A 57671-nucleotide genomic window follows, 5' to 3' on the forward strand; every position below is an offset into this window, starting at 1 on the left:
TGCGCCAGCAGTGAGAGTGGCCCCTGGCTGTTCGACCCTGCCTGCTACTGGGGCGACCGTGAGTGCGATTTAGCCATGCTGAGCTGGTACCCTGACCTGCCTCGCCAGATTTACGACGGTTATCAGGCGGTGTGGCCGCTACCGGATGGTTTTTCGCAGCGTCTGCCGGTCTACCAGCTCTACTATCTGCTCAACCGGGCTAACGTCTTTGGCGGGCACTGGCCAGGCGATGCACAGTTCGCCATTGGCCAGTTGCTGGATGAGGATGCGCTGGGCACCAGTCAGGCCAGACCGGCCTGACGAAAATCGCGGTCAGATAAAGCCCAGCAGCGACAGCGCAAAATAACCGGCTATCGCAATCACCACCGGCAGGACATAGAGCGGGAAGATCTGCAGGAAGATGGTGTGGCGAGGTACGCGCACCTTCTCTTCCAGTTGCTGACGGCTACGCCCTTCACTGCCTTTTGCCTGCTCCAGAATCATCTGATCCTCAATGCCTTCTTTGACGTGACGCGCCTGACGTCCCATCCGCGAGCCTGACGACTCCAGCGCCAGCCCGACAAAAATCAGAATGTAGATCAGCCAGAAACCCAGGTTCATCTGACCGTTAAATTCCGGTACCGGCGAGTTATGCCAGAAGACATTCAGGAATGGCGTGTTAAAGCGCAGCATATCGACGATGACGTGGACGAAATCGAGCATGACGGCATCAATGCCTGGCTGCTTTTCGCTGTGCTTAAACATAAAGCTCAATACAGAAATAATGGTCGACAGCAGCGCCACTAAAAAGAGCACCCAGCCTGCCACTCGCTTGAGGATGGCGATACGGCCAGCCTGTTGATAGGTCATAATATCTCCTGAACCCGGAATCCAATTTGCCGTCAGTTTACCTGCCAACGGTGAAATTTCCCAAATAAAGCGTGGCCTGTCGGGCAGAGCGTGCGCCAGCAAAGAATGATGTTAAGGTAAAGCTGACTTTAAAAGGAGACCCCCTGATGCCTTATCACCGCCCTGTCCTTGCCGCCCTGTTTGATATGGATGGCTTACTCATCGATTCTGAGCCTCTGTGGGATCAGGCTGAGCTGGATATCTTTTCAACGCTGGATGTTGACCTGTCACGGCGCAGTGAAATGCCCGATACCCTGGGTCTGCGCATCGATCAGACTGTTCGGATGTGGTACGAAACGCTGCCGTGGCATGGCCCCTCTCAGCAGGAGGTCACTGAGCGGATTATTACGCGCGCCATGACGCTGGTGGATCAGACGCGGCCACTGCTGCCGGGCGTGGAAACGGCGCTGCAACTGTGCCGGGAACATGGGCTGAAAATCGGCCTTGCCTCCGCATCACCGCTAAAGATGCTGGAACAGGTGCTGGAGATCTTCAATCTGCGCCCTTATTTCGACGTACTGGCTTCAGCAGAAGCGCTGCCCTACAGCAAGCCCCATCCGCAGGTCTATCTCAACGCCGCCGCCAGCCTTGCGATCGATCCGCTCAACTGCGTCACGCTGGAAGATTCGTTTAACGGCATGATCGCCACCAAAGCAGCGCGTATGCGATCGATTGTGGTGCCCGCCGCCGAACACCGTGACGATCCCCGCTGGGCACTGGCGGATGTCCGGCTGGACAATCTGACCCAGCTTAGCCTGCAGCATCTGCAGGGATAATATCAGCCCGCTTATGGCGGGCTTTTTATTGCCTGTTGCACCTGCCACTTGATCTGACCCGCAAAAAATAAAACAACGTTTCATTTTTATTGAATTCCCATCCCGCTCTGCCTAAGATGCCAAAAGCGTCCCCGTTTGGGGCATGAATAACCTGACCTGCAGAGAGGCCTGAGATGGACGTTCGTCAAAGCATTCACAGCGATCACGCTAAGCAACTCGACACTGAAGCACTGCGCCGCGAGTTCCTGATTGAGAAGATATTTACTGCCGATGATTACACCCTGACCTACAGCCATATCGACCGCATCATTATTGGCGGCGTCATGCCGGTGAATAATCCGGTCACTATCGGTGATGAGATGGGAAAACAGCTGGGCGTCGCTTATTTTCTTGAACGCCGCGAGCTGGGCATGATCAATATTGGCGGCCCGGGTCTGGTAGAAGTTGACGGTAAAGCGTGGGAAATCGGTCACGAAGAGGCACTTTACATCGGCAAAGGTGCGCGCAACCTGCTGTTCCGCAGCCTGAACCCGGCGCAGCCGGCCAAATTCTATTACAACAGTGCGCCAGCACACAGCACCTTCCCGGACAAGAAAATCACGCTGCAGGAAGCCGCAACCGCGACGCTGGGTGATGCCGCGACCTCCAATCGCCGCACCATTAACAAATTTATCGTGCCGGATGTGTTGCCCACCTGCCAGCTCACCATGGGCTTAACCAAACTGGATGAAGGCAGCCTGTGGAACACCATGCCCTGCCACACCCACGAACGCCGCATGGAAGTCTATTTCTACTTCGATATGAGCGAAGAGTGCGCCGTCTTCCACATGATGGGGCAACCGCAGCAAACCCGCCATCTGCTGGTACACAACGAGCAGGCGGTGATCTCACCCAGCTGGTCAATTCACGCCGGTGTCGGCACCCAGCGTTACACTTTTATCTGGGGCATGGTGGGTGAGAATCAGGTCTTTGATGACATGGACCACGTCAAAATCAGTGAACTGCGCTGAGCAGAGGAGAAATACCATGGTACTGAGTACGTTTAACCTGGAAGGTAAAGTCGCGCTGGTGACCGGCTGTAACACCGGTTTAGGGCAAGGTATGGCGCTGGGTCTGGCCCAGGCGGGTTGTGATATCGTCGGTGTTAACCGTGATGGCCCGGATGATACCCAAAGTAAAGTGGAGGCGCTGGGTCGCCGGTTCTGGCCGGTACAGGCCGATCTGATGCAGACCAGCGTGGTGGCCTCAGTGGTTGAACAGGCGCTGGCCGCTGCCGGTAAAATTGACATTCTGGTCAACAATGCCGGCATTATCCGCCGTGAGGACGCACTGAATTTCAGTGAGCAGGATTGGGATGACGTGATGAATCTTAACAGCAAGAGCCTGTTTTTCCTGTCGCAGCAGGTTGCCCGTCAGTTTATCGCGCAGGGTAATGGCGGCAAGATCATCAATATCGCCTCCATGCTCTCCTTCCAGGGCGGTATCCGGGTGCCCTCTTATACGGCGTCGAAAAGTGCCGTGATGGGACTGACCCGTCTGATGGCGAACGAGTGGGCAAAACATGGCATTAACGTCAATGCCATCGCTCCCGGTTACATGGCCACCAACAATACGGAACAGCTTCGTAATGATGAGTCGCGCAGTGAAGAGATTCTGGGGCGTATTCCGGCAGGCCGCTGGGGCGTGCCGGATGACATGATGGGCCCGGTAGTCTTCCTGGCCTCTTCCGCGTCTGACTACGTGAATGGCTACACCCTGGCGGTGGATGGCGGCTGGCTGGCGCGTTAATCTTACTGGCGGACAGTGTTTCATCGCTGTCCGCCTTGTTAATAATATTCATGCTTCGTTACAGCGTCACATGTTCTCATTTACTGGATAAATCCCTATACTGGATGCATCGACAGTTTTCTTTGCAACCAGGTTCTATCATGACGGGCGAAGGCCACATCATTTTTGCCATTGCCAGCGCTATCTTTGCGAAGCGTGCTGAGCTGACACCGGTGCTGGCGCAGGCCGACTGGTGGCATCTTGTTCCCTCAGCGCTGCTGACATGTCTGTTGCCCGATATCGATCACCCTAAATCTCTGCTGGGACAGCGACTGCGCTGGCTCTCCCATCCTATTGCGCGCGCGTTCGGCCATCGCGGCTTTACCCACAGTTTGCTGGCGATAGCCGCCGGTTTATGGCTTTTTCAGATAAACCTGCCCCAGTCGTCGCCAATACCGCCTGATGTCCTGCAGGGTCTGACGCTGGGCTACCTTAGCCACATTGTGGCCGATATGCTGACGCCAGCCGGGGTTCCGCTGCTGTGGCCCTGCCGCTGGCGCTTCCGGCTGCCGATTCTGCGCAGTCAGAAAGGCAACCAGCTTGAACGGGCGTTGTGCCTGGGACTGGTGGGATATGCGCTCTGGTTTCCGGTGGGCATGCCATCTTTTGGTGCAAACGGCTGGCCGTCACAGCTGTTCGATACGCTACAAAATGGCGTCGGACGGTTGATTTCCAGTCATACTGCGCAATAAATCAGCACAAAACGCCTTTAAGTTATAAACCATGCCATTTGGATATAAGGCACCCTCTTCGCCTGCTGTTACCATTCCTGCTGTCTTAATTCGTGATTAACATTATGCGGCCTTTCCAGAGCGAAAGGCCGCATTACTCTGGAGTTTCAGTATGGACCTTCCTCTTACGCTTAATATCGTAGCCTTTGTGGTGCTGCTGGTATTGCTCTCTCGCTTCAGCCGTCAGAACTGGAGCCTGTCGAAAAAAGTGCTGACCGGTCTGGTAATCGGCGTACTGTTCGGCCTGGTTTTGCAGTTGATCTACGGCGAAAACAGCGCAGTGGTCAAAGAGTCTATCAGCTGGTTTAACATCGTCGGTAATGGCTATGTCCAGTTGCTGCAGATGGTCGTAATGCCGCTGGTGTTCGTTTCCATTCTGAGTGCGGTCGCCCGTCTGCATAACGCCTCGTCGCTGGGGAAAATCAGCGTACTGACGATTGGCGTACTGCTGTTTACCACCGCGATCTCGGCGCTGGTCGGCGTCTTTGTGACCGGCCTGTTTGGCCTGAGCGCAGAAGGTCTGGTTCAGGGCGTGCAGGAGACTGCGCGTCTCAGTGCGATTCAGAGCAACTATGTCGGCAAAGTGGCTGACCTGACCGTGCCGCAACTGGTGCTCTCCTTTATCCCGAAAAACCCGTTTGCCGATCTGACCGGAGCCAGTCCGACCTCGATTATCAGCGTCGTTATCTTCGCCGCCTTCCTGGGTGTAGCTGCACTGCAGTTGCTGAAAGATGATGAAGTTAAAGGTCAGCGCGTGCTGGTCGCGATCGATACGCTGCAGTCCTGGGTCATGAAGCTGGTGCGTTTAGTGATGAAGCTGACACCTTATGGTGTGCTGGCGCTGATGACCAAAGTGGTTGCCGGTTCTAACCTGCAGGACATCATCAAGCTGGGCAGCTTTGTGGTCGCCTCTTACCTCGGTCTGGCCATCATGTTTGGTGTCCACGCCCTGCTGCTGTCGGTAAATGGTATCAACCCGATGCGCTTCTTCCGTAAAGTGTGGCCGGTTATTACCTTCGCCTTTACCAGCCGCTCCAGCGCAGCCAGCATTCCGCTGAGCGTGGAAACCCAGACCCGTCGTCTTGGCGTGCCTGAGTCGATTGCCAGCTTCGCGGCCTCTTTTGGTGCCACTATCGGCCAGAACGGCTGTGCCGGTCTCTATCCAACCATGCTGGCAGTGATGGTTGCGCCAACCGTCGGGATCAACCCGTTTGACCCGCTGTGGATTGCGACGCTGGTCGGGATCGTGACGCTGAGCTCAGCAGGCGTTGCCGGTGTCGGCGGTGGTGCAACCTTCGCGGCGCTGATTGTCCTGCCTGCGATGGGCCTGCCGGTCACCCTGGTGGCGCTGCTGATCTCCATTGAGCCGCTGATCGATATGGGTCGTACAGCCCTGAACGTCAACGGTTCCATGACCGCCGGTTCTCTCACCAGTCGCTGGTTAGGTCTGACCGATAAGCGCGTCCTGGAAAGCGACGACAACGCCGAACTGGCGCACCGCTAATCTGCTTTGAACCTGGCGCGCCCGCGCCAGGTTATTACCGCCCTTCTTCTCCATAATCTCCCCCATTAATGGCAACGCCGTTAAGAAAGCGTTAAGCATGGTAAACAGGCGAAAAATCGCCGCTTTAGTGCTTGTCTTTGCCGGGTAAAAAGCGAATTCTGCATCCAGTCTTATGAGGAGAACACCTGATGAAAAAGATAATCGCCTCGCTTCTGACGCTGACGCTTTTGACACCCGCTCTGGCTTTCGCCCATCCTGGCGACTGGGGGCCGCCGGGTGGATGGGATCGCCATGGCGGCCACGGGCCACACTGGGGCGGACCCGGGCCGGTGCGCTTTTTGCCTGAAGCCGCAACCGCGGTGCTGATAGGCGGACTGACCTACTATCTGCTCAACGGCAATTATTATCAGCGTCACGGCGATGAGTATGTGGTGACAGAGCCGCCTGCAGAGTCGCGGGTCAGCAGTGAAATGCGGGTACTCGACTTTAACGGCAAACGCTTCTATGTGCAGGCTGGCCACTTCTACCAGCGACAGATAGATGGCGATTATGTTGAGGTGCCGCGCCCGGCAGGTTTGTAGTCAGCGCCACAACGAAAAACGGCCCGTCATAATGACGGGCCGTTTGCTATTCAGGGGTGCTATGAGTTACTGCTGAACCTGCGGATCGGTGTCATATTCCGCACAGCTCTGGAAGCCATAGTTCATGACACGGCCGGTGTCGTTATAGCTCACGAAGTAAGTCTGAGCTTTACCGTCGCGCTGACCCAGTACATAAGTCTGGCAGGTGCCGCGCGCGTGAACCATGGTGATTTCAGTAGAAGGCGTACCGGCGATCTGACGAACCTGATCACGGGTCATACCCTTTTTAACATCCTTTACCACTGGCTTAGTCACGTAGCTTTCCGCACGATCGTAAGTCGTACAACCAGACAGTGCAGCCAGCGTCAGCGCCGCAGCGATACATCCCATCACTTTATTCATCTTGTTGTTCCTCATTTATTGTCCATGTGGAAACAAGCCTGGAACATAAATGCTGATTTATCAAGTTTATGACGAACAATTAGTGGCCTGCCAAATGTCAGGATTTCGTAAAGAAGGCTGTTTTGCTGTCAACGCAGACGTATACTGCCCGGCAAAACAGGTACCCGATAGCGCCCCGTTTTCAGAGACCGCACCGTCATCCGCGCAGTCGCAGATCGGCGTGAATGTCACGTTACCGGACGCTGTTTTTCGTAGCCTTACCCGCTTCTGTTTACCCCATCGCTGACAATCCCGAGGATAAATGACCCCTGTACACTCCAATCGCCTGGTTTATGCCATTACGCTGGGCCTGCTGGCCGCACTGGGCCCGCTCTGCATCGACCTCTATCTGCCTGCACTACCACAAATGGCCCAGGACCTGCACACCGAAACCGCTACCGCGCAGCTGAGTCTGACCGCCGGACTGTTAGGTCTCGGCTTTGGCCAGCTGCTCTTTGGCCCGATGAGCGATAAGTTCGGCCGCCTGCGCCCGCTGACCCTGTCACTGGTGTTGCTGTTTATCGCCTCGATGGGCTGTGCGCTGGCGCAGGATATTAACCAGCTGCTGCTGGCGCGGCTGTTCGAAGGATTAGCGGGTGCGGGCGGTGCGGTGCTGTCACGGGCGATTGCACGCGATATGTACAGTGGCCACGAGCTGACGCGATTCTTCGCTCTGCTGATGCTGGTCAACGGTCTGGCACCGATCGGCGCACCGGTATTAGGCGGCGTGCTGATGACGATTTTAAACTGGCGCGGCATCTTTATGGTGCTGGGCGGCATTGCCATTCTGCTGATCCTGCTGGCGCGCTGGAAGCTGCATGAAACCCTGCCTGAGGTACGCCGCAGTAAAGGATCAATATTCTCCGCCTACGCGGCATTGGGTCAGGTGATTACCCATCGCCCCTTCATGGGCTTCTGCCTGACCCAGGGGTTTATGATGTCCGGCATGTTCGCCTACATCGGTGCCTCGCCGTTCGTGCTGCAGCAACTCTATGGTCTTTCGCCTCAGGCCTTTAGCTTCTGCTTTGCGGCCAACGGGTTTGGCCTGGTGATTGCTTCACAGACCAGCGCCCGCCTCTGTCCATTGTGGGGCGAATATCGGGTGCTGAAAGGCGGACTGACGCTGGCCTTTGTCGCCTCCAGCCTGCTGCTGCTGGCCGCGCTGCTGCATGCTCCCTTAGCGCTGCTGCTGGTGGCACTGTTCTTTACCATTGCCAGCAACGGCGTTATCGCTACCACCGCCTCGTCCCTGGCGATGCAGAGTCAGGGCCATCGCGCTGGTAGCGCCTCAGCGGTGATTGGCGTCACGATGTTTACGCTGGGTGCGATTACCGTGCCGATTACCGGCATCGGTGGTACCTCGGTGCTGAGCATGTGCGCCACCATTTTTGGCTGCTTTATGACGGCGATTCTGATGTTTAGCGTGCTGGCGAAAAAACCGCTGCCGCAGGTAAAAACTCACTGATTTCGCAACGTTTCATGGTAATCAGTTACCGCTTTGGCTTGTTGTTTTCGCAAAGGCACGTTAGCTTTAATAAAACGTTCGCATCGAGCCGACAGGCCACTGACCTGAGGAGAAGTTCATGTCACTGCAGCAGGAAATTATTGAAGCCCTGGGTGTGAAGCCCACTATCGACGCCGACCAGGAAGTGCGCGTCAGCATCGATTTTCTTAAAGCCTACCTGAAACGTCACAGCGGCCTGAAAACGCTGGTGCTGGGGATCAGCGGCGGTCAGGATTCAACCCTGGCGGGCGCGCTGGCGCAGCGGGCGATCACCGAACTGCGTCAGGAGAGCGGTGATAACGACTACACCTTTATTGCCGTGCGTCTGCCCTATGGTGTGCAGGCGGATGAGCAGGATTGTCAGGACGCGCTGGCCTTTATCAAACCCGACCGTTCGCTGGTGGTAAACATCAAAGAGTCGGTGCTGGCCAGTGAGCGCGCGCTGAAAGAGGCGGGTATTACGCTTTCCGATTTTGTCCGCGGCAATGAAAAAGCCCGTGAGCGGATGAAAGCGCAATACAGCATCGCCGGCATGACCAAAGGCGTAGTGGTCGGCACCGATCACGCGGCTGAAGCCGTGACCGGTTTCTTCACCAAGTATGGCGATGGCGGCACGGACATCAATCCCCTGTTTCGCCTGAACAAGCGTCAGGGCAAGCAGTTGCTGAAACACCTTGGCTGCCCGGAGCATCTCTATCTGAAAAAACCGACTGCCGATCTGGAAGATGATCGTCCAGGCCTGCAGGATGAAGTGGCGCTGGGCGTCACCTATGAGATGATTGATGACTACCTGGAAGGCAAAAGCATCAATCCTGACAGCGCCCGTATCATCGAAGGCTGGTATCAGAAAACCGAGCACAAACGTCGTCCGCCGATCACGGTATTCGACGACTTCTGGAAGTAATCCTGCCCCTCCCTTGCCGCGGCAAGGGAGGCTTCTCTCACTGACTTTGTTGATCGCTGCATGCCTGCCACCGTTTCGCGCGCGACCCTCATCGGGCTTGTCGCCATTCTGCTCTGGAGTACGACCGTTGGCCTGCTGCGCAGCGTCAGTGAAGCCTTTGGCGCCACCGGTGGTGCGGCGCTGATCTACACTACTACGGCGTGTCTCCTTTGCCTGACCCGGGGCCTGCCCAGACCTGGCGCAATGCCCGCTATCTACCTGTGGCTGGGGGGCGTACTCTTTGTCGGCTATGAAATCTGTCTGGCGCTGGCCATCGGGCTGGCCAGCGATCGCAGCCAGTCGCTGGAACTGGGAATGATTAACTATCTCTGGCCCTGCCTGACCATCGTGCTGGCGATCCCGTTTAATCAGCAGCGTTTCCGTGTCTGGCTGTGGCCAGGACTGCTGCTGTCGCTGCTGGGGATCGTCTGGGTAATGAAAGGCAGCGGCAGCGGATCGCCGACGCTGTTGTGGCAGAATATGCTGCGCAACCCGGTCGCCTATGCATTGGCCTTTATCGCCGCCCTGACCTGGGCGCTCTACAATAATCTCACCCGCCGCTTTGCCCGTGGTTCTAATGGCGTCACGCTGTTTTTTATCCTGACTGCACTGGCGCTGTGGCTGAAATATGCCTTCAGCGATCACACTGTGCCGATGGCCTTTACGCTGGTGCCGCTGCTGGAGGTGCTGTTTGTCGGGCTCTCCACCGCCATCGCCTATTCCGCCTGGAATCACGGGATTCAGCAGGGCAATCTGACGCTGCTGGCCACCGCCTCCTACTTTACGCCGGTGCTGTCGGCCCTGATGGGATCACTGTGGCTCGGCCTGACGCCGCCGCTGGCCTTCTGGCAGGGCGTGGCGATGATCACGCTCGGCTCGCTGATCTGCTGGCGGGCAACACGGTCTCTGTAACCAGACGGCTGGCGATCATTTCACCTGCCTGTTATGCTGTATGGACAACCAGTAAATGGAGTCCATCTTGGTCAGACGTTCTGCCATACTTCGCCCCGAACCCGACGCGAATGCAATTTATCAATATCCCGAACACCTGCGTGAGTGGCTGGAAGGCCTGCCAAATCATCCTGGCGTCTATACCTTTCATGGCGAAAGTGAGTCGCTGCCGCTCTATATCGGTAAAAGTGTGAATCTGCGTTCGCGGGTGATGTCCCATTTCCGCACCCCGGATGAGGCGAAAATGCTGCGCCAGTCGCGGCGTGTAAGCTGGATCCCTACCGCGGGTGACCTCGGCGCGCTGCTGCTGGAAGCGCAGATGATCAAAACCCAGCAGCCGCTGTTCAATAAGCGATTGCGCAAAAACCGGCAGCTCTGTTCATTGCAGATTACCGACGGCAAACCGAATGTGGTCTATGCAAAAGACCTCGATTTCAGCCAGTCCCCCAACCTGTTTGGGCTCTATCGCAGTCGCTTCGCCGCGCTGGAACGGCTCAAGCAGCTCGCGGATGAGTATCAGCTCTGTCATGGCCTGCTGGGTCTGGAAGCGCTGAGTGCGGGGCGAGGCTGCTTCCGCTCGGCACTGCGCCGTTGCGCCGGGGCCTGCTGTGGAAAAGAGCCGGTCAGCGATCATCAGGATCGACTGCTGGAGGCGCTGGAAAACGTGCGGGTGTTCTGCTGGCCATGGCAGGGTGCCGTGGGGCTGGTGGAGGAAGGCAAAGAGATGACGCAGATCCACGTTATCGACCACTGGTTCTATCTCGGTTCGGTCAGCAGCATGGATGAGGCCAGAAAACTGCAGCGGCCCAAAGGCGGTTTTGATCACGACGGCTACAAAATCCTCTGCCACCCGATTCTGTCAGGTGCCTACCCTATTTTGCCGCTATAAAAAAACCGCCGACGCTGCCCACTCACCTTCAGTGGACAGCGCCGGCGGTCTCAGACCGTTCACTTAACGAGTGTTATTCAGCCGGTTCTGCTGGCGGTGCCATTTTGCCCTCGTGCGGGCCTTTCTCAGTCAGACGCTTTTCAAAGTTAGCGTTGTACTGTTTTTTCTGCTCCGGCGTCAGCACGTTATAGAGCTTGTTCTGGGTTTCCAGCATCTTCAGCGCATGCTCTTTGGCATTGGCGGACATCTTCTCTGCCTGTGCTTCTGCTTTGCTCTGGTCGAAGCTGTCAGAGGCAATAATGCTGTGGGCCGCACGACGCTCGTCCAGTGACGGGCGTTTCATATCTTTGTGGCTCTCTTTCATGATGTCGCGCATTTGAGTTTTCTGCGCGTCGGTCAGGTTCAGACCTTTAAACATCATCTCCATGCCGTGGCGCATTGGCGGCTTGTGCATCGCTTTTTCGCTGCCTGCTGGCGGTGGAGTCAGGTTGTCAGCGGCTGCATGGACGGCGCTGGCTGCACCAAACGCCAGCGAGGAAGCCAGTAAAAGGGAAGTCAGTTTGCGCATAATAGTGTCCTTATAATTCATGATAATGACGACAGCACTCTGTCGCGTCTTCGGAAACAAGCATACGACGCTGAACGTCAACTACTCAGAGCCTGAGTAAAGCCGTGAAAGCATAAAAGATAAAAATCGGGCAATCATGAAGAGAATAAGAAGAAAGGCGTGAGGAATTGAAAATGTTTATGAATTTAAAGCGAATTTGGCAGAAATCATGGAGGAGTGTAAGGGTTACGACAGGAAAGCGGAAGCCGATCTTCCACTTTTCCTGTCGGTTTTTTAGCGCCGAGGGTCTGCGCTGTTAACAACCGCTATCAGACCGGCAGCGCCTGGGTCTGTTCGCTCTCTTCAATCAGCATCAGTCCGGCACGCAGCCCGGCGGCCACGTTAGGGTTAGGGAACAGCACATACTCCCGCGCCTGCTGCACGTAATAGCGGGTGCTACCATCTTCCGCCAGCAACGTCCCCTGTGGAAACGCGGTAAAGTTCAGCGTTTCCGGCGACATATGCAGCGTAAAGTGCTCACTCAGTCGGGTGATCTGCTGCGCGACCCGATAGTGACGCGGTTTAACCGCCGCCGCAGGCAGCGCTTCGCCATAGAGTAAAGACGCCAGCGCCTGTTGTGCCGCACTGAAATGACTGAGGTCGTTTTCGCCAAACGGCAGCGCTTTGCCCAGCTCCAGGGTACAGCTGGCCGCACCGAAGTGCTCGCAGCTGAAGTGGGTAAAGGTGCCGCCCGGCGAGCGATGGAACACCAGCGCTTCCAGCCCGGCAGCGGCCAGCCAGTCAAGAAACGTGGGCGGCCAGGGGCGTTCATTATGCGGCATTACGCCGAACTGAGGATGATAAGAGCCACGAATAGCCGTGTGCATGTCGAGATGCCAGCGCGTCTCATCGCACTCGCCCAGCTGCCAGAAGGTCTCCAGCGCCTGCTCCAGCCGCAGCACGCGGCGTGCCTCATCACCATCATCAATCTGCTGCCAGCGTCCGCCAAACAGCCGGTTAATGTCATAACGCACATAGCGCTTACCGGTGCGTAGCGCTGAGGGATTACCCAGAATCACCAGCATGCGCTGCTGTAACGGCTTTTCGCCCCGCAGCAGCGGATTAACCAGCTGGTTCACCATTTCTACCGGGGCCGTTTCATTGCCGTGGATCCCGGCAGAGAGCACCAGCGCCTGTTTAACCGGCACCGTCGGCTCCATCAACAGTATGCCGTGATACAACCATTGCCAGCGAAGATGCGCCGTTTCACCACTACGCTTACGCGGCACCTCGCCGGAGAGCGTTTGCTGTAAAAAGTCCTGCATCGTTCCTCCTTTTCGCCCTGAGCAGGCGGCAGACTGTGCTGCCCCCTCCTTCACTGCTGAAATGCATATACATTTCCTAAGTCTAGCAGCTTCGTCAGTTCATCCAGCGCGTCGCGTCCCTCACGCAGCAATTGTGGGTCGACCAGATCGGCCTGGGTCAGGCGATCGCGGTAATGACGGTCAACCCAGTTATTCAGCGTGCTGAAGAGCCGATCGTTCATCAGCACCGCCGGATTCACTGCCTGCTGCTCCTGTGGTGTCAGCACCACCCGCAAACGCAGGCAGGCTGGACCACCCCCGTTATACATGCTTTCGCGCAGATCAAACACCTTCAGGGCTTTGAGTGGCGTGTCAGCCTCAACCTGTTCACAGAGATAGCGCCAGACACCCGGATGCTGACGTGACTCCTCCGGCAGCACCAGCATCATGGTGCCGTCGGGACGGCTCAGCAACTGACTGTTAAACAGATAGGTCTCCACCGCATCTTTCACTGACACCCGATTTTCCGGCACTTCCAGCGCCACAAAACCGGGAACGCGCGACCGAAGCTGCGCCAGCAGTTCAGGCTGATTAACAAAGGCGTGCTGGTGGCAGAAGAGCATCTGCTGATTACTTACCGCAATCACATCGTTATGGAACACGCCCTGATCGATCACCGCAGGATTCTGCTGCGCATACAGCACGCTTTCCGGTGAGAGCTGATGCAGACGGGCGACCGCCTCGCTGGCTTCCCGGGTCTGACGTGCCGGATAGCGCTGCGGGGCTTTGCCCTCATGGCTGCTGTCGCGGCCATAGACAAACAGCTGCACGCCGCGCTCACCATAGGCGTCGCCCAGTCGGTTATGGTTCGCCGCCCCTTCATCGCCAAACATCGCCACCTGCGGCAAAGCATCATGCACCGCAAAATGGCGATCGTCGCGGAAGATGGAACGCAGCAGCCAGGCCGTTTCCGGCGCTTCTATCGCACGGTGGAATTTGTTGTTAAGGTTCGCCACCGTCAGGTGAACCCGGCCATCAAGGCTGTCCGCTGACGGCGAGACCGTGGCAGCATTGGCGACCCACATCGCCGAGGCTGAACTGACGGCGGAGAGTAATCCCGGTGCAGTTTTGCCGGCCGCAGCCAGCACCTGCTCATCGCTGCCACCAAAGCCGAGCTGGCGCAGCGCCGCAATATTGGGCCGCTCATGCGGCGGGATCACCCCCTGCACGTAGCCCATATCGGCCAGCGCTTTCATCTTGAGCAACCCCTGCTTTGCCGCCAGACGGGGATTCGACGGCTGCAGCTGATTGCGGGTCGAGGCTTCGTTGCCAAACGACAGCCCGGCATAGTGGTGTGTTAACCCCACCAGCCCATCAAAGTTGGCCTCGGTTGCCTTCATGACGTCGTCTCCTGGGTGGAGAAATCGAGGCCCGGCGACAGCGTGGCGGGCAGCGTCAGGTCAGGCGTCTCCAGCGAGGCCATTGGCCAGGCGCAGTAATCCGCCGCATACCAGGCACTGGCGCGATGGTTGCCCGAGGCACCAATGCCGCCAAACGGTGCGGTACTGGCTGCGCCGGTCAGCGGTTTGTTCCAGTTGACGATACCGGCACGCGCTTCAAGCAGCAACTGATCAAACTGCTGGCGTGAAGGCGAGATCAATCCGCACGACAGGCCATAACGGGTCTGGTTCGCCAGCGCTATCGCCTCTTCAAATGTCTCATAGCGGACTATGCCTAACAGCGGACCAAAGACCTCTTCATCCGGAATGCCCTGCACGCCGGTTAAATCGATAATACCTGGCGTCAGGATGGCACTGTGGCGATCCGGCCAGCGCATCGCCAGCAGCACCTCGCCGCCCGCCTCAACCCGCCGTTGCCACTCACCCATAATCTTCTCTGCTGCGCCGGTGGAGATCACGCTGCCCATAAACGGCTGCGGTTCAGTATTCCAGGCGGCGGGTTGCAGTCGCCCCGCCACCTCCACCAGCCTCTGCAGAAACGCATCCCCTGCATCGCCGCGTTTGACCAGCAGACGCCGCGCGCAGGTGCAGCGCTGACCGGCGGTTATAAAGGCTGACTGCAACGTGATGTTGACAGCCGCATCAGTGTCCGCCGGATCTTCAACAATCAGGGCATTGTTACCGCCCATCTCCAGCGCCAGCATCTTTTCAGGCTGACCGGCAAACTGGCGATGCAGCTGATAGCCGGTATGGGCGCTGCCGGTAAATAGCAGGCCATCAATCTGCTGACAGTTGGCCAGCGCCTGACCAGTCTCACGTCCGCCCTGTAACAGTGCCAGCACGCCGGCAGGCAGGCCCGCAGCCAGCCAGAGCTCAACGGTTTTTTCGGCGGTCAGCGGCGTCAGTTCGCTGGGTTTAAATACCACACAGTTGCCCGCCAGCAGCGCCGGAACAATATGGCCGTTTGGCAGATGTCCCGGGAAGTTATAGGGACCAAACACGGCCAGCACCCCATGCGGGCGGTGGCGCAGGGAGCTTTCGCCTTCATGCTGTTCACCGGTGCGGCTATGGTATGCCTTCACCGAAAAGCCGATTTTGTTGATCATCGCGCCCACTTCGGTCAGCGCTTCCCAGCGCGGCTTGCCGGTTTCACGGGCGATGGTTTCCGCCAGCGCCGTTTTATGCGCCTCAAGCCCGGCGGCAAATTTCTCAACGATCGCCTGCCGTTCCGCCAGCGGGCGTCTGGCCCAGGCTGGAAATGCGTCGCGCGCCGCCTCACAGGCTGCGGTGACCTGAGCGGCTGAGGCCGCGTGGCCCTGCCATAACGTCTCGCCGCTGACCGGATCCGCTTTCGTCAGAATCTCAGCGTCACCGTCCAGCCATTGTCCATTTATCAGATGTGTCATGCTGTTTTCTCCTCTTTGCAGAGCGTCACCACGCGCAGGCTGTCGCCCGGCTGGCAATGGAGCGCCTGCATCTGTTCATCCGTGAGTTGCACGCTGTCGCTGTCAGCCTTTGCCGGAATCAGCGCCACACGGAACTGGCGATAATCGCTATTGGCAACCAGACAGAGCGGGCCATCAGCCGGGTTTTCGCCCCGTTCTGCGCTGCGCAGACGGCTTTTACGCACCGCACGGATATGATCGATATCGCACTCCAGGGTCGGGCCGCCATCAAAAATGTCGACATAATTGAGGTAGCGGAAGCCCTCTGCTTCCAGTACCGCCCGCGCAGGCGCGGTTTGCGGATGGACCTGTCCAATCACCGCCTGCGCTTCCGGTGTCAGGTAGTCGATGTAGAGCGGATGTTTCGGCATCAGTTCAGCGATAAATGATTTCTGTCCGGTGCCACTAAGGAAGTCCGCTTTGCTGAATTCCATAGAGAAGAAGCGGCTGCCAACGCTCTCCCAGAACGGCGAATGGCCCTGCTCATCGCTGACGCCACGCATCTCGGCCACCACCCGGTTGGTGAAACGTTCACGGAAACTGGCCATAAACAGGAAGCGTGACTTCGACAGCAGATAGCCGTTTTTGCCATCACGGTAATCGGGATCGAGAAACAGCGTGCAGAGCTCACTGCTGCCGGTATGGTCGTTACTCAGCGACAGGGTAGGCAGCGCGGCATAAACATTCAGCTCTTTTGAGGCGTGCACCTGGGTACCGACGCGAAAATTGTACCAGGGATCCTGCAGCCCCACCGCCACCTCAATGGCGCAGATGCCGACGGCGCGGTTATCTTCGCTATCGGCCAGCACAAAGACATAGCCCTGCTCGGCACGTGGCAGAGAATCCTCCCAGGTCTGCAGCGATCGATCGATACGCGCCTGTAGCGTCGCGCTATCAACCGGCAACGAGGTCAGCCCGCCACCGGTTTTGCCCGCCAGCGCCATCAGCTGGCTTAAGTCATCGCGTTCAACCGGACGGATTACCATCATGATGTTGACCCTCGCACCAGGCTTTCACACACTTCGGCAAAGCGGGCCATGCCCAGCTTCACTTCCTGCTCACTGATATTCAGCGCCGGGGCAAAACGCACCACATTGGCACCCGCAATCAGCACCATGACGCCCATTTCCGCGGCGGCAAGGTTGATCGCTTTGGCTTTACCGGCAAAATCGTCGCTGAGCACCGCGCCAATCAGCAGGCCAAGACCGCGCACTTCTTTAAACAGATGCAGACGCTGGTTGATCTCATCCAGTGCCGCAACAATCCACTGGTGACGTTCTGTTACACCCGCCATCAGTTCAGGCTGGTTGATCAGCTCCATGACTTTACCTGCCACTGCGCCCGCCAGCGGATTGCCGCCATAGGTGGTGCCGTGGGTGCCAACGCCCATCACCAGCGCCAGATCTTCGCGCGTCAGCATCGCACCAATCGGGAAGCCGCCGCCCAGCGCTTTGGCGCTGGTGAGCACATCCGGCGTGACGCCATAATGCATGTAGGCATAAAGCGAACCGGTACGGCCAACGCCGCTCTGCACTTCGTCAAAAATCAGCAGAGCCTGATGCTTATCACAGAGCTCACGCAATCCACGCAGGAACGCCGGATCGGCAGGCAGCACGCCGCCTTCACCCTGAATGGGTTCAACAATGACTGCGCAGGTATGGTCATTAATCAGTTCAGCCGCCGCAGCCAGATCGTTAAACGGGGCATGCTGGATCTCTGGCGGCAGCGGCGCAAAATCTTTTGAGTAAGCGGGCTGCCCCCCGGCTGTTACCGTAAACAGGGTGCGGCCATGAAATGCATTCTTAAACGCCACGATGCCACTTTTATGCGGACCCACACGATCATGTGCCACCTTGCGCGCCAGTTTCAGCGCCGCTTCGTTCGCCTCCGCCCCGGAGTTACAGAAGAACACCCGGTCAGCGAAGGTGGCATCGATCAACTGCTTCGCCAGCCGCAGGATCGGTTCGTTGGTGTAGCCATTACCGGTGTGCCATAAACGTGCGGCCTGTTCCTGCAGCGCCTGTTGTAATGCCGGATGCGCATGCCCTAACGCATTGACGGCAATGCCACCGGCGAAGTCGATATAATCTTTGCCGTTTTGATCCCAGACGGTGGAGCCTTCCGCGCGAACCGGTATAAAAGTCGCAGGCGCATAAACCGGCATCATCCATTGATCGAAATCGTGACGTGAAACGTGCAGTGCCATAATCCACTCTCCTGCTTTACTTTACCGGCCGGGTAAAGCTTATGTTTTAAAATTGTTAAAAGATGTTGTAGTGCAGCCCTACTGTAGAGTGCAGTTAACGTGCCAGCCAGAGAATTAATGCATAAAATGGTCTTCATGACGTAATATCAATGAGTTAGATGCTGACAATATTCACTTAATTTGCATATATAGTGAATAGTTGTCTGATTGCAGCGCCAGAACCGGGTTTTAAACAGCAGAATTATGCATTCACGGGATGAAATATCGCTTTTGTGATCGCTGATAAATTATCTCTCCAGAAAAGCCCCTCCACTGCCCTGTTTTAGTGCAGTTTGCCTCGCGATGGTGCAGCGATTACGCGGGGAACTCGCCCGGAAATGTCAGAACACCCTGGCTTTATTTAACAAAAGTTTTTCATTTCCCCCTGCAGACACATTAATCTGCGTATCTTTATCAGGCTATTTTATAAACAGGATGATCAATATTTAATCAGCGACTCTGACTATTATTCCGGAGGTTATTATCGGGCCAGAAAGAATATTCTATAAAGATGAACAAATATTAATACGCAGACTAATGGTTAGGATAAAAGCCTTATAAGGCTATTCTTAGCGGATAATCACCCATAATTAAATCAGGGGTTATATTGATTTAAAAATGTACAAAAAATGCCCATTTAAGACCACTACATACAAACATAACCCATTGATAAATAAAGATATAAAATCAGATAACTCATAATTACTTATTAGAAGAAAATCTTATTACTTTACAATTTAATCTTCTGTTCCTCGCTGTTATCCATCAGCTGAATATAGACATCACATTTTGTTACTTTTATTGCACTTTGTAGTTTTACCTTTTTGTGTCATTTTCTTTTCACCCCATATCAGGGGAATAATAATTAATGAATACAGGGTAATAATTAAATGATGAAGCGCACTTTACTGGCGGCTGTCATGCCGTTACTGATCGGTCTCTCCTCCGCGCAGGCCGCAGAAGTTTATAACAAGGATGGCAATAAGCTGGATCTGGTCGGCAAGATTAACGTGTCACACCTCTTTTCTGACGATAACAACAACGATGGTGATACCTCCTCTTATGCCCGCTTTGGCTTTAAAGGCGAGACAAAGATTACTGACCAGCTTACCGGCTACGGTTTCTGGCAGTATCAGTATAGTCTGCATAACTCCGAGGGCAGTGACGCCCAGGCCACCAATCGTACCCGTCTGGGCTATGCTGGCCTGAAGTTTGGCGAGGCGGGTTCGCTGGATTACGGACGTAACTACGGCCTGGTCTATGACGTGCTGAGTTATACCGATATGCTGCCGTTCTTCGGCGGCGACTCCGGTTATACCGACGCCTTTCTCTCTGGCCGCTCAACCGGTGTGCTGACCTGGCGTAACAGCAATTTCTTTGGTCTGGTCGACGGCTTAAACCTTGCCGCGCAGTATCAGGGCAAAAACGATCGTAGCAGTAACATTGACGGCGTGCGTCGTTCCAACGGCGACGGCTTCGCCCTCTCCGCTTCCTATGACTTCGATTTCGGCCTGAGTTTTGCCGGCGCGTTTGCCAGCCTGGATCGCACCACGGCGCAGAACGCTGCCGCACGCGGAGAAGGCGAAAAAGCCCAGCACTGGGCGACCTCGGTGAAATATGATGCGAACCAGGTCTATCTGGCTGCCATGTACGGTGAAACTCTGAATGCCACGCCAATTACTGGCGGTTTCGCTAACAAAGCGCAGAACTTTGAAGCCGTGGCGCAGTATCAGTTCCTGAACGGCTTCCGTCCGTCCGTGGGTTACGTCTCATCCAAAGGCAAGGAAATTGAGAATATCGGCGATGCCGACATCATTAAATACACCGCCGTGGGTGCCACTTACTACTTCAACAAGAACATGTCGGTCTATGGTGAATACCGCATCAACCTGTTGAAAGATAACAATCCGCTTCGCCTGCCGACCGACGACATCACAGCCCTGGGTCTGATTTACCAGTTCTGATGTGACAGCGGGCCCGGCTCTGACCGCCGGGCCCGTTTTTTGTTTTAAACACGACCACAGAAAGTGTTACGCGCTTTCAGCCCAGCGACCTGACTAAGCTAACGGCCATCGCCTCTTCCTGCATCAATTCCTCCACGTTAGCGGACGCCAGCAACGTGGTGGCCTGCCCGGCAGGAACCGGACGGCTGAAGAGATATCCCTGCCCGTAATCACAGCCGCGCTTTCTCAGCCACCTCAGCGTGGCGACATCCTCAATGCCCTCTGCAGTAATGATCACATTAAGCCCCTGACAGAGTGCCAGCAGCGTTTCCACCACTTTTCGCTGCTCAGATCCGGTCACGATTCCGGCGATAAACGTCTGGTCAATTTTGATTTTGGTAATACCCAGTCCCAGCAAAACCGACAGGTTGGAGTAACCGGTGCCAAAATCATCCAGCACCACTCCGATACCGGCCTCTTTCAGCAGACGGATCGCCTGGCGGGCATCGTCAGAAATGGCCATGACATTCTGTTCGGTGATTTCAAGTTCCAGCATTACCGGCCCGGCATGCTGCATAATGCTGGACAAACAGCTGGTCAGCGACGGTCTCAGCAACTGCTCCGGGGTAATGTTCAGCGACAGGCAGAGCCCGGCTGGCCATGCCCGGGTTGCACTGACAGCATCCTGCAGCAGCGCCACGGTCATGCTGTCCATCAACCCCAGCCGCTCCACCACTGGCAGAAACTCTGCAGGCGAAACCGTCTGACCGGACGCAGTGATCCAGCGCGCCAGTATCTCAAAGCCGGTAATGTTACCGGTGCGCAGTGAAACCAGCGGCTGCAGAAAGGGAACGATGGCGTGACCGCTTACAGCGGCAACAACCTCCTGCTCCAGCCTTTCCCGCTGGCGAAAGCGCAGCTCCATGTCCGGGGAGAATCGTGCCAGACAGGCGCACTTATCCTGCTTCGCCTCGTACAGCGCCAGATCCGCCGCCCGCACGACATCGGCCTGACCCGTGCAGGCTGAGCTGGCGATGCCTGCTGAAAGGCTCAGGAAGGTGTGCGGACCGGTCCGGATGGATGCCGCATGCTGGCAGAAGCTTTCGGCGGCGGCCAGCGCCTGATCTGCCTGTGAAGCCTGGGCAACAATGGCAAATTCATCCCCACCGATGCGAAACACCTGACTCCCGGTATCCGCCGAAGCGATCAGCAGATTGGCCAGCGCGACCAGCGTGGCGTCGCCCTGACGATGACCGTTCAGGTCATTGATATTCTTAAAGTCATTGATGTCGAGCAGCGTCAGGGTGTAGGGCGTCCCGTCGGCATCAAGCGCAGCAATATGTGCAGTGAACGATCGGCGGTTCATGACTCCCGTCAGCGCATCAGTTCCGGCCAGCCTGAGGGCATTTTTTTCCGCACGCAGCGTGTTGCGGATCAGACCCGCGATAAGCAGCGCCGGAATAATCATTGCCAGTCCGGCAAACGAGGTGGAGGTCAGGATAAACCGCAGCCGCTCACTGGTTTCAAAATCGGGATCATAGCTCAGGCCCAGCAGGCTGGAGATCCACGCCTCGAGCCCGAATTCCCACAGCGTGGAGAGTAAAATGATGGTCGCAATATTCAGCATTGCGAGCCAGAAAAGTTTCAGGCGCATGCGTTAGTTCCCGGTGATGGCAAGTGTCAGAGTTTTGTTTTAATTTTCAGTAAAAAACCGGGGCGTACTTCTCATACAATGCCTGCTAAGCTGCCGACAATTATCACCCCTCCGCTATTTTTACTCATCGCATTTGCACGTTCTCACCCGCCTTACGGCAGTGAGGCAGACGTTTTGCGAAGCCCGATGCGTGTCGGTTACGTCATCAATGTCGAATAGTGTTCTATCGGCAGCAGCGGCCAGATTAACAGGCCCGTCCGGTTAAATTTGTGCATTCCGGTGTTTTTAACCGGTTACGCTGCTGGCGTATCGCGCCGCTGAACAGCGCGAAAAGGCGCACACTCGCCAGACGATAAAAAGCGATTTATCAGGATATTGGCCGGGTTTTCGTTATCAATTCCGTTACGATTTTTGTGGCATAACGGGGTGGGTATACGTGCAGTTTTTAATTTCGTTAAATTAAATAGCGAACAATTTAGTTAAACGTAACTCTCCAGAAGTTCTCTCGCCTGCCGATACCGGTTTACCCAATGAACTCTTTCGGAACGAGAGATGAAAATTTCAACGCGCCTTAGCGCAGGTTTTGGCTTGCTTATTCTGCTGTTTATTATCTGTACCGGCACCGCGATTCACGCCCTGGATAGCGCTCGCGATGGTATGGACGAGGTGGTTAATGTCCGTTTGAAAAAGTACCAGACGGTGCTGGATATGCGCGGTGGCGTGCGGGATATGGCAATCGCGGTGCGTAACCTTGCTCTGCTGACCGATCCCGTTGCCATGAAGCCAGAATGGGAACGTCTGCAAAAACAGCGCGCGCTCTACATCAGCAACCGCGAAGTACTCTCAGGCATGATGCAGACCGACCCCGGACAGGCAGGACGGGAGGCGATGAGCAGAATCGAGTCCACTGAAGAAGCCGCTCTCTCCACGCTGATGACCGCCGGGAAACTGGGGATGGAAAATCGTCAGCAGGAGGTCACCGACTATCTGTTAAAGGTGGCGCGTCCGGCTCAGCAGAGCCTGCTGAAGGCGATAAACGATCTGACCGAGCTTGAGATGCGCAGCAGCCGGGATGCGGTAGTGGATAACGGCATCGCTATCGCCCGCACCACCTGGATACTGATCATCCTGGCGGTGCTCTCCGTGCTGGCTGCCGTCGTCACCTGCGCGTTTATTGTGCGGATACTGATGCGCCAGCTGGGCGGCGAACCGGTGCAGGCTCAGACGCTGGCTGCTGCGATTGCCGCCGGTGATCTCACCTCGCCGGTCACGCTGCGCCGTGGCGACAGCACCAGCCTGCTTGCGTCGCTCAGCGGCATGCAGACCAACCTGCGCGAACTGGTTACGCAGATCAAAGGGGCATCCGCCTCGGTGGCGCTGGCGGCCGATGAGATTTCGCAGGGCAATACCGAGCTTTCATCCCGTACCGAGCAGCAGGCTGCTGCGTTGCAGGAAACGGCCGCCAGCATGGAGCAGCTCACCGCCACGGTAAAAAGCAACGCCGCGGGCGCGCAGCAGACTGCCGGTTCAGCGCGCGAGGCCGCCACCCTGGCCCAGGCGGGCGAAGCAGATGTCCAGCGCCTGTCAGAAACCATGCATGACATTTCGCTGAGTGCCGTTCGGGTACGCGATATTACGTCGGTGATTGAAGGCATCGCTTTCCAGACCAATATTCTGGCGCTCAACGCCGCCGTAGAAGCCGCGCGCGCGGGTGAAGAGGGCCGCGGATTTGCCGTGGTCGCGGGTGAAGTCCGCTCACTGGCCCAGCGCAGCGCCACCGCAGCACGCGACATTAAGCAGCTGATTGAGCAGGCCGTGACGCAGGTCGAGGATGGCGTAACCGTAGCGGCCGGAACGGGTGAGCGCATCCTGAAGATTGTCAGCCGCGTCGGTGAACTGGCCGATGCTATGGACAACCTCTCCCTCTCCTCCGGTGAACAGATGCAGGGCATCTCCCAGGTCAGTATTGCGGTGAGTCAGATGGATGGCGTCACGCAGAATAACGCCGCGCTGGTGGAAGAGTCCTCTTCTGCATCGCAGTCACTGCTGGCCCAGGCGCGCGACCTGCGCGGCATGGTAGAGACCTTCACCGTATAAGCCCTATCGGCGGGCGGCTTCAGCCTGGGTTAAATGCTGAAATTGTCCTGCCGATCTTAGCTGCGTTGCACCCGGCGCACGTTGTGCGCAAGGGTTGCGACCGGTTATATTGACTTCAATTTAATTTGACTCAATACTGTGCCGACTTTCAATCGGCGGCGCAGCTAAAGGCTTTTTCTCCCGCTGCGATAGCGCTTAAAAGTCTGGTGTCTTACACCAGAAAGAGATGCTGCCGAAATCAACATCTCCCCGAGATACTATTCGCGAGACTTCACGGCTGACCAACAGCCTGGGGTCTGGCTGTCCCACCCCGGACTCAGAATGAGTAAAGATATGAATGACGAACCCGCGGGGATCTCCGATACGCCTCCCGCCAGTGCAGCGCCTGAAACCATCGACCAGTTTCTCTGCTTTGCGCTCTATTCCGCCTCACTTGCCATGACAAAGCTCTATCAGTCGCGGTTAAAACCGCTGGGAGTGACCTATCCGCAATATCTGGTGCTGCTGGTGCTGTGGGAGAAAGATCGCCTGACCGTCTCTGATATTGGTGCACGCGTCCGGCTTGATTCCGGCACGCTCAGCCAGCTTCTGAAGCGGCTTGAAAGCGCGGGCATTATCTGCCGCCAGCGTGACACGGGAAATGATGAGCGCCGGGTGCTGATCTCCCTGACAGAACAGGGCCACCAGCTTAAAGTCGCGGCGGCTGACGTCCCGGCTGATATGATCTCGGTGATGGATACCGCCTGTAGTGAACTCGGTGAGCTGACAACCCAGGTGGCAACGCTGCGCGAAAAGCTGCTTAAGGCCCTGCCATGATGCTGGCTTATAAAAAACCTGTGACCAGGCTGATAAAGCTGAATCGCCTGAGTGTTACCTCTTCAGGTGCTATTCAACAGAACGGTTGCGCTGGAGTTTCTATTGAGTACCGATAAACCGGCAGATATGGCTGACGTCCATGCCGTTGTAGGGCAGGCCGTGTCGAGCCTGCTGAAGTCAGGCAAGACGGCAGGCTTACAGGACATAATTGCATTCCTGCAGCATCAGCAGGCACGGTCGGTAAACGGTCAGCGAGAGGTCTACGCCAGAGCGGTGCGTATTGTGATGAGCATGGTTAACTGATAACCGGGCCGCTGTGCTAAACGGCGGCGCTGCCCGCGCCTTCTTAATATAAATACCCTGCCCGCTGCGCAGCGTCGTTCCTGCTTTCACCCGGCGATTCCCGCTCTCATTTCAGGATCAATAGTGATGTCAACTCTGCCGCGCCTTCGTCATCCCGACAACTTATCTCTGCCAGTAACCGCTGTCGGGCCTGCAGACGTTAACAACAGCGTCTGCACACCACCACCGCTATTCACTCCCCCCAATCCTTTCTGTGCAGTAAAGCATCCCAACTAAAGTGTGGTGCCGCCGGGTGCCATCAAATCATAACGATCGTTCTGCGGGGCCTCGTCCACGGTCATCGGTGGCTGAATTTTCAGGGTGATCCAGTTAGAGGTCACACGCTGCTGCTTGCTATCCTCCAGCGTTACCGACAGGCGATATTCGTTGCTGGCGTCTGGCGACGGATCCCATTGCGGTAAGATCACACTCCAGCCCTGCGGATCGGCGTTATTGGCCGGAGGTGTCAGGCTCAGCGCCTGCGTATCGCCCTGCCAGCTTACCGCCTTGATAGCATTGCTGGCGCGCACCTGCAGCTTCAGCGGCAGACTCTCGCCACTGCTTAACTGCCAGGGCGGGGTTGCCAGAAACACGGACAGCGTTTTGCGCTGACGGAAGGCGAGCACCGGCGTATCGCTGCGGGTGACGGTATCGTAACGGCTGCCGCGCAGAGAGTGCGCCTCCGCGACGTTTCCGGCATCGAGCTGACGTCGCAGCGCCACGCCAAAGCGATAGTTGAGTTTCAGCCCCAGCTGATCCTGACTCTCACCGGCACTGCTGGTTTTATGGGTAGCGGACAGCGTCACCAGCGGCACGGGAGTGTAAGAGAGGCCAAACGACATGGCGGAGGGATTGTGATAGCGGTTGCCGCTGTTAAACAGATCGACATTCTCACCCAGATATTGCTGATAGCTCACCGAAACGCCCAGCTGACGATAAAAGGGCAGATAGCTCTGGCTGGTAATATCGTAGCCGCGCGCCATGCGCTGCTGCTGCGAATCGCCCAGATTTTTCCAGCCGGAAAGCGGCTGATAGTAGTTGGCCGAGAAGCGCATTGAATCGCTCCACGCTTCCGTGCCCACAGAGGCGCGTTGCAGGCCGCTGCTGAACACGCGGTCAACAAAGCCGTTGTAACCCAGCAGCCAGTCACCGGCATCCCAGCGTTGTCCCAGTCCCGCGTTGCCAACCAGGCCATCGCCGGTATCGTGCAGCCCAAGCTGGCTGAAGGTGAGCCGGCTGTTTTCGTCGGCCAGGGCGCTGAAGAGATCGCCGCCGGTGCCGGTAAAGTTTCCGTTCATGTCGACTTTCAGATCCAGCTGCGCGGTGCCGTAAGGGGAAAGCAGTGACTGCCCTTCGCTCTCAACCCGATCGGCCACTTCATCGCGCAGATGATTGAACGCCCAGACGCCCGCCTGCTGACCAAACGTGACATTGCTGTCGCTGTTGTTACTCGCTTCACCGATACTTTTGGCCACGGCCGCCAGCTTTTTGCTCCACTCTTCATCCTGATCGCTGGCACCGCCGAGCGTCGGCAGCGACTGGCTGTAGCGCGCAGGATTGTCGAATGGCGTCTCTGACACCGCTGTTTCAGTCTGGAAGGCGCGGGCGCTCTGCGTGGCAGTCAGCGACAGCGCAATCAAAGAGAGAACCCCTGTTTTCCGTATCATGTCACCCGGCACATTGATTAGTTCGTAGCTGCAATTAAACAAAAATCATCAGCTATTACCTTAACATATTGTGACGGCGATGCAGGACAGCAGCGGCGAATTGTGCATATAACAGAAAAGTCCGGGTCAGAAAAAGGCCTGCGTTTACAGCAGGCCTGCGATCTCTCACCGCATCAGGAGAAGATCAACCCGCCATCCACATTGATGGTCTGCCCGGTGATGTAGCGCGCATCCTCTGATGCCAGAAACGCCACCAGTCCGGCGACATCTTCCGGCTGACCGGCACGCTTCAGCGGAATGTTTTTCACCCACTCCGCCATCAGCTCCCCTTTACCGTAGGTTTTCTCCTCGCTGCTGAGGATCTCGCCCCAGACGCGATCGTTGTAATCCCACATCTCACTCTCAATGATGCCAGGGCAAAAAGCGTTGACCGTAATGTTCCACGGCGCCAGCTCCAGCGCCAGACTCTGGGTAATGCCTATCACCCCCATTTTGCTGGCGGCGTAGTGCGGCGTGTAGATAAAGCCCTGTCGTCCCTGCCCCGATGAGGTGTTGATCAGGCTGCCGCTGCGCTGCTGCACCATATATTTCGCCGCTTCACGACAGCAAAGCCAGACGCCGGTGGTGTTAACCGCCAGAATCCGCTCAAAGTCGCTTTTCGGCATGGTGTCGAAGCGATCAATGGTGATCACGCCCGCATTCTGTATCGAGACGTCGATCTGACCAAAGCGTTCAAAGGCCTGCTGATAGAGCTGCTGCACCGCAGCTTCATCCGTGATATCGACCTGCAGCGCCAGAATCTCACTGCCATACTGCTGCTGAAGCTGGTCGGCTGTAGCGAACACCCGGTCAGCATTCGACACCATCACCAGCCTGGCCCCGTCGCGGGCGAAACGCGCCGCGATCCCGGCCCCGATGCCACGACAGGCACCGGTTATCACCACTGTTTTTCCACGTTGTTCGCGGCTCATAATCGCTCCTGTTAACTGTGACGAACATCAGTAAGGGGGGCTGCCTGCTGCTTTTTTTCATGGCGACGCAGCAGCACCACTTTGCTTTGCAGACGTTGCTGGAACTGGTCGATGACTACCGCAGTCACAATCACCAGACCTTTAATTACCATCTGCCAGAAATCGCTGACGCCCATCATCACCATGCCATCCGCCAGGAAGACGATAACGAAAGCGCCAATAATCGAGCCGGAAACCCGACCACGTCCACCTGCCAGCGCCGTGCCGCCCAGCACGGTGGCACCAATAGCATCCATCTCAAACATGTTGCCGGTCATCGGGTGCGCAGTCTGCAACTGAGAGGCCACCACCAGCCCGACAAGCCCCGCGCAGAGGCCGGAAAAGGCGTAGACAAAGACTTTCACCTTGATAATCGGTACGCCCGCCAGTCGCGCGGCGGACTCATTGCCGCCAATGGCGTAGATATAACGACCCAGCGGGGTTTTGCGCGTCAGGTAGAGACCGAGCAGTAAAAAGCCGAGCATCAGCCAGATTGGCAGATAAACGCCCAGTACGGTGCCGGAGCCGAGCAGCGAAAAGCCGGTGTTGCCCAGCGCGGGCACTCCCACCAGGTTGGCGTAGGTGCCGCCGTCGTTGAACAGCAACGCCGCACCGCGCGCCACATACATCATGCCCAGGGTGCAGATAAAGGGTGCGACGCCCAGTCGGGTGATCACCGTGCCGTTAATCAGCCCCACCAGCACGCCAAAGATGGCCACCACCAGAATCACTTCAGGCACGTTAAGAAACAGCGTATTGCCGCCCCACAACGGGATGCCATTGGTGAGCAGCGCGCCCGCCACCATGCCGCAGATCCCGGCGACCGCACCCACCGAGAGATCGATACCGCCGGTCAGGATCACCAGCGTCATACCAATGGCCAGCAGGCCGGTAATCGCCACGTGCTGCGTCATGATCAGCAGGTTAGAGGGGGTGAGAAAGTTCGGCACCATCACGCTGAAAAAGCCGACCACAATCAGCAACGCAATAAAGGTGCGGGCCTTGAGCAGGTACATATAGAGCAGATATTTTTGGTTCATGAAATTCTCCGGCCAGCTTAGAGCCTGGCCCGCCAGGCGTAATGGTTTCAGGCAGTCTGGACACGGACAGCGCGGAACAACCGGCACGTACACGCAGTACGTCAGGATTACTCGCTGTGCTCGCCCCTTCAGGGCCGCCCTGACGGGCGTTCAGGTTGCTAAAGCAGCCTGTGTGACCACTGCCCAGGTTCAGACGGACAAATAAAATAGCCTGATGGGTCAGGCTCTTAATCCTGCGGGGTTGATGCCGCAATCAGATGTTCTCGCGTCGCCGCTGCGCGCGGCAGATCGACAGTAATCCGGCCATCGGCCATCACTAAAATGCGGTCCGCCAGCGCCATCACCTCATCCAGTTCAGACGAGGAGAACATCACTGCCAGCCCCTGCTGTGCCAGATTGCCAATCAGGTGATAGACGTCGGTTTTGGCACCCACGTCGATACCGCGCGTTGGCTCATCCAGCAGCACCACCTGCGGCCCGGTCATCAGCGCTTTACCCAGCACCACCTTCTGCTGATTACCGCCGCTCAGCGCCGTAACCGGCAGGTCGGGATCGCTGACTTTAATCGCCAGATGGCCGATCATCTCACTGACCCGCTGCTGCTCCCTGGCAGGATTTAACAGCCCCAGCGCACGTCGAAAACCGCGCAGGCTGAAGTCAGAGAGCGTCATGTTGGCGGTGACCGACATCAGTTCAATCACCCCTTCGCCTTTGCGATCTTCGGGCACCAGCGCTATGCCACTTTTCAGCCGCTGCTGGAAGCTGCGTTTCGCCAGATCCCTGCCCGCTAAACGTACCCGGCCCGACTGACAGGGCATCAGGCCAATCAGCCCCTTAAACAGCTCGGTGCGTCCGGCACCCAGCAGACCATAAATGCCGATCACCTCGCCTTTGCGCAGCGTAAAACTGACCTCATTAAGCTTGTAACCGCCGTTCTGATGCAGCGCAGTCAGGCCCTCTACCTCCAGCACCGTTTCCCCCTGTGGCGCAGGCTGATAGTCGAACTGCTTTTTCTTGTCACCCACCATCTGGGCGATAATCCACGGCACGCTGGCGTCCCGTACCTCGCGCTCACTAATAAAACGGCCATCGCGGAAAATGGTGATGTGATCGCCAATCTCCATCAGCTCTTCCAGCCGGTGAGAGATGTAGATAATGGTGACACCGCGCCGCTTAAGCTGATCGATGACGTTAAACAGCACTTTCACTTCAGACTGGCTCAGGGCGCTGGTCGGTTCATCCATGATAAGTACCCGGGTATCCTTCGACAGCGCCCGGGCGATCTCCACCAGCTGCTGATGACCAATACCCAACTCACCCAGCGGCGCGTAAGGATCGACATCCAGCTGCAGCCTCTCCAGCAGCGACTTTGCCAGCGCGTACTGATACTTTTCATTGATCACCCCGCGCTGGAAATACTCATTGGCGATAAAGATGTTGTCCATCACGTTCATGTTGGGAAACAGATTCAGCTCCTGAAAAATGATGCTGATCCCCTGCTTCTCTGCCTGATGCGTGGAGTTCAGCGACACCACCTTGCCATCCAGCAGAATCTCGCCCGACGACGGCGTCTCTACACCCGCCAGCATCTTCATCATGGTGGACTTACCGGCGCCGTTCTCACCGATCAGCACGTTAACTTTATTGCGGTAGACCCGATAACTGACCTGATCGAGCGCGGTAACGCCGGGATAAAGACGCGACACGTTGCGCGTTTCGATAATCACGTCGCCGGACTGTTGCGGTTGAGGATTTTGCATCTGCCGCTCCTTATTGCCGGGTGATCGCAGCCGGAGTGATATCCGGCAGCTGCTGCGGAATGTCCCAGCTGCTGAACACGCCGGAAACCCTCACTTTATCGCCCACCTTCGGCGCAAACTGCTGCATCAGAGTGGAGGCGTGCTGGTTAATCGCCTTGCCGTAATCACCAAACAGCACCTGGTCATTGAAGTCCTGATAGCTCACGCCTTTGTAGACATCCCGCAAAGCGGTGCCACGAATGATTGGCCCTACCTGAATTGTGACACTGTCACCTGAATCATCTTTCACGGTCATTTTTCCACTGCGTGACGTGGTATTTACGGCGGTCACCTCGCCGCTAACCGAGACGCTGAAGACACAGGGATTCTCAGCCTGACTGCGATAGCCGTAGCTCTGACAGGCACTGTCGAAGTCTTTAGCAGACTGCAGCGACTTCATCAGCGTCGCCAGCGGTTTAGCCTCTGCCTGAACCTGTGGCACCAGTTTCTGCTGCCAGAGCTGGTCGATGTTCGCCATTTTCGGATTGGGGGGATTTTTCAGGGCAGCCAGCTCCTGCTGCGACACAATTTTGCAGCCGCTTAACAGCAAGACCACCAGCGTCAGCCAGACTCTTCGGGACATCATCTTCTCCCTGGCGCCCGCTTTCGCAGGCGCGACAGCGTTTAATTACGACTTGTAGTTAAAGTCCTGTACACCTTTAGCATTTTCCGGGGTAATCAGAATGCCGCGGAACATCACCCGCTGTTTTTCCGGCTTCACGCCCTTCTGAATGAAGTTATCGAGATCGGTCACCCCTTCAGCGGCAATCGCCTGCGCCTGCAACATGACCGTGGCTTTCAGCGTGCCCGCTTTCACTGCATCGCGTTCGTCGTTGCTGCCATCAATCCCCACCACGATGACATCGTTGCGACCGGCCGCCTTCAGCGCGGCAATGGCGCCCAGCGCCACCGGGCCGTTACCGCAGATCACCCCTTTCACATCCGGATGCGCCTGCAGGATGCTGTCCATAATGCGCTTGCCGTCGATCAGCGTGCCTTTGGCATCCTGACGCGCCACGCTCTGCATATCAGGATACTGATCCAGCACCTGATGGAACGATTTCGAGCGTGTCACGCAGTTGTTATCCGCCAGGTTACAGGCGAGTTCGGCGTATTTGCCCTTTTCGCCCATCTTTTCAACAAAAACGTTGGCAACGTCTGAACCCGCCTGGAAGTTGTTGTGGGTGATCTGCGCCAGCGCCACATCATCCACCGGGATTTCGCGGTTGATCAGCACCACCGGGATCCCGGCATCTTTGGCTTTTTTAATCGCCGCCACGCTGGCGGTGGAGTCGGCGTTATCCAGCACGATACCCTGCACTTTTTTACCGATAGCGGCGTCGATCAGTTCGCTCTGCTTTTTCACATCTTCACCGTGCGACAGCACCGTTGTTTTGTAACCCAGTTCCTGCGCTTTGAGATTGGCGCCTTTGGCTTCGGAGGCGTAGTAGGGATTATCGAGTGAGTTAACCAGAATCATAATGGTGCCCTTTTCGGCGGCAAACGCCGCCTGCGAAACCAGACAGGCAGCCACGGCAGTGCACAGCAAAGTACGGTTTTTCATGATGTTCTCTCTTATCGTTATGGCAGGGTATGAATTCCCGGGTGCTGGATTGGCCTTACCAGATGGTAAAGCCCCCATCGATCATCAAATCGGCGCCGGTGATCATGTCGCTGCCGTTGCTGGCGAAAAACAGCACCGCAGCGGCGATCTCATCGGTATAGGCAAAGCGTCCGAGCGGAATCAGTTTCTTCATCTGCTCGCCCTTCTCGCCGCGCCAGGCCTTTTCGCCCATCGGCGTCAGCACCACGGTGGGCGACAGGGTGTTAACGTTGATGCGATGCGGGGCAAACTCTTTGGCCATCACTTTGGTCATGCCCAGCAGGCCCGCTTTGGCTGAGGTGTAGGCGACATGGTTGTCGATAGCGATGGATGCCGCCTGGGAAGCGATATTAATAATTTTGCCGCCCGCACCGGCACGGATCATCAGCCGTGCGGCGGCCTGTGAGCAGAGAAAAGGCCCGGTGAGATTCACCGCAATTTGCTTCTGCCACTCGGCAAAATCGGTCTCGATCACCGGCTGCAGCATCACGTAGCCTGCGCAGTTCACCAGGATATCGATCCGGCCATAGTGGGAAACCACATCGTCAAAAGCCTGTTCAACCGACGCGGGATCGGTAACGTCACAGCAGACAAACTGCACCCGCTCGACGGGGAAATCTGCCCTCAGGCTGTCCACCTTCTCTGCAACAAACGGCGGATAGAGTAGTGCCAGACTCGCGCCCTTCTCCAGCAACATGCCATTGGTCGCCATCGCGATACCGCCCAGCCCGCCGGTCACGACGGCCACTTTGCCGGCCAGATTCATTGCGGTATCCACGCCGTAGCGCAGGTTTACGTCATATTCACCACTCATCCCACTCTTCCCCTCAGATTTTTGCCGATGCCGTTGACTCACTCATTTTCGAACAAAAATATAAGCTATCGAAAAGAAATGTTGTGTGGAGCAGATCAAATTTCGACCATCTGCCCTGCAAAGCGGCTTATCTGATTGAAAAGACGTGATCTGGCTTCCAGTCCCGAAATAAAGGCAGCTGGTTGCAATCCGGAAAGCGTGAGAGATTCAATAACCTGCACATTTTATATTTTCGTTCGAAAACCAAAGGCAGATCAGGCTATCTCGCATTCATAAAAATGGCGCGTTAAACTCAGCCACAAAGACCTTGTTCGCCCGACTTCTCAGGTTATTGGAAAAGGGAGCATTTCGATTGAAAAGCAAAAGTGAGCAGTTCGCTGACATGCAGCAACGCCGCGAGAAAATTCTGGAGATGATCCGTGAGGATGGCACGGTCACGGTTAAAGCTTTGACGGAGACCTTTGGACTGACCGAAGCCACCTTACGCAGCGACCTTCGCATGCTGCAAAAACAGGGCTTTGTACAGCGCTATCATGGTGGCGCGACGCTGATGACGGGCAAACAGAATACCGGGGCGATGCTGCTGGAGCGGCAGACGCATCTGGAAGAGAAAGAGGCGATTGGCCGGCTGGCGGCGCAGCATATCGAAAATGGCGACACGGTGATTTTCGATTCCGGCACCACGACCACCGCGATCACCGATGCCATCAGCCACATCCGCCGCCTGTCGGTCGTGACGACCGCGGTGAATATCGCCCTGAAACTGGGCGGCGAGCCGGGGATCAACATCCTGCTGACCGGCGGCACCTTTAAATTTCCGACGCTCTCTACCTCCGGTGAAAAGGCGGCCAGCTTCTTCGAAAACGTGCTGGCCGGTAAACTCTTCCTGGCGACCGCCTGCATCTCACCGCGTCTGGGTCTGAGCTTCCCCAGTGAAACCGACATCAAGGTAAAGCTGGCGATGATCAAATCCGCCAGCACGGTTTACGTGGTCGCTGACTCCAGCAAAATCGACAAGGTTTCGATGTTCGCGCTGCCCTGTGACTGGAGCAATATCCACTACCTGATCACCGACAGCGGCATCAGTACTGCGCAGGTAAAAGCGTTTGAAGCACTAGGCGTGAAAGTGCTGGTGGCCCCGCTGCCGCTGAAGCGGGCGATGTAATGCTTGTTGAAACAACATCGATTCAGCCACTCGCTGTCATCAGACAGCCACAGGATTAAGTTACGCTCCAGAGCGAATGCTAAGCAGGGATGTAACGGATGATAAAACGATGAAAAACGAGATTTTCGAGCGCAGGAAAGCGCGGGCTTTAGCCCTGATGGCAGCGAAGAAAATATGGCCGAGTAACTCTGCTCCGCCATTACATCGTTTGTTATGGAAAATGAATATCCATCTTCCACCCCCGAGTTTCACTCCTTTCTGGCTCAATCTTGTGGTGTTTGCCAGCATGTACACGCTTATGATGCCACTGCTGCTCTTATTGCCTTCTCTTCCGGGCGTGTCTGACGACAACTATTCGCTGATACCCAATCTGATCGCAGGTCTGTTCTTCGGTGCGACAATGGCACTGTTTCACGCATATCGAAAAAAGGTTCACAACCTGCCTGTGTGGGAGGAGCTTTAAAGCCAGCTAAAGCTCCATCGTCTTTTATACAGTGCACCTGCACGATGGTGCCTCCACTGTAAGCACGTACTATCGCTAATCGTGCAGGTAAGGCCTGCTGAAGAGCAAAGTGTGCGAGCCAGGGATGGCGAGCCCAGTCCGCAGGGATGCGGGATCCCTTTGCGATCAGGCAAGCCTTTCCTGCACGACGCACCGTCTTACCAACCCTCACCTGCCTTCCCACACTGGACTGCTCTTTTCGTCCTGCTCGGGCACTTCCACTCTCATCAACCGCACTCAATCCAGATCTGATCCCAAAAAAAACCGCACCGCCGCCAGCCGGGCAGGAAGGGCCTGCCTGAAGATCAAAGTGTGCGAGCCAGGGATGGCGAGCCCAGTCTGCAGGGATGCGTGATCCCTTTGCGATCGGGCAGGCCTTTCCTGCACGCCGCACCGTCTTGCCGCACCGTTCCGGCCTTACCACCAAGACATACGCCCACTCAATCCAGACCTGATCCCGCAAAACCCCGCACCAATGCCAACAGTGCAGGTAAGCCCTGCCTGAAGAGCAAAGTGTGCGAGCCAGGGATGGCGAGCTCAGTCCGCAGGGATGCGGGATCCCTTTGCGATCAGGCAGGTCTTTCCTGCACGACGCACCGGCTCACCGTCTCCCCACCCCGCACCTGCAAATCCGCCCGATAAAACCGCACCACTTCACCCACCATCAGCAACGACGGAGACACCGGCTTATCCCGCGCCACCGTCTCCGCTAATCCCCCCAGCGTGGTAATCAACACCCGCTGATCGGGCCGGGTCCCATTCTCAATAATCGCCACCGGCGTCTCCGCATCACGTCCCTGCGCCTGCAACTGCGCACTGATCGACGCACTCCAGCTCAACCCCATATAAAACACCAGCGTCTGATTCACCGCCGTCAGCGCAGCCGCCTCCAGCTGCGGCTCGCCGTTCCGCCCATGCCCGGTAATCAACCGCAAAGACTGCGCGCAATCCCGATGCGTCAACGGAATTCCGCTGGCTGCCGCACAGCCCACAGCCGCCGTAATCCCTGGCACGACCTCACAGCGAATCCCGGCCTGCTGCACGCTCACCATCTCCTCGCCTCCGCGACCAAAAACAAACGGATCGCCCCCCTTCAGCCGGATTACATTGCGTCCACTGCGCGCCAGTTCCACCAGCAACTGATTAATCTGCGCCTGCTTCAGACCATGCTGCCCCGGCTGCTTACCCACATCAATACACAACGCCTGCTCCGGCACCTCCGCCATCACCGCGTCACTCACCAGCCGGTCATATACCACCACCTCAGCACGCTGCAGCAACCGCAACGCCTTAACGGTCAGCAGTTCCACATCGCCAGGGCCCGCACCCACCAGCCACACCGCGCCCTGTTGCGACACGGCATCCACCGGGGCCAGTAACTTATCCAGAGAATCAATTGCTCGTGTCATCATTCCTCCGACATCACTTCGGACAGCAACAACTGCTTCAGCTCCGGAATACAGGAGCCGCACTGCGTGCCGCACTTTAGCTTTTCGCCCAACGCCTGAGTTGTACGACACCCCTGCGCCACCGCCTGTAAAATCGTCTGCTCACCCACCGCCATACAACTGCAAATAATCCGTCCCGTGGCCGCGCCCTGCGCGGGCTGTCCTGCCAGTACACTGTGCCGCCCTGCCGCATCCTGCGGCGCATGACTAAAGGCCTCGGCGACCCACGCACTATCAATCGACGGCAACACGGAGCCGGCATAAAACGCCAGCTGCAACTCGCCGTCACGCCATGCCAGCAACCGGTAATCATTGCCGCTGCCGGTCGCAAACTGCCTGTGACAGCCTGAAAGAACAACCTGCCCGTCCAGCCAGACCTGCGGCGAGCCCTCGCCCGCCACCGCATAACGCTGCACCGCCGGATAGGGGGTACGCGCCCAGTAACGCAACCCTGTGGGCTGCGCTATCTCGCGCTGCCATAGCCAGCCCTGCCAGCTCACCCTCAACGGCAGAATCCGCACCGACGTCTGCTTCAGCGCGGGCTGCCCCGAAAACGGACAGGCGCGGGCGGCCACCAGTAAATCGACGTGACTCTGCTGACTGAACTGCCGGTTCCAGTGCATCGGCACAAACAGCTCGCCGCGCCGCATCCCGGCATCGACACGCACCCGCACGCTAATCCAGCCCTGAACAGACTGCACCCGCGCCAGTCCGCCCGCCGTCACGCCATACGTTGCCGCATCCGCCGGATGCAGCGCGACAAACGGTTCATCGCAATGCTGCATCAGACGCGGCACCAGCCCGGTACGCGTCATGGTGTGCCACTGATCGCGCACCCGTCCGGTATTCATCAACAACGGATACGCCGGTTCGCGCGGGGCGACAACCGGCGTGGCCGGCACCCGCAACCGGGCCTTACCATCCGGATGAAAAAACCGACGATTGCCAAACAGCCGGGCGCAGCCCTGCGGACAGGCCGCGTTAACCGGCCACTGCACCGGACGCAGCGCATCCCAGTCAGCATTACTCAATTGCGCCAGGCCGCTGATATCAAACGCCCTGGCGCCCCGGTTCTCGAAACCTGACAACGCCGCATGCTCACGGAAAATCTCTGCCGGATGCTGCCAGTTAAAGCCTTCATCAAACCCTAAACGCCTGGCCACCTGCGACAGCAACCACCAGTCAGGCCGGGCGTCACCGGGTGCGGCGGCAAAAGCGCGCTGACGTGAAATACGCCGCTCGGAATTGGTCACCGTGCCGTTCTTCTCGCCCCACCCCTGGGCGGGCAGCAGAATATTGGCAAAGGCGCTGGTATCGGTCTGCGCCATCACATCTGATACAATCACCAGCGGACAGGCCGCCAGCGCCTGCGCGACGCGGTTGCCCTCAGGCATCGACACCGCCGGATTGGTGCCCATAATCCACACTGCTTTCACCGTGCCATCCGCCAGTGCCCGGAAAAGATCCAGTGCAGTCAGTCCCGGTTCCCGGGCAATGGCCGGACTGCGCCAGAAACGCTGCACCCGTTCGCAATCCGCTTCAGTAAAATTCATATGCGCCGCCAGCTGATTCGCCAGGCCACCCACCTCCCGTCCTCCCATGGCATTTGGCTGTCCGGTCAGCGAAAAAGGACCACAGCCCGCGCGGCCTATTTTGCCCGTCAGCAGATGCAGATTAAGAATCGCCTGGTTATTGTCGCTGCCGGTGGCGGACTGATTAATCCCCATGCACCATAGCGTCAGCACCCGATCGTGCTGGCTGAAAAGCTGGAAAAAGTGCGCGACCTGCTGCACGGTTAAGTCACATGCCTCTGCCACTCGCGCCACACCCCACTGCGCTGCGGCGGTCAGCGTCTCGTCCACACCATTCAGGTGCGGCAACATGCTGGCATCAATGCCATCCTGCTGCGCCAGCCAGTGCAGCAGACCGGAAAACAACGCCGTATCGCTGCCGGGCCGCAACGGCAGGTGGAGATCGGCCTGATCGCAACTCGCCGTACGCCGCGGATCGATAACGACAATACACATCGCCGGACGTTGCAGCTTCGCCTGCATCAGCCGCTGCCACACCACCGGATGCGCCCAGGCAGCATTAGACCCCACCAGCAGCACCAGGTCGGCCTGCTCCAGATCCTCATAGCAGCAGGGCACCGCATCGGCCCCCAGCGCCCGCTTATAACCGACCACCGCCGACGCCATGCAGAGCCGCGAATTCGTATCGATGTTGGCTGCACCGATGTAGCCCTTCATCAGCTTATTGGCGACGTAGTAATCCTCGGTCAACAGCTGGCCGGAGCCGTAAAACGCCACCGCCTGCGGGCCATACTGATCGATAACCGCCCGCAATCCCGCCGCCGCCGCATCCAGCGCAGCGTCCAGGCTGACGCGCTGCCCGTTAACCTCGGCGTTCAGCAAACGCCCTTGCGGCGTCAGGGTCTGGCCCAGCGCTGCGCCTTTTACGCACAACCGACCTGCATTCGCGGGATGGTGCGGATCGCCGATCACGGTTGCCTGATGCGCCCCCTGCGGGGTGACGCAGACGCCACAGCCGACGCCGCAATAGGGACAGGTACTGTTCATGATGCCTGCGCCAGCTGATCCAGCGGACGATTTGCCAGCCAGATCTGACCCGCTTCCAACTTCACCGGCCAGCAGCGCAGCTGATGCTGCGGGTTATCCAGGCTCTGTCCGTCACGCAACCGTATCCGCTGCTTATAGAGCGGGGAGATCACCACCGGCTCGCCGCCCACATCGCCAAGGATCCCACGTGAGAGCACGCTGGCGTCGCTGCCGGGTTCGCGGTCTTCCAGCGCAAAAAGCGCATCGCCAAAGCGGAACAGCGCAACACGTTCGCTACCCAGTCGCGCCCCGATCCCCGCCTGCTGAGGAATCGCCTCCAGTGTACACACCGCGCTCCACGGCTCGGCTGGCGGCGGTAACAGCGGACGATCGGTAACGGCCTCCGGCTGACGCTGACCGCGCACCCGGCTGTAGTGCAGCGTCTCATCCGGGCGATCGCTGTTGACCGTAGGGGTAAACAGCGCAAGTCGTGAAGGATCCGCCAGCGTGGTCTGCCACTCGCACTGATACGCGTCCACCACCCGCTGCATCTCCTGCTCCAGCGTCTCGCCCAGACCGAGGCTATCCTCAATCACCACCTGACGCAGATAGTCCAGGCCGCCTTCCAGATTGTCCATCCAGACGCTGGTGCGCTGCAGCCTGTCTGCGGTGCAGATATAGAACATCAGCAGGCGGTCGACATAACGCAGCAGCGTGGCATCATCGAGATCGCTGGCGAACAGGTCGGCGTGGCGCGGCTTCATGCCGCCATTGCCACACACATAGAGATTCCAGCCCTTTTCCGTGGCGATCACCCCGATATCTTTGCTCTGCGCTTCCGCACATTCGCGGGTACAGCCCGATACCGCCATCTTGATCTTGTGTGGGGCGCGCAGCCCCTTGTAGCGGTTCTCCAGCGCAATGGCGAAAGCGGTTGAATCCTGCACGCCGTAGCGGCACCAGGTCGACCCCACACAGGACTTCACAGTGCGCAGCGACTTGCCGTAGGCGTGACCGGTTTCAAAACCCGCCGCCAGTAGCGTCTGCCAGATATCAGGCAGTTGATCGAGCCGCGCGCCAAACAGGTCGATACGCTGACCGCCGGTGATTTTGGTGTAAAGATCGTAACGCGCCGCCACCTCGCCAATCGCGATCAACCCCTGCGGCGTGATTTCGCCCGCCGGGACGCGCGGCACCACCGAATAGGTGCCATCTTTCTGGATATTGGCGAAATAGCGGTCGTTGGTGTCCTGCAACGGCAGATGCGCCGGTTTTAGCAGATAGTCGTTCCAGCATGAGGCGAGCAGTGACGCCACCAGCGGTTTGCACACTTCACAACCCTGCCCCCGACCATGTGACGTCAGCAGCGCATCAAAAGTTCTGAACTCACCGGCCCGCACCAGGTGATAAAGTTCCTGGCGCGAATAGCTGAAATGTTCACAGATATCTTTTTTTACCTCGACACCGAGGTTTTCCAGCTCAAACTCCATCACCTGTTTTACCAGTGCCGCACAGCCGCCGCAGCCCGTAGCCGCTTTGGTGCAGCTTTTGATGCTGCTCATCTCACCGCATCCGCCTTTCACCGCCGCGCAGATTTCGCCCTTGCTGACGTTGTGACAGGAGCAGACCTGGGCGCTGTCAGGCAACGCCGCGACGCCTGGCGCTTTCGGCGCCCCCGACAGCGCAGGCAGGATAAGGCTTTCTGGCGCGGCAGGCAGCGGTAACTCATTGAGCATCATCTGCAGCAGCGTGGCGTAGTCGCTGCTGTCACCGACCAGCACGCCGCCCAGCAGCCGGGTGCTGTCGGCAGAAACCACGATTTTCTTGTAGATGCCTTTTGGCCCGTCGGTCCAGTGATAGTGCTGACTGCCCGGCGTGCGGCCATGCGCGTCACCAAACGACGCCACCTCCACCCCCAGCAGTTTCAGTCTGGTACTCATGTCCGCGCCGCTGAAGGCGGTGGATTCAGCCGCCAGATGCCCGGCCAGTACGCGTGCCATCTGATAGCCTGGCGCGACCAGACCGAAGATCTGACCGTTCCACAATGCGCATTCACCAATGGCAAACACCTCTTCATCGCTGGTCTGGCAGCGATCGTTAATCTCAATGCCGCCGCGCGGTCCCAGCGTCAGGCCCGCTTCACGTGCCAGCTCATCGCGCGGCCGGATACCGGCGGAGAACAGCACCAGATCGCCGGGTAAACTGCTGCCGTCAGCAAAGCGCAGCACCACGCTACCGTCGGTCTGACGCTCAATCAGTTCGGTCTGTTTTGAGGTGTGAACCGTGACGCCCAGCGCATCGATCTTCTGGCGCAGCATCAGCGCCCCACCCTCATCGAGCTGCACTGCCATCAGGCGTGGCGCAAACTCCACCACATGCGTTTCCAGCCCGAGCTGCTGCAGCGCATTCGCCGCCTCCAGACCCAGCAGGCCGCCGCCAATCACGATGCCGCGCTGGCTATTGCGGGCGCAGGCAGCAATGGCATCAAGGTCATCCAGCGTGCGGTAGACAAAGCAGCGTTCGTCGTCGTGGCCCGGTACCGGCGGTACAAAAGCACGCGAGCCGGTAGCCAGCACCAGCTTATCCCACGCCAGCTCATTGCCCGCGCTGTCACGCAGACTGCGCTGCTGACGATCGATCGCTACGACTGCGCAGCCGCTGCGCAGTTCGATGCCGTGCAGGGTAAAAAAGTCCGCGCTGACCAGCGACAGATCGTCGGCCGTTTTGCCGTTGAAATAGTCCGACAGATGCACCCGATCGTAAGCCTGCTGACGCTCCTCGCCGTAAACCACGATGTGGTAGTGCTGATGCAGTTCGCGGGCAACCAGCTGTTCAAGAAAGTGGTGACTGACCATGCCGTGACCCACCACGGCTAATACCGGTTTACTCATCTCAGGACTCTCTGCAGCCTGCGGCTGCGGTTCAGGTTGACGGGAATCGAACAGGGCTTCGAGCGTGACAGCTTCGGTGTGCAGCAGACGCGCCAGCAGCGCGGGACCCTGCCGGGTGTCGCCAGAGAGCAATACGCCACAGAGGCGGCCCTGACGAAGAAACAGACGGCGGTAGTCGCCGGAGATCGGATCAAAACTGCTGATGGAGGGTGCCTCACTGACATCCCCGGCGCTGAACAGCGAAATGCCACTGACTTTGAGCCGCGTCGCCTGCGGCTGGCTGACAAAGTCCGCCAGTGGCGACCCCGCCAGCTGTGCGGCCAGAATCTGCGCCTGCGTCAGGCAGGGTGCGACCAGGCCAAAGCTTTCGCCGGCAATTTCGCAGCACTCGCCTACGGCGTACACCGACGGGACCGCTGTGCGTAACTGCCCATCGACCAGAATGCCGCGCTGACACGGCAGACCCGCCGCCTGCGCCAGCGTTATCTCTGGCTGAACGCCGATGGCAATCACCACCTGCGTGGCGGCGCAGTGACGCCCGCTGGTCAGCGTCACACCCGCCTCGTCAATCGCCGTGAGTCCGCTGTTCAGCACGCAGCGGATACCGCGCTGCTGGAGTGCCGTCAGCAACAGCTCGCCCGCCTTTGCATCCAGCTGGCGATCCAGCAGCCAGGGTTTGTGATGAACCAGCGTAACCTCACGCCCACGGACACAGAGTGCCGCCGCCGCTTCAATGCCGAGAAAACCACCGCCCAACACCACCACCGGTCCCTGGCACGCCAGGAGTTGCCGGACGTCGGCGATACTGCGAAAACCCAGTACGCAATCCGCGTTGATGCCGGGAATGGCGGGCAAACGGGGCTGTGAACCGGTGGCAAACACCAGCCGATCCCAGCCCAGCTGGCGATAATCGGTCTGCACTGTACGTGCCGCCAGATCGACCTGCAGCACGGTTTCGTCGTTCAGCAGCGTGACGCCGTGCCGCTCATACCAGTCGCGATCGTGGATCAGCGTTTCACTGAACGGCGTTTCACCCGCCAGCACCGGCGACAGCAGCACACGGTTGTAATTGCCGTGCGGCTCGCGGCCAATGACCGTGATGGCGAAGCGCTGCGGTGCACGTTGCAGCAGGCTCTCCACCATCTGCATTCCCGCCATGCCATTACCTATCACCAGCAACCGTTGCTTCATGGTCTGTTCCTTACGCCGCAGTGGTCTGTTTTTCATAGAGGAAATGCAGCACTTTCTGTCGCAACTGGTGGTAGCGCGGCTCATCCGCCAGCGCCACCCGTGAACGCGGACGTGGCAGATCGACAGTGAGGATCTCGCCAACCTGCGCCGCCGGGCCGTTAGTCATCATCAGCACCCGGTCTGACAGCAGCACGGCTTCATCCACGTCATGGGTAATCAGCACGATGGTGGTGTTCAGCTCCTGCTGAATGCGCATCACGCTGTCCTGCAGATGGGCGCGGGTTAAGGCGTCCAGCGCGCCAAACGGCTCATCCAGCAGCAGCACGCGTGGCTTCATCGCCAGCGCCCGCGCAATACCGACGCGTTGCTTCATACCGCCGGATATTTCGCCGGGCCGCTTGTGCATGGCATGGCTCATCTGCACCCGGTTAAGGTTGTGCTCGATCCAGTCACGCATCTCCGCTTTGCTGAAGCGCCCTTTAAACACCTGTTGCACCGCCAGCTCGACATTCTGAAATGCCGTCAGCCACGGCAGCAGCGAATGGTTCTGAAACACCACCGCGCGCTCCGGACCGGGGCCAGTGATTTCGCGGTTATCACACAGCAGCACGCCGCTGCTGGGCCGGGTTAAACCGGCAATCAGGTTCAGCAGCGTCGATTTGCCGCAGCCGGAGTGGCCGATCAGGCTCAGGGTTTCCCCTTCGTGAATATCAAAACTGACATTGTCCAGCGCCAGAAACTCGCCGCTGGCGGTGGCAAAACGCTGGCTGACCTGCTGGACGCGAATGATCTGTTGCATCGTGCTCTCCTTATTTATCCCAGCTAAAACGACGGACCAGCAGCATCAGCCCCTGTTCCAGCAGCAGCCCGATTACGCCGATGACCAGAATGGCGACCAGAATATTTTCCACGTTGAGGTTGTTCCACTCATTCCAGATCCAGAAGCCGATGCCCAGTCCGCCGGTCAGCATTTCGGCGGCGACGATCACCAGCCAGGCGATGCCGATAGAGAGACGGACCCCGGTCAGCACCGCGGGCAGCACGGCGGGCAGCAGGATCCGGCGCATCACCGTCCACTCAGAAAGCTGTAACACCCGCGCCACGTTGAGGTAATCCTGCGGAATACGCTGTACCCCTTCGGCGGTGTTAATGATCATTGGCCAGATCGAACAGATAAAAATGGTCCAGCTGGCGGCAGGCTCGGCGCGCTGAAACAGCAGCAGGCCAATCGGCAGCCAGGCCAGCGGACTCACCGGCCGCAGCAGGGCGATGACGGGATTGAACATCTGCGCCATAAAGCTAAAGCGACCGATTAAAAAGCCCGCCGGAATGCCGACCAGCGCGGCCAGGCCGAATCCAATGCCGACGCGTTGCAGCGACGCCAGCACGTTCCAGCCGATGCCCTGATCGTTGGGGCCGTTGCTGTAGAACGGGTCAGCGAACAGGACCTGAGCGGCCTGCCAGGTGGCGTAAGGCGAAGGGAAACCCGGTTGCGACAGCGCCGCGATCTGCCACACCAGCAGCATTAATAACAGGCCACCGGTGGCGGGAATGGCGCGCTGCAACAGCGGACGCAGACGCGCCGGACGGGCTGCGGCTTTCGGGGTGACCTGTAACGGAATAACGGTGGCACTATTGTGACTCTGCACCGGCTGCGCCAGGGCGCGCGCGTCAGTTTTCATAGCAACCTCTCTTAACGTTTGATAGCGAAACTGGCGGCATAGGCGGCAGGATCGCTGCCATCCCAGACCTTGCCGTCGATGAAGGTACTGCTGCGCATTTCACTGGCGGGCAGTGCAACCTGTCCGACTGCGCTGGCGGCCTGTTTGTAGATGTCGATGCGGTTGATCTGGCGCGCCACCGCGAGGTAGTCGGGATCGCTGGCAAGCAGGCCCCAGCGTTTCATCTGGGTCAGGAACCACATGCCGTCTGAGAGCCAGGGAAAACTGACGTTGCCGTTGTCAAAGAAGCGCATCGGGTGAGCGTCCTGCCACGACTGCCCCAGGCCGTTCTGATACTGACCGAGCATCCGACCCTGTAACGTCTCCACTTTGGTATTGATCCAGGCGCGGCCGGCTAACACCTGCGCGGTTTCGCGGCGGTTGTCGTCCGAGGCATCAATCCAGCGCGCGGCCTCCAGCACAGCGGCGGTGAGTGCACGGGCCGTGTTGGGGTTCTCTTTCACCCACTCTGCGCGGGTGCCGAGCACTTTTTCCGGATGCTCCGGCCAGATCTGCTGGCTGGTGGCGGCGGTAAAACCGATGTTGTCGCTGATGGCGCGCTGGTTCCACGGCTCACCAACGCAGAAGCCGCTCATGTTGCCAATTTTCATGTTCATCACCATCTGCGGCGGCGGCACGACCACGGTGCGCACGTCATCAAACGGGTGGATGCCCGCATTGGCGAGCCAGTAATAGAGCCACATGGCATGGGTGCTGGTCGGAAAGGTATGGGCGAAGGTAAAGCTGCCTTTGGCGCTGCCATCAATGGCCTTTTTCAGGCTGGCCGCATCGGTGACCCCACTGGCTTTCAGCTGGTTCGACAGGGTGATCGCCTGGCCGTTATGGTTGAGCGTCATCAGGTTCGCCATGTCGTGCTGCGGACCCGCTACGCCCAGTTGCAGGGCGTAGATCATGCCGTAGAGCACATGCGCCGCATCCAGCTCACCGGAGGTCAGTTTGTCGCGCACCGCCGCCCAGCTCGCCTCTTTGCTGACCTGCAATGTGAGACCATACTTTTTGTCGAAGCCTTTCACAGAGGCCATCACCACCGGCGCGCAGTCAGTGAGCGGGATAAAGCCGACCCGCACCTGCGCTTTTTCTGGCGCATCTGATCCCGCTGCCCAGACCGCATTTCGTAATCCCGGAACGATCCAGGCCGCACCCAGCGCGGCGCCGGAGATCAGCGCCTGACGTCGTGTCAGTGAAAATGGCGTTTTGCTCATCTTGTTGCCCCTGAACAGAAATAAAAAAAGGCGTCCTCCGACAAGCCGAAGCCTGCGGATGGACGCCTTTATCCAAAGCACTGACCCCACCGCCATTGGCGGGAGCAATGCGTACTCTCTATAGGGATTAAGCAAAGGGTGTGCCAGATCGCCGAAACAGCCTTAATGCCGATCTGCGGTGACGCACTGTTGAAAAATTAACCGTTTTTGCACGTTTCTGACGCAGATCACGCACAAAGGTTGTGCAGCTACCTCATCCGGGTTAGTTGCTCAGGGTCTTCGCTACCGCCAGTACCGCCTGCGCGATCTCCAGTACCCGCTTATTCTGATTCATCGCACTTTTGCGTAATGCCTGCCAGGCGGCCTCTTCTGTGAAACCCTGCTGCTGCATCAGCCAGTGTTTGGCCTGATCGATCACGCGCCGCTCGTCCAGTGAGGCGCGCATCGCCGCCAGTTCATCCGCCTGCTGCTGCAAACGCTGCGACTGTTCGCCAATCAGCGATAGCACCGAGCGCCCCAGCTGCGGGGCCAGACCGTCGCTGTCGAGCGCCGCCGCGCCAGGCAGCCAGTCCGCCCCGGAGACGTAAAGCGAAAAATTGCTGTCGCCCTGCACCACTGTTCCTGCCGCCTGCTGTTGTGCCTGATCAATGGCAGCCCGGCAGCGCTGCATCAATGTCGCCGTCAGGGCATCCTCCAGCATTTTCATCTGATCCAGCCGCTCAGAGAGCAGGGAAAACCAGTGCAGCGCGCCGGTCTCATCACAACGGCCGCCGGTGCAGGCGATGCGACGAAGGCGTTCGATGTCGCGGCTGGCCTGAGCCAGCGGCTGCCAGGATTCACACGCGGCGCTGTCAGCAAACTCCCGGAAGGTGATAAAGCTCTGCTCCTGTGCCGCAATCAGGGCGACCATCTGGCTGCGCTGGTCGGGGGTGAACTGACGCGCCGCAAAGCCGGCTGAGCCGATGGCCCGCTCCTGCCCGGCCAGTTCTTTGCCCTGCATAAAACTGAACAGGGCGATCAGTGCACGGGAGATGCCGGGATAGCTGGCGGTGTCGGCCGCCTCAAACACCAGATTGAGTAAAGTACGGATAACCTGGTTAAAGGCGGCCATCGCCGCGGCCTGATCAAGCTCACGCTGGCTGATTTGCTGGCGCAGCGCAGGCAGTCCGGCCAGCGCCTGCAGGGCAGCGGCAATCAGGTTGCAGAAGCGGCTGTAGCCGGGCTGCGCTATGGCGGCCGGCAGCGCCTGATAAAAATGCTCCAGGCCGGCGCTGACCTCCTGCTGGCGGGCATGACGTTCGGCGCTGAACAGCGCTCCGTCAGAGCAGATCCAGAGATTGTTTGCGCCACGTTCCCGCTGCAACCGATGGACCAGTTCACTGACGGCAGCCATCAGCTCGCCGGTTTCCAGAAGACGTTGCAGGCTGGCGATATCGCTCGCGCGTGATGCCTGCAGCCAGGTCAGGGCGTCCCTCATTGCTCACCTCAGTGCGGTTAAAACCTTTCAGAAGCAAAAGGCGTGCCGCTTTCCTGAAAAAAGAGGGTCTGAGCAGGGGCGTAAAATCTGATTTTAATAAGTTTCTTAACGCAAACTGATAAATTTTTTCGGCAACAAGTTATTAGTAAATCTTAATAGTTTCCAATCGGATTCATTGCATGTCAGAATGCGCGGCACTGTTCTCAACCAGTTTGTCTCTGCGATAATTCAGTTCGCTTTAACTATCACATTGCCTGGTGCTTTTCTTACATCGCAGCCTGCCTGAAAAGCGCCTGCTATCACGCATCGGCAGCGGGTGCAATGGTTTGAATTCTCAAAAGTCTTAGGTAAACTGAATGCGTTACTATCCCGATGTAATCTGACCCTTTTTTTAAAAACAGAATTTCGGCACGATGCGGCGCGATAAAGATCGCCTCCTGGCATCGGGCCTGGCAATATGCAGATACTTTGATGAGATCACGAGGAACATGGTGAAAAAGAGTCTTGCGTTAACGCTGCTGGCGGTTCTTACCCTGGCAGGCTGTAAGGCCCCGCCGCCGCCCGTCACTGACGATACGCTGGTCACCAGCGAAATTAACGGCGTCAAACTGGTCCATCGACACGCTGTCGCGGCACCGACTGAATTTGAGCCGGTCAATCAGACCTGGCGGGCGCTTTATGGCGCATCCGTCATGACCTCGCCTGATTACGGCGGCAAAGTGGTTCGCTATCTCGAAACGGGTAAACCGTTCGAAGTATTAGGTAATGTGGAACACAGCTGGCTGGCGATTGCTGACCAGGCTGACGGCCCGCTGATCGGTTATGTGCCATTAAAAGCGGGTGTAGAGAGCAGCCGTTACGATGCCACCGTACAGAGCGATCGTCCCCGTCCCCGCAAAACGAAACAGGTCTGTGTGGCCGTCGGCGGCGCCAGCAAAGCCTGCCGGACTAACGATACCGCGACCTGGATCTTAGACTGAATATGAAATCCGGCGCATATTGCCCGCAGAACCGTCCCGGGCTGCGGGTACAGGGATTTGCCATTGGCTGGAAGATCACGAATTAATGACTGTGGAATCCCCTGCGCGTGAGGCGACCCCCTCAGGCAATGAGAATCTCTTACTTCAGGCTGCGGCGCCACTGCTGAACGCGGTGGTGCAAATTCGTCAGGCAGCCACCCACGATGACCCTGCGGGTCTGCGCCAGTCTCTGATCGATGAAATCCGCCAGTTTGAACAACGCTGTAAACAGGCAGGGCTGCCGTTTGAGATGATTATCGGCGCGCGTTACTGCATCTGCAGCGCGCTCGATGAAGCGGCGGCGCAAACCCCATGGGGCACGCGCGGCGTCTGGTCTGGCAACGGCATGCTGGTGACCTTCCATAATGAAAGCTGGGGCGGCGAAAAATTCTTTCAACTGCTGTCGCGCATTTCACAAAGCCCGCAACAACACCTCTGGCTGCTGGAAGTGGTGCAATACTGTCTGCTGCTGGGCTATGAAGGCCGCTATCGCGGCAGTGAAAATGGTCGCGCCCAGTGCGACGGTATCCGTAAACGCCTGAAAACCCTGATTGACGAAACGCGTGCCCAGCGCCAGACAGCGCAACCGCCACTGGTGGAAGTGCATCCGCTGGTGAGCACCCTCGCCCGCCCGATGGTGCCGCTCTGGGCCTGTGCCATGCTGGTCGCACTGATCGGCTGCCTGATCTACAGCGGCCTGAACTGGCGTCTCGGCAATGCCGCCGAACCGCTGCTGCGTACCATCTATCAGACGCCGCTGCCGCAGATTACCGCGGGCCGTCGTCCCTCTTCCCCGCAGGCGTTGCTCGATCTGCGTCAGCGCCTGAATGATGTGATTGCAGCCGGGCAGCTTGAGGTCAGCGATGGTGCCTTTGGCAGCAAAGTGATCATCCCCGCGGACAAACTGTTCGCCGAACAGGGCACGGTGATCAATCCGGTGGGGCGCGCCCTGCTGGCCCGCGTCTCAACCGCGATGAAAGATGTCAAAGGGACCATTCTGGTGTCGGTGTTTACCGATGATCATCCGGTGGATAACAGCCGCTTTGCCTCCAGCTATGAGTTCTCATTTGCCCGCGCCCGCGCCATCACCCAGTTGTTACAACTGCAACTGGCTGACGGGCATACGGTTCGCTCCGAAGGCCGCGGCGACAGCGACCCCCTGCTGCCCAACGACAGCAGCGAAAACCGGACCCGCAACCGCCGCGTTGAAATCACCCTGTTTGCCGCGCCTGAAACGCTCAGTAATCATCAAGGAGCACAATAATGCGCGCCTCCCTTCGCCTGCTGCTAACGCATCGCCTGCTGTGGAGCTTTATTGGCGTCACGGCGCTGAGCTGTCTGGTCTGGATGCTGGGACCGTTCTGGTCATGGGGCGAATCGCGCCCACTGGAACCCGTGCTGCCTCGCCAGCTCACCGTAAGCGCCCTCTATTTTCTCTGGATCCTGTTCCAGCTGATCCCGTCGCTCTATCGTGCCTGGTTCAACAGCCGCTTACTGACCCAGCTTCAGCTGTCGGGCAACGACGACCCGGCGGAACGTCAGATGACCGAAGAGCGGCTCAACCAGCGCTTCAGCGAAGCTGCGATGCAGCTGAAACGCACCCAGTTTGGCCGTCGTCATAGCGGGAACCTGCTCTCACGCTTTAACGCTAATTATCTCTATCAGCTGCCCTGGTACCTGGTCATGGGTGCGCCCGGCGCCGGTAAAACCACCGCGCTGTTTAATGCCGGCCTCGATTTCCCGCTGACCGATACGCTGGGCAAAAATGCGGTCCGCGGCGTCGGGGGCACCCGCAACTGTGACTGGTGGTTTACTGACAGCGCGGTGCTGATTGATACCGCCGGTCGTTATGCGTTGCAGGAGAGCCAGCGCGTGCGAGATGCCGCGGAATGGCACAGTTTTATCAACCTGCTGAAACGCTATCGCACCCGCCAGCCGATTAACGGTGTGATCATGACCATCAGCGTCGCCGATCTGCTGAGTGATTCAGCCGAAGCGCGTTTCGCCCAGGCCAGCGCGCTGCGAGAGCGCATGGCAGAACTGCATCAGCAGACCGGTATTCACTTCCCGGTTTATGTGATGATCACCAAAACCGATCTGCTGAAAGGCTTTATGAGCTACTTCGGCTCGATTGATAAAGCGCGGCGTGATGCTATCTGGGGCTTCACGTTTAACTGGGAGCTGGGCAAGCCGCACAAAGATGACTGGCATCGCCATTTTGGCCAGCAGTTTCAGCGGCTGGAACAGCAGCTCCAGCAACAACTGGCGGAGCAGATGACCCATGAGCGCGACCTGAACGAGCGCGCTGAGTGCTTCCTCTTCCCGCAGGAGTTCGCCTCGCTGCGTCCACTGCTGAACGAATATCTGGATATCGTTTTTTCTGACCATCAGGATGCGGTCGCCTGGAGCCCGCGCGGCCTCTTCTTCACCAGCGGAACGCAGGAAGGCCTGCCGTTTGATCGGGTGATGGGTGAACTGAGCCGCAAACTGCAGTTGCGTCAGGCGGGCGATCACTCGATCGCGGCCTGGGACAGCGTTAATCGCAACAGTCCGATTCCCGGCAACAAAGGCCAGAGCTTCTTTATTCGTGACCTGCTCAGCGATCTGATATTCAAAGAGAGCGGCCTGGCCGGCAGTAATCGCCGCTGGGAGTACCGTAATCAGCTGTTCCACTGGATTGGCTACGGCGTGCTGGCAGGCGCCCTGCTGATCGCCTCCAGCCTGTGGGGCATCAGTTACTATCAGAATCAGCAGTATCTGCAGCAGGTTGCCGCACGGGTACCGCTTATCCGTGAGCAAAGTCAGCAGGTGATTCATCAGCCTGCTGATAATATTTTTGATCTGCTACCCTTTCTTAATAACCTGGTGAAGTTGCCGCTCTCGGCGCGCTTTTCCCTCGATAATCCGCCGCTTACTATGCGGGCGGGCTTATACCGGGGTAATCAGATTAGCGATGCCGCCTGGGTGCTTTATCAAAATGCGCTTAAGTCTTTGTTGCTGCCGCGTGTGGCGCAGCAGATCACGAATATCCTGCGCAACGACCCGGGTGATGATAACGCCTACAGCCGCAATGCGCTGCGCGCCTATCAGATGCTCTATCAACCGCGTAATTATGATGGCGAATTTTTACGGGCCTGGCTGCTGCAAAATTTACAGCGCTCACTGCCCGATACGGTAAGCGCCCGTGACCTGCAGCAGCTTGACTGGCACCTGAGCCAGCTGCTGGATCAGCAGATTCAGTCGTCGCCTTATGCACGTGATAATGCACTGATGATGCGCAAGCTTGCAGAGAATCTGAAAATTGCGGACCAGGCGGGCGGCATGCTGGCGGTAGCGCCGCGGCACCCGGCCCCGCAATCAAACTCGCATAGCGAGTAATGGTGAGGTGAACATGGCTGCTTACACGGCCCCCGGCTGGTATGGCAAGCTGCCGTCGACCGGTGACTTTCTGCACCATCGACTGAGCGAGCAACAGATTAGCCCGTGGAATCACTGGTTCCAGCAGGGATTAATGCACTGGCATCAGCAGGCGTATTCCTACAGCGCGGACTTTCTCCATGCGCCGGTGTGGAACTTTGTGCTGCCGGTTACCGCGACCCGGCCGCAGATACAGATGGGCTGTCTGCTGCCCTCCTGTGACCGCGTCGGACGCGCCTGGCCGCTGCTGGCCCTGCACAGCTTCACGCTGGCTCAGTGGCATCCTGCTCAACTGACCATTTCCGGCGACTGGTTTCAGGATCTGGGCGCGACACTGTTACGGGCGGTTCAGACACCGCTGAACGGCGAGCAGTTAGAGCAGCAGATACAGGCTTTACCACCGCTGCTGGTGCCGGCCAGGAAGCCCTCTGAAATCATGGATGTGATCGGTTTTCAGGATCTGCCCTGCACGCTGAGCTGGCGTGAAGTGGCTGAACGTTTCGACCCTCAGCAGCATATGAGCTACTGGTGGAGTAACCGCAGTGATGGTTTTGTCCACGCGACCCACAAGCACAGCGGCAACCTCACCGCGCAACTGTTTTCGTTACTGTTTAACCCGGCGGCAGGTTCACAGCCGGGACGTAATGGCCTCTATCCTCCGATGTTCGAGTGAGGCCGGAAGCGTTTGCCGTTCAATCTGGGATAACTCATGCAATTTACCATTGTGCAATGCACTACGGATGTTCCGGTCAGAAGCGTTGCGTTTCAACCGCCTGGCGGCACCATTGGCCGCAGTCAGGACAACGATCTGGTGCTGCCAGATGAGACTCGGGCCATTTCGCGTCTGCAGGCGCTGGTTCACCTGTCGCATGACGGGGAGTGCCGTCTGACGAACCAGGGTAGCGTGACCCCGGTGGAGCATAACGGCATAACCCTGGGTCGCGGCATGCAGGTCGTGCTGAAGCATGGCGATGCGCTGCGCATCGGTGACTATGCGCTGGAAGTACGAGACCCCGCCTGCCACGACACGCAGAGCGATCCGCTGGCGCTGTTTGCTGGCGACAGCGCTCAGCCCGCGAATCCGCTGGGCATTCACGAACATCATGAGGTTGAGGACCGGCTGCTGGTCAGTGAGGCCACGCCCTCACGCCACGAGCGCCACAACGATGCACGACTGGCTATCGACCCCCAGGCCAGCGAGCCGCGTCGGGCGCTGACGGCGCAGCCGGTGGATCAGGATCGGCTGATCGCCGCACTGCTGGAGGGGATGGGGCTGAGCAACGGTCACGCCACGCCGGTGGATGAAGAGCAGATGCGCATTACTGGCCGGATGCTGAGCCTCTTTTCCCAGGGCACCGTCGCGCTGCTCTCTTCGCGATCCATTCTCAAGCGTGGTGTCAAAGCGGACATGACGATGATCCTGAATGAGGCCAACAACCCGTTCAAGATCCTGCCCTCCGGCAAAACCGTGCTGATGCAGATGTACCAGAGCCAGATGCCCGGGTTTATGCCGCCGGAACAGGCGGTACGCGATGCCCTGGTCGATTTGCAGGCCCACCAGCTGGGGATGATTGCCGGTATCCGCGCCATTATTGCGGCGATGCTGCAATCCTTTAATCCGCAGCGGCTGGAAGAGCAGGCGCGTGCCGATGGCGTGGTGTCAAAAATGCCCTTTTCCGCCATGAAGAAGGCGGCGCTGTGGGACTACTTCACCCGTAATTATCAGCGTACGGCCGGAGAGATCGAAGATGATTTCCATACGCTGTTTGGCGAGGCCTTTCTCCATGCCTATGACATGGAGGTGAATCAGTATAAGGACTCTCAGACGCGGGTAGATGAACCATGAAAATCGTTTTTGCCAGCCGCTGCCAGCAAGGGCTACGCGATGAGAATCAGGATCGCACCGGCGCAGAGCTGGATGAGCGTAAAGCCTGTTTTGTGGTCTGCGATGGCGTGGCCGGTCTGCCCGGCGGCGAGATGGCGGCGCAGCTGGTGCGTGACACCCTGCTGAGCCAGTTACAGGCGCACGCCGATCTGACGCCGGAGATAACCCATCAGGCGATTGAACAGTGCCGCTTAGCGCTGCATGAGGCACAGGGTAAAAATCCGAAATATTCACGCATGAGCACCACGCTGGCGGCCCTGTTTATTGACCGTGAAAAACAGCGCGCATGGTGGGCGCATGCCGGTGACAGCCGGGTTTACCACTTCCGCCGCGGCGTGCTTCATGAGGTCACTCGCGATCACAGTCTGGCCCAGCAGCTGAAAGAAGCGGGCTATGAAAATACCGGCATTAACAGTAATTTACTCTATAATGCGCTCGGCGCTGAACCGCCTCGCTTAGTGAGCTTTTCGCAGGAGATTACGCTGGAGGATGGCGACGCGTTTCTGGTCTGCACCGATGGCTTCTGGCTGAATCTGGCCAGTCATGAAATGGAACAGGCGCTGCGCATGGTGAATGCCTGCGAAGAGTGGCTGGCTCTGATGGAACAGGCGGTGAGCCGCAACGTTAAGAAAGATAATCTCAGCGCACTGGCGGTCTGGATTGGTGAGCCGGAGGAGGCAACGCTGCTCTATTCACTGGCTGATTCGGCGCGCTTTCTGCCGCCTCGTTTTTGATTCCAAGGATCCTTATGAAACTGTGGTTGCCCGGCATCATCACCCTGCTGATTGCCTTTCACGCCCAGGCTGAAAATTATCGGGTTGTCTACTCCCCCAGCCTGGCGCTGGAGGTCTATATCGATAATGTGGTGAGTAAAGCGCCTGACGACTGGTGCAAAGAGACGCTGCCACTGCGCATCGTCTCCGGCAAAAGTAAGGATTCGGCGGTGCTGACCACCTTTTTACCGCGCGTCGGCACCCTGCTCGCTAATCAGTGCGGATTACTGGACGAGCTGCCCTGGCAGATGACCAGTAAAGAGGGTGGCGTACTGGTCAGCGGCAGCGCCAGTAAGCTGCAGAACTGGCGTCCTATCGTGATGGCAGATGCCACCGCCAGCGCCAGTGAGAGTAATGCTGTACCGCTCGACCTGTCTCGGCCCGCCAACAGCACGCCGCTGCAACATTTTGATCTCCCCAGCGGCTGCCATTTTCGCACCGCCTGGGATGAAAATGCCCAGACCCTGTTTATCCCGGATGTCAGCAAGCAGCAGTGCTCACCGGATGGCTGGGCAGAAGGCAAAAGTGAGCTGATGCTGGCGACCCCTGACCACCCAACGCCGGTGGCAGTCACCTTTTATCAGGGCTATCCCATCGCCAATCTGACGATCCCGGACAGCAAGCTGGAGGTTATCGCCGCGAACAATCAGCGCATGATTGTGACACGCCCGGATGCGAATGATAGCTGGCTGGTGCTGCCCTTTGATGCCAAACAACATGTCTGGCGCTTCAATGGTGCCCTGTTGATAAAGATGGATAAGAATGCTGCGCAGCAGGATGCTGACGCTGTGAAATCGCGAGTTGATACGTTGCGCAGCCACTGGGCGCCCTATTTCATGCCACAGCAAAAAGTGAATGTGTTACTCATCGACACCCTGCACGCGGATCTGGTTGATCCTGCCATTGGTGCCTGGCGTAACATCAATTAATTACCGCGCAGCCTGGCGAGCAGGCCGTGTACAGAGAGTTCACTATGTCGGCAAATGATAATCCGAAAACCGTTCCGAATGCCCTGCCTGACGGATACCGTTTCAATGAGTTTGAGATCAAGGAAGTGATCGGAGGCGGCGGCTTCGGCATCGTCTATCGCGCGTGGGATCACCAGCTTGAACGCACTATTGCAATCAAAGAGTACATGCCGGTGTCGCTGGCAGTCCGTGCCGCCGATTTAACGCTGGAGCTGCGCGGTGAGCGTTTCCAGAAGCTGTTTAATGCCGGGCTCACCAGCTTTATTCAGGAAGCGCGTCTGCTGGCCCGCTTTAATCATCCGGGACTGCTGCACGTGCTGCGCTTCTGGGAGCAGAACGGCACAGCCTATATGGGCACGCTCTACTACAGCGGTATGACGCTGAAAGAGTGGCAGGTCACCAGCCCGGCGTCGATCACTGAATCCTGGATCCGCCGCCTGCTGCCGCCGCTGTTGGGTGCCATCAGCACCATCCATCAGGCCGGCTATCTGCATCGCGATATCTCGCTCGACAATATTCAGATTCAGGAGAACCAGCTGCCGGTTCTGCTCGATTTTGGCTCGGCGCGTAAAGAGATTGGCAACCTCTCTGACGAAACGGAAATCATGCTTAAACCTGGCTTTGCGCCGATTGAGCAATACAGCGAAGAGGGTGAAGTTGAACAGGGGCCGTGGACCGATATCTACGCCCTGGGCGCGGTGCTGCATAACCTGATTACCGGTAATCCGCCGCCGGTCAGCGTGGTGCGCTGCATTGAAGATAATTATCAGCCGCTGGTGGAACGCCAGCCAGAAGGCTACTCACTGCCGCTGCTGCATGCCATTGACTGCGCGCTGGCAATGAAGCCAGGCGATCGCCCACAAACGATTGATGCCTTTGCCGCGTTGATTGATCTGCCGGTCAGTGATGTGGAAGCGGTGGTAAACAGCTTCCCGGTGCCGGGCGAGTCGCCTGCTCTGCCGGTCGAGGAGCCGGTTGAGGCTGCTGCGCCGGTGGTGATGGCGATGAATCATGCCGCCGCGTCCGCCGAGCCGGTGACGCCGCGCACGGTGCGTAAACTGTCGCCTGGATTGCTGGGTCTGGCTGCCGTGGCTATTCTGGCCGTGGTTGTCGCCATCTGGCTGGCGAATCGCCACAGTGCCACACCGGAAGTGGTTAACAACAGCTCAGCCATGACGCAGGCGCCCGCATCGATTCCGTCAGCCGCTGCCGTTCCGGCCGCGCTGGCGACCGTCTATCTTAAGCTGGAGAGCGGTGAAAGCGTGGTGCTTAACGGACAGCCGGTCGAGGTAAAACCGGGCAGCAGTGGATTTGCCGCGCTGAATCTGGCGGCGGGACAGTACAAAATTGATGTTAAAAATGGCAGTAAGACGCACACACAATCCCTGACCATCGATAAACCCGGTACCTGGCTGATTAATCCGGGTAATTAAGCCCGGTAAACTGCAGCCGGCTCGTAAAAGGGCGCGACACTGTCGCGCCCTTTTACTCTGCTTATGCCCCGGTTCAGGCCTGCTTCAGACAGGCTTGCTGAAGTGTTCGCACCTGATGGGCCAGCCGGCTCAGACTCTCCTCCTCCATGCCGCGCCGGGTCAGCTCCTCTTCCAGAGCAAACAGATATTGCGCATTCGAGCCCAGCGGGCCACTGGCCGCAGCAATTAATGGCGCAATCGCCTCCGGGCAGGAGTCCGATTCATACAGCGGATGACGCGGATCCATAATAAAGGTCAGCGCAGTGACGCTGCGACCATCCTCCAGCTGTAATTCACACCAGGTTGGAAGATAGCAGCCAGTGATCATCTCACGCTTCCACAGCAGCGCCAGCTCTTCATGCAGCCGCTCTTCCGGCAGACGAAACGCCAGACCCGTGGTTCTGCCACCCTGCTTCAGCGCCAGCATGCGGCCGGGATGCGTGGCGGTGCCACGTCCGGCAATCAGCCGCAGGCAGAAAGCACGGTGCCAGCCCTCCAGCGAACCGGACGCCACTTCATCCGCCTCAAAAATCGGGTTCCACATCAGCGAGCCGTAACCAAAGATCCATACCGGGCTGTGATCGGGACGACAGGCCAGGGTGGCTGCCAGCGAGGCCGCGCGCTGCTCGCAACTCCAGAGCAACGCCTCTTCGATATCCCCGAACGACGTTTTACAATCCGCTTTTAATAGAAATTCCCGGGTAAGCAATGCGACCTCCTCAACATCAACGGCGTCCTGCAGAATGGCTCCTGTAACATGATCTCCAAAACGGCGCTGCGTTTCGTTCATCAAATTGACATTAATCTATTTCCGCGCGGGGTTACAAGCGTGATTCCGGTCGCAGGTTAAAAAAAACCAGATAAACCTTATAGCGAAGATGAAAAAAAGGGCCAGATTATCCTGGCCCTTTGGCGTGAACAGGCTAGCGACGGCGTTAACGTTTAGGATGCCACTTATCGTCATCACCTTTCTCATACTCTTTTTTCACGGCTGCCCAGGCGACTTTGTGCGCCACCTCTTCCCGCGAATCATCGCCCCGTCGATCCTTAGCCTCTTTATATTCTTCCCACGCGCTGTTAAATGCCTGCTGATAGATATCCTGCGCATGCGCGGGAAGCACGTGTTTTACGTTGTCAGGT

The 57671-nt window shown here is 57.9% G+C and carries 51 protein-coding genes (2 of these 51 only partly in view); 26 read left to right on the plus strand and 25 right to left on the minus strand.

What is annotated here, in order from left to right; translation table 11 throughout:
- Positions 1–300: the 3' portion of a fructosamine kinase family protein gene (locus ACO6VX_RS06095; RefSeq protein ID WP_060680081.1), read on the plus strand. The gene continues 594 nt to the left of window position 1, outside the view; 300 of the gene's 894 nt are visible here — the last part of the coding sequence; its start codon lies off the left edge, out of view; the stop codon is at positions 298–300.
- A gap of 12 nt (positions 301–312) precedes the next feature.
- Here ACO6VX_RS06095 and ACO6VX_RS06100 read toward each other — a convergent pair whose 3' ends face one another.
- The gene (locus tag ACO6VX_RS06100; protein ID WP_422457909.1) at positions 313–849 is read right to left on the minus strand and encodes a YniB family protein; all 537 of its coding nucleotides are present in this window, start codon (positions 847–849) and stop codon (positions 313–315) included.
- Between the two features lie 146 nt (positions 850–995).
- On the opposite strand from ACO6VX_RS06100, the gene hxpB reads away from it, so the two are divergent.
- The 6 genes from hxpB (at position 996) to ACO6VX_RS06130 (ending at position 6307) form a co-directional block, all read left to right on the plus strand.
- Positions 996–1664 carry a hexitol phosphatase HxpB gene (hxpB, locus tag ACO6VX_RS06105; RefSeq protein WP_039391791.1) on the plus strand — a complete coding sequence of 223 codons (669 nt, stop codon included), beginning with the start codon at positions 996–998 and terminating at the stop codon, positions 1662–1664.
- Positions 1665–1837: 173 nt separating this feature from the next.
- Positions 1838–2674, plus strand: coding sequence for a 5-dehydro-4-deoxy-D-glucuronate isomerase (gene kduI / locus ACO6VX_RS06110; RefSeq protein WP_010245701.1), 837 nt, complete (start codon positions 1838–1840; stop codon positions 2672–2674).
- Between the two features lie 16 nt (positions 2675–2690).
- Positions 2691–3452, plus strand: a complete 762-nt coding sequence (gene kduD / locus ACO6VX_RS06115; protein ID WP_010245706.1) for a 2-dehydro-3-deoxy-D-gluconate 5-dehydrogenase KduD — start codon at positions 2691–2693, stop codon at positions 3450–3452.
- Between the two features lie 140 nt (positions 3453–3592).
- Complete coding sequence (locus ACO6VX_RS06120; protein ID WP_010245708.1) at positions 3593–4183, plus strand: metal-dependent hydrolase; 591 nt, start codon at positions 3593–3595, stop codon at positions 4181–4183.
- Between the two features lie 151 nt (positions 4184–4334).
- Positions 4335–5726, plus strand: coding sequence for an L-cystine transporter (locus ACO6VX_RS06125; RefSeq protein WP_010670021.1), 1392 nt, complete (start codon positions 4335–4337; stop codon positions 5724–5726).
- A 188-nt stretch (positions 5727–5914) separates the two neighbouring features.
- Positions 5915–6307, plus strand: a complete 393-nt coding sequence (locus tag ACO6VX_RS06130; protein ID WP_010245714.1) for a DUF6515 family protein — start codon at positions 5915–5917, stop codon at positions 6305–6307.
- A gap of 66 nt (positions 6308–6373) precedes the next feature.
- On the opposite strand, the gene osmE is transcribed toward ACO6VX_RS06130, so the two are convergent.
- Positions 6374–6709, minus strand: coding sequence for an osmotically-inducible lipoprotein OsmE (osmE, locus tag ACO6VX_RS06135; RefSeq protein ID WP_010245718.1), 336 nt, complete (start codon positions 6707–6709; stop codon positions 6374–6376).
- Positions 6710–6758: 49 nt separating this feature from the next.
- Here osmE and ACO6VX_RS06140 point away from each other — a divergent pair, with 49 nt between their 5' ends.
- The 5 genes from ACO6VX_RS06140 to cho all read left to right on the plus strand — a co-directional run bounded on the left by ACO6VX_RS06140 (position 6759) and on the right by cho (position 11035).
- Complete coding sequence (locus ACO6VX_RS06140; RefSeq protein ID WP_089414235.1) at positions 6759–6995, plus strand: hypothetical protein; 237 nt, start codon at positions 6759–6761, stop codon at positions 6993–6995.
- A 15-nt stretch (positions 6996–7010) separates the two neighbouring features.
- Positions 7011–8213 (plus strand): multidrug effflux MFS transporter, encoded by a 1203-nt coding sequence (locus ACO6VX_RS06145; RefSeq protein WP_122888937.1) that lies wholly within the window; start codon positions 7011–7013, stop codon positions 8211–8213.
- A gap of 118 nt (positions 8214–8331) precedes the next feature.
- Complete coding sequence (nadE, locus tag ACO6VX_RS06150) at positions 8332–9156, plus strand: ammonia-dependent NAD(+) synthetase (protein ID WP_010670018.1); 825 nt, start codon at positions 8332–8334, stop codon at positions 9154–9156.
- A 60-nt stretch (positions 9157–9216) separates the two neighbouring features.
- Entirely contained in the window at positions 9217–10107 is an 891-nt protein-coding gene (yddG, locus tag ACO6VX_RS06155; RefSeq protein WP_122888939.1) for an aromatic amino acid DMT transporter YddG, read from the plus strand.
- A gap of 67 nt (positions 10108–10174) precedes the next feature.
- Complete coding sequence (gene cho / locus ACO6VX_RS06160) at positions 10175–11035, plus strand: excinuclease Cho (RefSeq protein ID WP_122888940.1); 861 nt, start codon at positions 10175–10177, stop codon at positions 11033–11035.
- A 73-nt stretch (positions 11036–11108) separates the two neighbouring features.
- On the opposite strand, the gene spy is transcribed toward cho, so the two are convergent.
- From spy to ACO6VX_RS06190, 6 genes are all read right to left on the minus strand, one after another.
- Complete coding sequence (gene spy, locus ACO6VX_RS06165) at positions 11109–11603, minus strand: ATP-independent periplasmic protein-refolding chaperone Spy (RefSeq protein ID WP_010245731.1); 495 nt, start codon at positions 11601–11603, stop codon at positions 11109–11111.
- Positions 11604–11911: 308 nt separating this feature from the next.
- Positions 11912–12907, minus strand: coding sequence for a succinylglutamate desuccinylase (astE, locus tag ACO6VX_RS06170; protein WP_422457914.1), 996 nt, complete (start codon positions 12905–12907; stop codon positions 11912–11914).
- Positions 12908–12957: 50 nt separating this feature from the next.
- Complete coding sequence (gene astB / locus ACO6VX_RS06175; RefSeq protein WP_187513597.1) at positions 12958–14286, minus strand: N-succinylarginine dihydrolase; 1329 nt, start codon at positions 14284–14286, stop codon at positions 12958–12960.
- Positions 14283–15752 carry a succinylglutamate-semialdehyde dehydrogenase gene (astD, locus tag ACO6VX_RS06180; protein ID WP_061901494.1) on the minus strand — a complete coding sequence of 490 codons (1470 nt, stop codon included), beginning with the start codon at positions 15750–15752 and terminating at the stop codon, positions 14283–14285. The genes astB and astD overlap by 4 nt, the downstream gene beginning before the upstream one ends.
- Positions 15749–16780 carry an arginine N-succinyltransferase gene (gene astA, locus ACO6VX_RS06185; protein WP_033757454.1) on the minus strand — a complete coding sequence of 344 codons (1032 nt, stop codon included), beginning with the start codon at positions 16778–16780 and terminating at the stop codon, positions 15749–15751. The genes astD and astA overlap by 4 nt, the downstream gene beginning before the upstream one ends.
- Positions 16777–17997 carry an aspartate aminotransferase family protein gene (locus tag ACO6VX_RS06190; protein WP_010245746.1) on the minus strand — a complete coding sequence of 407 codons (1221 nt, stop codon included), beginning with the start codon at positions 17995–17997 and terminating at the stop codon, positions 16777–16779. Before ACO6VX_RS06190 ends, astA begins: the two co-directional genes overlap by 4 nt.
- Positions 17998–18926: 929 nt before the next feature.
- On the opposite strand from ACO6VX_RS06190, the gene ACO6VX_RS06195 reads away from it, so the two are divergent.
- Positions 18927–20000, plus strand: coding sequence for a porin (locus ACO6VX_RS06195; protein WP_010245750.1), 1074 nt, complete (start codon positions 18927–18929; stop codon positions 19998–20000).
- 76 nt (positions 20001–20076) lie between these two features.
- Here the strand turns inward: ACO6VX_RS06195 and ACO6VX_RS06200 are convergent, their stop codons facing one another.
- Positions 20077–21633 (minus strand): putative bifunctional diguanylate cyclase/phosphodiesterase, encoded by a 1557-nt coding sequence (locus tag ACO6VX_RS06200; protein ID WP_256849326.1) that lies wholly within the window; start codon positions 21631–21633, stop codon positions 20077–20079.
- A 552-nt stretch (positions 21634–22185) separates the two neighbouring features.
- Here ACO6VX_RS06200 and ACO6VX_RS06205 point away from each other — a divergent pair.
- The 3 genes from ACO6VX_RS06205 to ACO6VX_RS06215 all read left to right on the plus strand — a co-directional run bounded on the left by ACO6VX_RS06205 (position 22186) and on the right by ACO6VX_RS06215 (position 24849).
- Positions 22186–23730, plus strand: a complete 1545-nt coding sequence (locus tag ACO6VX_RS06205; protein WP_033771601.1) for a methyl-accepting chemotaxis protein — start codon at positions 22186–22188, stop codon at positions 23728–23730.
- 321 nt (positions 23731–24051) lie between these two features.
- Entirely contained in the window at positions 24052–24546 is a 495-nt protein-coding gene (locus ACO6VX_RS06210) for a MarR family winged helix-turn-helix transcriptional regulator (RefSeq protein ID WP_022625768.1), read from the plus strand.
- Between the two features lie 102 nt (positions 24547–24648).
- Positions 24649–24849: a hypothetical protein gene (locus tag ACO6VX_RS06215; RefSeq protein ID WP_194709459.1), complete on the plus strand. Its 201-nt coding sequence runs from the start codon at positions 24649–24651 to the stop codon at positions 24847–24849.
- A 272-nt stretch (positions 24850–25121) separates the two neighbouring features.
- Here ACO6VX_RS06215 and ACO6VX_RS06220 read toward each other — a convergent pair whose 3' ends face one another.
- The 7 genes from ACO6VX_RS06220 to ACO6VX_RS06250 all read right to left on the minus strand — a co-directional run bounded on the left by ACO6VX_RS06220 (position 25122) and on the right by ACO6VX_RS06250 (position 32821).
- The gene (locus ACO6VX_RS06220; protein ID WP_171820329.1) at positions 25122–26555 is read right to left on the minus strand and encodes a YchO/YchP family invasin; all 1434 of its coding nucleotides are present in this window, start codon (positions 26553–26555) and stop codon (positions 25122–25124) included.
- A gap of 173 nt (positions 26556–26728) precedes the next feature.
- On the minus strand, positions 26729–27526 hold the full coding sequence (locus ACO6VX_RS06225) for an SDR family oxidoreductase (RefSeq protein WP_010245769.1): 798 nt from the start codon (positions 27524–27526) through the stop codon (positions 26729–26731).
- Between the two features lie 11 nt (positions 27527–27537).
- Positions 27538–28605 carry an ABC transporter permease gene (locus tag ACO6VX_RS06230; RefSeq protein WP_010245772.1) on the minus strand — a complete coding sequence of 356 codons (1068 nt, stop codon included), beginning with the start codon at positions 28603–28605 and terminating at the stop codon, positions 27538–27540.
- 227 nt (positions 28606–28832) lie between these two features.
- On the minus strand, positions 28833–30365 hold the full coding sequence (locus tag ACO6VX_RS06235; RefSeq protein WP_422457919.1) for a sugar ABC transporter ATP-binding protein: 1533 nt from the start codon (positions 30363–30365) through the stop codon (positions 28833–28835).
- Positions 30366–30375: 10 nt separating this feature from the next.
- The gene (locus ACO6VX_RS06240; protein ID WP_422457973.1) at positions 30376–30987 is read right to left on the minus strand and encodes a DUF2291 family protein; all 612 of its coding nucleotides are present in this window, start codon (positions 30985–30987) and stop codon (positions 30376–30378) included.
- A 45-nt stretch (positions 30988–31032) separates the two neighbouring features.
- Positions 31033–31968, minus strand: coding sequence for a D-ribose ABC transporter substrate-binding protein (locus ACO6VX_RS06245; protein WP_010670004.1), 936 nt, complete (start codon positions 31966–31968; stop codon positions 31033–31035).
- Between the two features lie 55 nt (positions 31969–32023).
- Positions 32024–32821, minus strand: coding sequence for a GolD/DthD family dehydrogenase (locus tag ACO6VX_RS06250; RefSeq protein WP_422457921.1), 798 nt, complete (start codon positions 32819–32821; stop codon positions 32024–32026).
- Positions 32822–33173: 352 nt separating this feature from the next.
- Between ACO6VX_RS06250 and ACO6VX_RS06255 the strand changes: the two genes are divergently transcribed.
- Both ACO6VX_RS06255 and ACO6VX_RS06260 read left to right on the plus strand, forming a co-directional pair.
- Positions 33174–33986: a DeoR/GlpR family DNA-binding transcription regulator gene (locus tag ACO6VX_RS06255; protein ID WP_010245789.1), complete on the plus strand. Its 813-nt coding sequence runs from the start codon at positions 33174–33176 to the stop codon at positions 33984–33986.
- Between the two features lie 109 nt (positions 33987–34095).
- Positions 34096–34449 carry a DUF6404 family protein gene (locus ACO6VX_RS06260; RefSeq protein ID WP_422457923.1) on the plus strand — a complete coding sequence of 118 codons (354 nt, stop codon included), beginning with the start codon at positions 34096–34098 and terminating at the stop codon, positions 34447–34449.
- Positions 34450–35057: 608 nt separating this feature from the next.
- Here the strand turns inward: ACO6VX_RS06260 and cobA are convergent.
- The 7 genes from cobA to ACO6VX_RS06295 form a co-directional block, all read right to left on the minus strand.
- Positions 35058–35897 (minus strand): uroporphyrinogen-III C-methyltransferase, encoded by an 840-nt coding sequence (gene cobA / locus ACO6VX_RS06265; RefSeq protein WP_010670001.1) that lies wholly within the window; start codon positions 35895–35897, stop codon positions 35058–35060.
- The gene (locus ACO6VX_RS06270; protein ID WP_422457925.1) at positions 35897–38515 is read right to left on the minus strand and encodes a molybdopterin-dependent oxidoreductase; all 2619 of its coding nucleotides are present in this window, start codon (positions 38513–38515) and stop codon (positions 35897–35899) included. The genes cobA and ACO6VX_RS06270 overlap by 1 nt, the downstream gene beginning before the upstream one ends.
- Positions 38512–42576, minus strand: coding sequence for a nitrite reductase large subunit NirB (gene nirB / locus ACO6VX_RS06275; protein ID WP_422457927.1), 4065 nt, complete (start codon positions 42574–42576; stop codon positions 38512–38514). Before nirB ends, ACO6VX_RS06270 begins: the two co-directional genes overlap by 4 nt.
- Positions 42577–42586: 10 nt before the next feature.
- Positions 42587–43375: an ABC transporter ATP-binding protein gene (locus ACO6VX_RS06280; RefSeq protein WP_010245808.1), complete on the minus strand. Its 789-nt coding sequence runs from the start codon at positions 43373–43375 to the stop codon at positions 42587–42589.
- 10 nt (positions 43376–43385) lie between these two features.
- Positions 43386–44258, minus strand: coding sequence for a nitrate ABC transporter permease (gene ntrB / locus ACO6VX_RS06285; protein ID WP_010245811.1), 873 nt, complete (start codon positions 44256–44258; stop codon positions 43386–43388).
- An 11-nt stretch (positions 44259–44269) separates the two neighbouring features.
- Positions 44270–45520 (minus strand): CmpA/NrtA family ABC transporter substrate-binding protein, encoded by a 1251-nt coding sequence (locus ACO6VX_RS06290; RefSeq protein WP_010245814.1) that lies wholly within the window; start codon positions 45518–45520, stop codon positions 44270–44272.
- A gap of 262 nt (positions 45521–45782) precedes the next feature.
- Positions 45783–46997: a nitrate regulatory protein gene (locus ACO6VX_RS06295; RefSeq protein ID WP_010245817.1), complete on the minus strand. Its 1215-nt coding sequence runs from the start codon at positions 46995–46997 to the stop codon at positions 45783–45785.
- Between the two features lie 488 nt (positions 46998–47485).
- On the opposite strand from ACO6VX_RS06295, the gene ACO6VX_RS06300 reads away from it, so the two are divergent.
- The 8 genes from ACO6VX_RS06300 to ACO6VX_RS06335 all read left to right on the plus strand — a co-directional run bounded on the left by ACO6VX_RS06300 (position 47486) and on the right by ACO6VX_RS06335 (position 56492).
- Entirely contained in the window at positions 47486–47977 is a 492-nt protein-coding gene (locus ACO6VX_RS06300; protein ID WP_010245819.1) for a hypothetical protein, read from the plus strand.
- Between the two features lie 85 nt (positions 47978–48062).
- Positions 48063–49280, plus strand: a complete 1218-nt coding sequence (gene icmH, locus ACO6VX_RS06305) for a type IVB secretion system protein IcmH/DotU (RefSeq protein WP_010669997.1) — start codon at positions 48063–48065, stop codon at positions 49278–49280.
- Positions 49280–51394, plus strand: a complete 2115-nt coding sequence (gene tssM, locus ACO6VX_RS06310; protein WP_158131761.1) for a type VI secretion system membrane subunit TssM — start codon at positions 49280–49282, stop codon at positions 51392–51394. Before icmH ends, tssM begins: the two co-directional genes overlap by 1 nt.
- 13 nt (positions 51395–51407) lie before the next feature.
- Positions 51408–52106, plus strand: a complete 699-nt coding sequence (gene tagF, locus ACO6VX_RS06315; RefSeq protein WP_191919741.1) for a type VI secretion system-associated protein TagF — start codon at positions 51408–51410, stop codon at positions 52104–52106.
- 36 nt (positions 52107–52142) lie between these two features.
- Positions 52143–53279 (plus strand): type VI secretion system-associated FHA domain protein TagH, encoded by a 1137-nt coding sequence (tagH, locus tag ACO6VX_RS06320; protein ID WP_010669995.1) that lies wholly within the window; start codon positions 52143–52145, stop codon positions 53277–53279.
- Positions 53276–54052, plus strand: coding sequence for a PP2C family protein-serine/threonine phosphatase (locus ACO6VX_RS06325; RefSeq protein WP_143790027.1), 777 nt, complete (start codon positions 53276–53278; stop codon positions 54050–54052). The genes tagH and ACO6VX_RS06325 overlap by 4 nt, the downstream gene beginning before the upstream one ends.
- A 14-nt stretch (positions 54053–54066) precedes the next feature.
- Positions 54067–55020, plus strand: a complete 954-nt coding sequence (locus ACO6VX_RS06330) for a hypothetical protein (RefSeq protein ID WP_422457930.1) — start codon at positions 54067–54069, stop codon at positions 55018–55020.
- 44 nt (positions 55021–55064) lie between these two features.
- Positions 55065–56492 (plus strand): serine/threonine-protein kinase, encoded by a 1428-nt coding sequence (locus ACO6VX_RS06335; RefSeq protein WP_346556230.1) that lies wholly within the window; start codon positions 55065–55067, stop codon positions 56490–56492.
- A gap of 73 nt (positions 56493–56565) precedes the next feature.
- Here the strand turns inward: ACO6VX_RS06335 and ACO6VX_RS06340 are convergent, their stop codons facing one another.
- Together ACO6VX_RS06340 and chaB are read right to left on the minus strand one after the other, a co-directional pair.
- Complete coding sequence (locus tag ACO6VX_RS06340; RefSeq protein WP_164480396.1) at positions 56566–57240, minus strand: gamma-glutamylcyclotransferase; 675 nt, start codon at positions 57238–57240, stop codon at positions 56566–56568.
- 226 nt (positions 57241–57466) lie between these two features.
- Positions 57467–57671 carry the 3' portion of a putative cation transport regulator ChaB gene (chaB, locus tag ACO6VX_RS06345; RefSeq protein ID WP_010245846.1) on the minus strand. 26 nt of this gene lie beyond the right edge of the window, so the window shows 205 of its 231 coding nt (coding positions 27–231); its start codon lies off the right edge, out of view; it ends in the stop codon at positions 57467–57469.

This window comes from Pantoea sp. BJFS-204 (assembly GCF_049310725.1).
Taxonomy (GTDB): Bacteria; Pseudomonadota; Gammaproteobacteria; order Enterobacterales; family Enterobacteriaceae; genus Pantoea; species Pantoea agglomerans.

Bases quoted from the DNA above. Each gene is read 5' to 3' on its own strand.
- ntrB (WP_010245811.1), bottom strand. From the start codon at position 44,258: ATGAAAACTGACGCGCGCGCCCTGGCGCAGCCGGTGCAGAGTCACAAT.
- ACO6VX_RS06295 (WP_010245817.1), bottom strand. From the start codon at position 46,997: ATGAGGGACGCCCTGACCTGGCTGCAGGCATCACGCGCGAGCGATATC.
- ACO6VX_RS06200 (WP_256849326.1), bottom strand. From the start codon at position 21,633: ATGCGCCTGAAACTTTTCTGGCTCGCAATGCTGAATATTGCGACCATC.
- ACO6VX_RS06240 (WP_422457973.1), bottom strand. From the start codon at position 30,987: ATGTCCCGAAGAGTCTGGCTGACGCTGGTGGTCTTGCTGTTAAGCGGC.
- spy (WP_010245731.1), bottom strand. From the start codon at position 11,603: ATGCGCAAACTGACTTCCCTTTTACTGGCTTCCTCGCTGGCGTTTGGT.
- ACO6VX_RS06250 (WP_422457921.1), bottom strand. From the start codon at position 32,821: ATGAGTGGTGAATATGACGTAAACCTGCGCTACGGCGTGGATACCGCA.
- kduI (WP_010245701.1), top strand. From the start codon at position 1,838: ATGGACGTTCGTCAAAGCATTCACAGCGATCACGCTAAGCAACTCGAC.
- ACO6VX_RS06280 (WP_010245808.1), bottom strand. From the start codon at position 43,375: ATGCAACAGATCATTCGCGTCCAGCAGGTCAGCCAGCGTTTTGCCACC.
- icmH (WP_010669997.1), top strand. From the start codon at position 48,063: ATGACTGTGGAATCCCCTGCGCGTGAGGCGACCCCCTCAGGCAATGAG.
- astE (WP_422457914.1), bottom strand. From the start codon at position 12,907: ATGCAGGACTTTTTACAGCAAACGCTCTCCGGCGAGGTGCCGCGTAAG.
- ACO6VX_RS06100 (WP_422457909.1), bottom strand. From the start codon at position 849: ATGACCTATCAACAGGCTGGCCGTATCGCCATCCTCAAGCGAGTGGCA.
- ACO6VX_RS06225 (WP_010245769.1), bottom strand. From the start codon at position 27,526: ATGAGCCGCGAACAACGTGGAAAAACAGTGGTGATAACCGGTGCCTGT.
- hxpB (WP_039391791.1), top strand. From the start codon at position 996: ATGCCTTATCACCGCCCTGTCCTTGCCGCCCTGTTTGATATGGATGGC.
- ACO6VX_RS06270 (WP_422457925.1), bottom strand. From the start codon at position 38,515: ATGAACAGTACCTGTCCCTATTGCGGCGTCGGCTGTGGCGTCTGCGTC.
- astD (WP_061901494.1), bottom strand. From the start codon at position 15,752: ATGACACATCTGATAAATGGACAATGGCTGGACGGTGACGCTGAGATT.
- ACO6VX_RS06335 (WP_346556230.1), top strand. From the start codon at position 55,065: ATGTCGGCAAATGATAATCCGAAAACCGTTCCGAATGCCCTGCCTGAC.
- ACO6VX_RS06325 (WP_143790027.1), top strand. From the start codon at position 53,276: ATGAAAATCGTTTTTGCCAGCCGCTGCCAGCAAGGGCTACGCGATGAG.
- ACO6VX_RS06300 (WP_010245819.1), top strand. From the start codon at position 47,486: ATGGTGAAAAAGAGTCTTGCGTTAACGCTGCTGGCGGTTCTTACCCTG.
- ACO6VX_RS06290 (WP_010245814.1), bottom strand. From the start codon at position 45,520: ATGAGCAAAACGCCATTTTCACTGACACGACGTCAGGCGCTGATCTCC.
- ACO6VX_RS06235 (WP_422457919.1), bottom strand. From the start codon at position 30,365: ATGCAAAATCCTCAACCGCAACAGTCCGGCGACGTGATTATCGAAACG.
- ACO6VX_RS06220 (WP_171820329.1), bottom strand. From the start codon at position 26,555: ATGATACGGAAAACAGGGGTTCTCTCTTTGATTGCGCTGTCGCTGACT.
- ACO6VX_RS06210 (WP_022625768.1), top strand. From the start codon at position 24,052: ATGAGTAAAGATATGAATGACGAACCCGCGGGGATCTCCGATACGCCT.
- ACO6VX_RS06245 (WP_010670004.1), bottom strand. From the start codon at position 31,968: ATGAAAAACCGTACTTTGCTGTGCACTGCCGTGGCTGCCTGTCTGGTT.
- osmE (WP_010245718.1), bottom strand. From the start codon at position 6,709: ATGAATAAAGTGATGGGATGTATCGCTGCGGCGCTGACGCTGGCTGCA.
- astA (WP_033757454.1), bottom strand. From the start codon at position 16,780: ATGATGGTAATCCGTCCGGTTGAACGCGATGACTTAAGCCAGCTGATG.
- nadE (WP_010670018.1), top strand. From the start codon at position 8,332: ATGTCACTGCAGCAGGAAATTATTGAAGCCCTGGGTGTGAAGCCCACT.
- ACO6VX_RS06130 (WP_010245714.1), top strand. From the start codon at position 5,915: ATGAAAAAGATAATCGCCTCGCTTCTGACGCTGACGCTTTTGACACCC.
- tagH (WP_010669995.1), top strand. From the start codon at position 52,143: ATGCAATTTACCATTGTGCAATGCACTACGGATGTTCCGGTCAGAAGC.
- ACO6VX_RS06140 (WP_089414235.1), top strand. From the start codon at position 6,759: ATGCTGATTTATCAAGTTTATGACGAACAATTAGTGGCCTGCCAAATG.
- astB (WP_187513597.1), bottom strand. From the start codon at position 14,286: ATGAAGGCAACCGAGGCCAACTTTGATGGGCTGGTGGGGTTAACACAC.
- cobA (WP_010670001.1), bottom strand. From the start codon at position 35,897: ATGACACGAGCAATTGATTCTCTGGATAAGTTACTGGCCCCGGTGGAT.
- tagF (WP_191919741.1), top strand. From the start codon at position 51,408: ATGGCTGCTTACACGGCCCCCGGCTGGTATGGCAAGCTGCCGTCGACC.
- ACO6VX_RS06190 (WP_010245746.1), bottom strand. From the start codon at position 17,997: ATGGCACTGCACGTTTCACGTCACGATTTCGATCAATGGATGATGCCG.
- tssM (WP_158131761.1), top strand. From the start codon at position 49,280: ATGCGCGCCTCCCTTCGCCTGCTGCTAACGCATCGCCTGCTGTGGAGC.
- ACO6VX_RS06230 (WP_010245772.1), bottom strand. From the start codon at position 28,605: ATGAACCAAAAATATCTGCTCTATATGTACCTGCTCAAGGCCCGCACC.
- ACO6VX_RS06205 (WP_033771601.1), top strand. From the start codon at position 22,186: ATGAAAATTTCAACGCGCCTTAGCGCAGGTTTTGGCTTGCTTATTCTG.
- ACO6VX_RS06145 (WP_122888937.1), top strand. From the start codon at position 7,011: ATGACCCCTGTACACTCCAATCGCCTGGTTTATGCCATTACGCTGGGC.
- ACO6VX_RS06195 (WP_010245750.1), top strand. From the start codon at position 18,927: ATGATGAAGCGCACTTTACTGGCGGCTGTCATGCCGTTACTGATCGGT.
- ACO6VX_RS06330 (WP_422457930.1), top strand. From the start codon at position 54,067: ATGAAACTGTGGTTGCCCGGCATCATCACCCTGCTGATTGCCTTTCAC.
- ACO6VX_RS06260 (WP_422457923.1), top strand. From the start codon at position 34,096: ATGAAAAACGAGATTTTCGAGCGCAGGAAAGCGCGGGCTTTAGCCCTG.
- ACO6VX_RS06120 (WP_010245708.1), top strand. From the start codon at position 3,593: ATGACGGGCGAAGGCCACATCATTTTTGCCATTGCCAGCGCTATCTTT.
- ACO6VX_RS06125 (WP_010670021.1), top strand. From the start codon at position 4,335: ATGGACCTTCCTCTTACGCTTAATATCGTAGCCTTTGTGGTGCTGCTG.
- yddG (WP_122888939.1), top strand. From the start codon at position 9,217: ATGCCTGCCACCGTTTCGCGCGCGACCCTCATCGGGCTTGTCGCCATT.
- kduD (WP_010245706.1), top strand. From the start codon at position 2,691: ATGGTACTGAGTACGTTTAACCTGGAAGGTAAAGTCGCGCTGGTGACC.
- nirB (WP_422457927.1), bottom strand. From the start codon at position 42,576: ATGAAGCAACGGTTGCTGGTGATAGGTAATGGCATGGCGGGAATGCAG.